This is a genomic window from Erwinia sp. 009765445 (assembly GCF_058137865.1).
The window spans coordinates 114,835-170,297 of record NZ_JBYUWC010000013.1 but is presented as its reverse complement, the minus strand read 5'-3'; the positions used below and the strand labels follow the sequence as shown (position 1 = coordinate 170,297).

Genomic DNA, 55,463 nt, shown 5'->3' with positions numbered 1-55,463 from the left:
ATTACAATGTTGTCTGAAAGGACTCTGCCCCGGCAGAGTTTTTTTGTTTCTGCCGTCCGCAAAAAAGAAAATTTCCCTATTCATATTTGAACCTAATGTACGGCTTTGTTAAGTCGCACAACAGGCAATGGTACTTATAGCGTTCTCTGCCTGTGACTCAGCCATATCCCTGCCAAAATGAATATCTACACTAATGCCCGGTTCTGGATAATTTCTTACCGGCCCGTGACTCCATACTTTAGATATCTGTTGAGGATAATAATCTGATTATCAGGAGGTATGGCAGTCTCGGTCATAAAAAAAAGCCCATCTGGTCAGATGAGCTTATTCTGTCATTTATCGCACCGTTTGCGTCACCACGTTGAATCCATGCGTCCCGTCGCGATCCAGTTGTGCAATCAACCCAAACTCCCAGTCCAGATAAGCCTGCATCGCCTGTGTGGAATTATCCGTGCCTTCATACGGGCGGCGGTAACGATCGTTTCTCTCCTGCAGCAGCCGCGTTTCGCCTCTTTCCACAGGTAGCTCTGCGGCTTTCCATGCGGCGTTACCGCCTTTCAGCACCGCAACGGGTTTACCGGTCACCTTTGCTACTTCATCAATGGCATAGCGGGCCAGCAGGCTGCTGCCGCAGGTCACCACATAACGCTCTGCTTTCGGTAAGGCAGCAGCGTCGGTTACCGCGAGAAGCGCACGAGTCAGCCATGCTGCACCAGGAATATGGCCCGTAACGTAGTTGGCGCTGGTGGTGAAATCCAGTACCTGCGTTCCTCCCGCAGCCAGCAGTTCGGCCAGATGAGCCGGTTCAACCTCTTCGCGTGCTGGCAATGGCGGCACCTCAGGCGTCCATCCGCCGCTGACGCTGAAGTCAGCGGCTGTCAGGCCGTCCAGCACGGCGACATCCCAGCCCATTTGCGCCAGCCACGAGGCACTCATATTGGCGCGTACGCCTTCGCTGTCTGCCAGTACCACTTTCGCACCGCGCACGCTGGCATAGTGGTCTGTTTCCTGCACCAGTTGCCCGCCTGGCACGTGACGCGAACCGGGCAGATGGCCTTCGGCGTATTCACTGGCATCACGCACGTCGAAAAGATAAACCGTTTGCTGAGACTGCTGCCATTCATGCAACTGTCCTGATGTGATGTGCTTCACGCCAGCCCGTTCAGCAACTTCACGTGCACTGCGTGCAGCCTGCACTCGCGCTGTGTCACTGACTTCACCGTAACGACGTGACTGACCGTACTCCAGCGGCTGTCCGGCCAGAGTCCAGCCGATGGTGCCATTTCTCAGTGCCCATACCGGGTTACGAATCCCGGCATTAACCAGCGACTGGGTGCCGATAATGCTGCGCGTGCGGCCTGCACAGTTAACAATAATTTTGGTGGTGGGCGAGGGCGCTAAATCCCGCACGCGCAGCACCAGTTCTGCTCCCGGCACGCTGATGCTGCCCGGAATGCTCATCGTCTGGTATTCATCGAAGCGACGGCTGTCGAGTACCACCACCGGTTCACCGCTTTGCAACAGCGCCTGTACCTCTTCCGCTGGCAGAGAAGGCGTATGGCTGCGGCTCTCCACCAGCTCGCCAAACGCCTTGCTCGGTGAGTTAACGTCAATAAATACTTCGCCGCCCGCTTCGCGCCAGCCAGCAAGCCCGCCTTCTAACAGCGCAACGTCGGTGTATCCGAGAGCCGTCAGGCGAACGACAGCCAGTTTCGCCAGCCCTTCACCGTTATCATAAACGGTGACCTGAGTAGCCAGGCGCGGCACGCGGTTAAGGATCTCAATTTCCAGCTTCGACAGCGGAATATTCACTGCGAAAAGCGGATGCCCTTCAGCATACGCAGACTCTTCGCGCACGTCGATCAGTGCCACTTCCTGGCGGTTTAACAGCGCCTGACGGAGTTTGTCATAGCGACGGTGAGTGAGAATTTCAGCCATGTGAGAGATCCCAGATATTTGGTAAAAAGGCGTTGTTATAGCCGGAGATAAACGGTTTTTCGCTGCCGTCTTCAGCATAAACGGCCCGTTTCACTGCCCCGATATTGCCGCCATAAACATGAATACTGATAGAGGTCTGATCATCAAAAGCGTTACTCACACGATGAATATCACCGATATCGGGCGATACGGCTTCCACGTCGCCCGGATTGAGCCGTACCGGCTGACCTTCTTCATGCAGGCGACCTCGTTCATCGCGACGAAAGTTTTGCGAAACCTCAGCGCCACGCAGCATGCCAATCAATCCCCACACACGGTGATCGTGTACCGGCGTGGACTGGCCAGGCCCCCAGACAAAACTCACAACCGAGAAGCGCTGCCGGGCATCTGCATGCAGCAAATACTGTTGATAGCGTTGCGGACTGGGACGGGCAAACTCATCCGCCAGCCAGTCATCATGGCGGATTAACTCCGCCAGCAGCTGACTGCCACCGTTCAGGATTTCTGCTTCGCTGTTCGGGTTATCCAGCAGCTCTGCCAGCCCGCCGACAAAAACTCGCAGGCGATGATACTGTATTTCACTCATGCTTAGCCTCCTGGCTGTCCGCCACCTGATTGGCCTGTGCCGACAGGCTGTAATCAAAGGCCTGATGGACGTTGACCGCTTTCGGCAGGACGTGATTTTGATAGAAGAAATCAGCAGATTGCTGCAACGTATCCGCCAGTTTCGGGGTGAAATCCACCGGGCGGATCTGTGCGCTGGCTATCCAGCGCTGAGTGATTTTTTCCGGCATCCCCAGTGATGTCGACAGGGCTTTGGCAAACGCTTCAGGATGCTGAGCCGCCCAGATTTGCGCTTTCGCCAGCCTGGACTGCAGGTCGGCTATCGCCTGACGTTTTTGCGGATCTTTCAGCGCTTCTTCCCGGGCCAGCGCATACGAATAGCCGGAAAGGATACCTTTACCGCCGCCCTGCGGCACCAGAATGTCCTGATCGACCACTACCGCAGAAGAGACGTAAGGTTCCCAGGTTGCCCAGGCATCCACCGAATGGCTGGCAAGGGCCGCGCGGCCATCCACCGGGCCGAGGAAACGCATCGTGACGTCGGAAGGTTTCAGCCCGGCACGCTCCAGCAGGCCGAGCAGCAGATAATGGCCCCAGCCGCCGCGGTTAACGGCAATCTGCCTGCCCTTCAGGTCTTTCAGGCTGTGGATTCCGGAATCAGAGCGGGTCAGCAGGGCGATGCTGTCCGGATTATTCTGCCAGGCCCCCACTGCTTTCACTGGCGCGCCCGCAGCAAAGACAAACAGGAATGGCAGATCGCCGGTAAAACCGACGTCCAGCGCGCCCGCATTCAGCGCTTCCTGCACCGGCGCGCCAGAATCAAACGAGGTCAGTTTCAAATCGTAGGGCAGATTATCTAACTGGCCTGATTCTCGCAGAGAGATAAAACGGTCCCCTTTAACATCTCCCAGCCGCAGGGTAACTTTCTCTGCCGCGACAGCAGAAGCGGTGATGGCGGACAACAAAATGGCAAGCAACAACGAACGGCGCATCAGGCACTCCTTGCTTTACTGCGGGCCACCACTTTCTCCCGCGTCAGTGGGATCAGCTCTTTGCCGTATTCCACTGCATCATTCAGCGGATCGAACCCGCGGATCAGTACGCTTTCAATGCCGAGGTTGTAGTAATCCAGTAGCGCATCCGAGACCTGATCCGCAGTCCCTACCAGAGAAGTTGAGTTGTAGCCACCCGCCACCAGTTTGGCGATGCCGGTCCAGAGGTTTTTATCCAGCCGTTCGCCTTCATTTGCTGCGGCCATCAGGCGTTGTGCGCCGACGCTTTGTGGTTTCGGCAGCCCGAAGTCATGCCCGGATTCGATCAGCTTTTTACGGGCCGTTTCGCGAATATATTCTGCTTTTTCCCACGCCTCTTTTTCCGTCGCGGCGATAATCGGGCGAAAGGAGATGTTGAAGCCAATCTGTCGGCCATGACGGGCTGCAGCAGCACGTACGGTACGCACCGTTTCCGCTGCACCAGCCAGCGGCTCGCCCCACAGCGCAAAAACGTCGGCATGACGTGCCGCCACCTCTATCGCCTCCGGCGAGGAGCCACCAAAATAGACCGGCAGGCTCGACTGCACCGGCTTCACCGCTGAGAAGGCCTGCTCTACCTGATAGTGTTCGCCCTGATGATCGTACGGCTGCTCAGAGGAGAGGCTCTGGCGCAGCACGCTGAGGAAATCGTCGGTGCGCTCGTAGCGCTGGGTTTTATTCAGGAAATCACCGTCCCGACGCTGCTCGGCGTCATTACCGCCGCTGATGATATGCACCGCCAGACGCCCCTCGGTCAGATGATCGAGCGTGGCCAGTTTACGTGCCGCCAGCGTTGGTGAAACAAAGCCCGGGCGGTGTGCCAACAGAAATTTCAGCGTGGAAGTATTGGCTGCCGCGTGGGCAGTAACCAGAAAACCGTCCGGTTGATCTGACCAGTAACCCACCAGTACGCGATCAAATCCGGCCTGTTCATGGGCGCGGGCGAAGTCAGCGATGTACTGCTTATTGAATAGAGGGCCGCTGGCCGGGATGATTTCCGAAGCCAGACGATGGCCAATCATGCCGAGAAACTGGATGCTCATAAGATTTTCTCCGAGGTGAGGGCCGGTGGGTCGGCACTGAAGAGAAACCCTACGTTCGAAGGCTTTAGCTGTGAAATTCATAAATGTGCAAAGCTATGTTGAAAAACAGCTAATCGCCCCCCTGGCGGCTTATGTCTCATTAGCATAAATATTGCGCAGAAATGCATTTAGATTCTAAAAAAGAGAGTGCTAGTCTCAGGTTTTCCTCTTTTTGAGACACCAGATGAAGACGCACCGTTTATCGTTAATTGCCCTGATTACTTTGGCTTTTTCTGCACCTGCGCTGGCCGCCAGCACCCTTTCCGTTGGCGATCAGCGTGGTAACGCCAGAGCCATTCTGGAAGCCGCAGGCGAGCTGAATAACCTGCCTTACCGGCTTGAGTGGCATGAATTTGCCAATGCCGCGCCGCTGCTGGAAGCAATGCGTGCCGGATCGATTGATGCCGGTTCGGTGGGCGATGCGCCGCTGACGTTTGCTGTGGCGGCCGGACTGGATGCCAAAGGTATTCTGGCAACACAATATGCCGGGAACGCCATTATCGTGAAGAAGGGCAGCCCGATCCATTCGGTAAAAGATCTGGCAGGCAAACGTGTTGCCACGGTTAAGGGCTCCTCCGGCCATAACCTCGCCCTACAGGCGCTGGCGAAAGCGGGCGTCGATCCGAAAAGCGTTAACTTTGTCTTTACTACGCCAGCCGAAGCGACGCTGGTGCTTGATCAGGGCGGAGTGGAGGCTGTCTCAACGTGGGAACCCTACGTCTCGTTCGCCACTCACCAGTCCGGCGCGCAGATCCTCGCTGACGGCAAAGATTACCCGGCGCTCAATTATCTGATTGCCAGCAATACCGCCATTGCGGCTAAACGTTCCGAGCTGGCGGATTTCACCCAGCGCCTGACCCGCGCCCGCGCCTGGGGCGAGCAGCATCCGCAGGCCTACGCGGCTTCCATCAGCAAGCTGTTGCGCATCCCGCAGGATGTGGCGCTGTCGAAGGTACAGCGTGAGGTCAACACCGTGGACAGCAATCAGCAGCAGGTGCTGGCCGTGCAGCAGAACACCGCTGACTTCTACGTGAAGAATGGCCTGATCCCCAAGCCACTGACCGCTGCGAGCTTTATCGACCTCAGTCTGTCACAGGGCAAATAATATGCATCTGGCACTCTACCTCAGCGATACCGGGCTGCATGCAGGTGGCTGGCGCCACCCTGACGCGCATAATCACGATCCGATGCAGCTCAGCACCTGGCTGACGCTGGTGAAAAAAGCCGAAGAGGCGAAGTTTGATTTTGCCTTTATTGCCGACAAGCTGTCGGTGGATGATATTTACGGCAATGATATTGCCACCACCGTGCAGTACCGACCAGGTTATGCGCGGCCCGAGCCGATGGCGCTGCTGACTGCGCTGAGCCTGTTTACCGGCCGGATTGGACTTGGCGGCACGGTGTCGACAACCTATGGCGAGCCTTTTCACACCGCCCGCACCATCGCGACTATCGATCATTTCAGCGCGGGCAGAATGGCGTGGAACGCCGTAACTTCAACCAACGATGGCGAAGCACGCAACTTCAGCCGCCAGCAGCATCTGGGGCACAAGGAGCGCTATCAGCGAGCGGGCGAGTTTATCGATGCCGTGCATCAGCTGCTGGCGAGCTGGCAGCCAGAGGCGCGAGTGGCGGACAAAGAGAGCGGCGTGTATGTCGATCCGCTAAAGGTCAGCTATACCCATTTCCACGGCGACCATTTCCAGATCAAAGGGCCACTGACCGTGGCGGCTTCGCCGCAGGGCAGGCCGGTGCAGATCCTCGCTGGTGTCTCGCAGGATTTCAAAGATGTGGCTGCACGTGTGGCTGAAGTGATCTTCACTGTGCAGCCAGACCGTGAGCGGGCAAGGCAATTTTACCAGCAGTTTAAGGCGGAAATGGCGGCGTTTGGCCGCGCTCCTGAAGCCTGTAAAGTGCTGCCGGGCGTGATGCCCATCGTCGGCGCAACCCGGCGTGAAGCAGAAGAAAAACGGCGACTGCTGGACGACCTGGTGAACCCGCTGGCCGGGCTGAGCTTTATGTCAGCCAGCATGAACTACGACCTTTCGCAGCACGATCCCGATGAGTTGTTCCCGGATATTTATCATCTGATCAGCGGCAGTAAAGGGCGATTCGAGTATGTTATCTCACAGGCCCGCAAAGACGGAAAAACGCTGGCTGAGGTGGCAAAAACTTATGCCGCCAGCGCATCATTCCAGGTCATGGCGGGCACGGCGGAAAGCATTGCGGACGAGATGATTGCCTGGGTGGAGGCGGGAGCCTGTGATGGCTTTGTGCTGATGCCTGCGGATATGCCCGCTTCGCTGAACGATTTTGCTGACCATGTTATCCCTGAGCTGCAAAAGCGCGGTGCATTCAGAAAGGATTATCAGGGCCGCACGCTGCGTCACCATCTGGGGCTGGCACGACCATAAAAAAAGCGGCCCGTTTAACGGAGCCGCTTTTGATTGCAGGCAAATCATAACCGCTCATCGGGCGGGCAAACTCTCCTGCATGGTCGCCGTTACAGCACCAGACCGGCGATGGAAGCCGACAACACGCTGACCAGCGTTGAGCCGTACAGCAGCTTCAGACCGAAGCGGGAGACCACGTTACCCTGTTCTTCGTTCAGGCCCTTAATAGCACCGGCCACAATCCCGATAGACGAGAAGTTAGCGAAGGAGACCAGGAACACTGACAGGATGCCCTCACCACGTGGTGAAATGTGACCCGCCAGTTTCTGCAGATCCATCATCGCCACAAACTCGTTCGACACCAGTTTGGTGGCCATGATGCTGCCAACCTGCAGGGATTCGCTGGCCGGAACGCCCATCACCCAGGCAAACGGGTAGAAGACGTAGCCCAGCACGCCCTGGAAGCTGATACCGAAAATGGTGTCGAACAGGGCGTTAATCGCGGAGATCAGCGCGATAAAACCAATCAGCATTGCGGCCACGATCACCGCCACTTTAAAACCGGCAAGGATGTACTCTCCCAGCATTTCAAAGAAGCTCTGTCCCTTGTGCAGGTCGTTCAGCTTCAGATCTTCTTCGCTTTCCACACGGTACGGGTTGATCAACGATAGCACGATAAAGGTGCTGAACATGTTGAGGATCAGCGCCGCCACCACGTATTTCGGCTGGATCATGGTCATGTATGCACCGACGATGGACATCGAAACGGTCGACATCGCTGTCGCCGCCATGGTGTACATCCGGCGTTGTGACATTTTGCCCAGAATATCTTTATAGGCGATAAAGTTCTCTGACTGTCCCAAAATCAGTGAGCTGACCGCGTTAAAAGATTCCAGTTTCCCCATGCCGTTCACTTTCGACAGCACCGTGCCGATAGCGCGGATCACCACTGGCAGAATGCGGAAGTGCTGCAAAATACCAATCAATGCGGAGATAAACACGATAGGGCAAAGGACGTTAAGCCAGAAGAAGGCCAGCCCTTTGTCGTTCATATTGCCAAAAACAAAGTTTGTACCCTGGGCGGCATAAGCCAACAGCTTGTCGAACAGACCCGCAAAACCCTTTACGAATCCGAGGCCGACTTCTGAGTTCAGGAAGAACCAGGCGAGCAGAACCTCAATCACCAGAAGCTGTATAATAAAACGTACGCGAATGTTTTTGCGATCGCTACTGACCAGTAAGGCCAGCAGGGTCACAACAACCAGCGCCAAAGCAAAATGCAGAATGCGGGACATGATTGCTCCAAATTTGAAGGCTGTTATATTTCGCTGCACATTCTATGTAACAAGTTACAGAAAAACGAGACCTACGCCGCAATATAACAATTACCTATCGCGCATTGTTAAGAATCTTCTGGCCTGTCACATTCAGATACTGTTTAAAAAATCACCCGATCTCTTGTAGGGGCTTATTTTTTACCCTAAAGTAAAAACTGTTGCTGAGTTGTTGGCTATGACGTAATTTGTCCTGAAGTATAGCAAATGCTATATTTCTTAGCGTTGGCTATTACAGCGATAAAGATAACCAATTTAAATGCACTTGATAATCATTATCACTTAAAAGACAATACTAAAATCAGGTGTATTAGCAGGGGTACGACTATGTTCGAAGGCCGCACTGCGGAGCAAACGGTCCGTAGTTCCCGAAAAATTAAATTTGCTTTGATGGGGCCAGCCTTCATCGCGGCGATCGGCTATATCGATCCCGGTAACTTCGCCACCAACATTCAGGCTGGCGCTTCCTACGGCTACAAGCTGCTGTGGGTGGTGGTCTGGGCCAACATTATGGCGATGGTGATCCAGCTGATGTCTGCCAAGCTCGGTATCGCGACCGGTAAAAATCTGGCGGAACATATCCGCGATCGCTTCCCTCGGCCTGCCGTTTGGTTCTGGTGGGTGCAGGCCGAAATTATTGCCATGGCGACCGACCTCGCGGAGTTTATCGGCGCGGCGATAGGGTTCAAGCTGCTGTTTGGCGTCAGCCTGCTGCAGGGGGCAATGCTGACCGGCGTGGTGACTTTCCTGATCCTGATGTTGCAGAAGAGGGGAGAGAAACCGCTGGAGCTGGTGATTGGCGGGTTACTGCTGTTTGTGGCAGCCGCTTATGTGATTGAGCTGTTCTTTTCACAGCCGAAAATTTCCGATCTGATGGCGGGAATTGCCGTGCCATCGCTGCCAACGGCCGATGCGGTGCTGCTCGCCGCCGGGGTGCTGGGGGCGACTATCATGCCGCACGTGATTTATCTGCACTCTTCGCTGACGCAAAGCCCGGAGGGCGGCACCCGTTCGGAGCGCTACTCTTCAACCAAGCTGGATGTGGCGATTGCCATGACCATTGCCGGGTTTGTGAACCTGGCGATGATGGCCACGGCGGCGGCGGCTTTCCACTTCAGTGGTCATACCGGGATTGCTGAACTCGACCAGGCTTATCTGACGCTCGATCCGTTGCTGGGCCGCGCCGCAGCGCTGGTATTTGGCCTGAGTCTGCTGGCGGCAGGGTTGTCTTCCACCGTGGTCGGGACGATGGCAGGCCAGGTGGTGATGCAGGGCTTTATCCACGTGCACATACCGCTGCTGGTTCGCCGGGTGGTCACCATGCTGCCTTCCTTTATCGTCATTCTGGCCGGCTGGGAGCCAACGCGGATTTTGGTGATGAGCCAGGTGCTGCTGAGTTTTGGTATCGCGCTTGCGCTGATCCCGCTGCTCTCGTTTACCGGTAACCGTGAGCTGATGGGCGATATGGTTAACTCGGCGCTGATGCAGAATGTCGGCAGAGTGATTGTGATGGTCGTGGTGGCGCTGAATGTTTATCTGCTGGTTGAGATGGCGATGGGAATATAACACCCGTCAATAAAAAATGCCGCTCCCGAAAAGGAGCGGCATTTTTTTGCCTGAAATCAGTGGTGGTGATCATAGCGCTCATGGTGACGCCATTCGCGATGGCGTTCACGGTCGTGCCATCTGCGCTCGCGCTCCCACTCATGACGGCGGCGCATCTCTTCATGACGACGCCACTCTTCGTGCCGCCACCAACGGCCATCGTTATAACGGTAGTTATTGTGCCAGTAACGGCCATCGCGCCAGCGACCACCATCCCAGTACATACCGCGTGGATCGCGGTCACCAATGTGCAGCCTCACGCCGGGGGCGATGGTGATGTTGGCGCTGTCGGCTTGCGCTGTGTGCATTGCCAACGGAGATAAACTTGCCAGTAAAGTGGCAACAAGAATTAAACGTTTCATACTTTCTCCTTATCAACGGCATAACTGATCCGCTGTGTTGCCGAGATTATAAAGAGATTGTTGCCGTTTCGCCTGGGAGAATCTGAAATGGTGGGTGAAAGGTGGAATTGGGAATTATCAGGAGGGTTCCCGCCGCATGCTGCGGCGGGAGAGGGGTTACTTCAGAATTGCTTCAATCTGGTTCAGTTCAGCCTGGCTGAATTCACGGTTTTCCAGCATCCCGACGGCATCATCAATCTGACTGGTTTTACTGGCCCCAATCAGCACTGAAGTGACGCGATTACCGCGCAGCACCCAGGCCAGCGCCATTTGTGACAGTTTCTGACCGCGCTGCTGTGCCAGCTCGTTTAACTGCCGCACTTTATCCATTTTCTCCGGCGTCAACTGATCGCCGCTGAGGAATTTGCTGCCGCTGGCGGCGCGGGAATCTTCCGGGATGCCCTGCAGATAGCGATCGGTCAGCACGCCACCGGCCAGTGGGGAGAAGGCAATGCTGCCCACGCCTTCCTTCGCCAGCACGTCCAGCAGGCCGTTTTCCGGCGCGCGTTCGAACATTGAATACTTCGGCTGGTGGATCAGGCACGGCGTGCCGAGCTGGCGCAGGATAGTAATGGCTTTATCGGCCAGCTCCGCCGGATAGTTGGAGAGCGCGATATACAGCGCTTTGCCCTGACGAACGATGTGATCCAGCGCGGTCATGGTCTCTTCCAGCGGCGTTTCCGGGTCCGGGCGGTGATGATAGAAGATATCCACGTACTCCAGTCCCATGCGCTTCAGGCTCTGGTTAAGGCTGGCAATCAGATACTTGCGTGAACCCCAGTCACCGTAAGGTCCATCCCACATGGTATATCCCGCTTTGGAAGAGATGATCAGCTCGTCGCGCAGTGAATGGAAATCTTCCCGCAGGATGCGGCCAAAATTCTCCTCGGCTGAACCCGGAGGCGGTCCGTAATTGTTAGCCAGATCGAAATGAGTGATACCGTTATCAAAAGCATGGCGCAGCAGTTCACGGCTGTTATCCACGCGGGTGCTGTCGCCAAAGTTATGCCACAGGCCGAGGGAAATGGCAGGCAGCTTCAGGCCGCTGTGTCCACAACGATGATAGGTCATTGTCTGATAACGTTTTGCATCTGGTTGATAAACCATGAATAAATCCTGTGCGGTAGCGTACGGAGTGGCGAAAGCATAGCAGTGTATACGGTTACATCGAAGCGGTACGCGCCCCGGATCGCAACTTGAGGAAAAATCTGAGGCGTAACGTCATCTTGCCACCTCTTTGAGCGGCATATTGCTAACACGGTGAAAATAATCGGCAATACTCAGTACAGATCGTTTTCATTGGAGAGAAAACCATGCACAGCGTCACCGTTGGGGAGTATCTGCTGCTTCGTCTGCATCAGGCCGGTATCGGCCATCTTTTTGGCGTGCCGGGCGACTACAATCTGCAATTTCTGGACCGCGTGATTGCCAGCCCGGATATCGGCTGGGTGGGTTGTGCTAACGAGCTGAATGCTGCTTATGCCGCCGATGGCTATGCCCGCTGCCGCGGAGCCGCAGCCCTGCTGACGACTTTTGGTGTCGGGGAGCTGAGCGCGCTCAACGGCGTGGCGGGAAGTTATGCAGAATATCTGCCGGTTATTCATATTGTGGGGGCACCGGCAAGCGCAGCTAAACGCGACGGACTGCTGTTACATCACACGCTGGGTGATGGTGACTATAACCATTTTCTGCGCATTTACCAGGAAGTGACGGTGGCACAGGCGGTACTGACAGCTGAGAATGCGGCAACAGAAATTGATCGCCTGCTGTTTACCGCCTTTCGCGAGCATCGCCCGGTTTACCTTTATTTAGCGACCGACGTGGCCGAAGCCCATATCCCGCCGCCGGTCGCTCCCCTTGCCTTGACGGCTTACGTCAGTACGGATGCGGTCGAAGCCTTTGCTGTTGCGGCTGAGAAGCTGCTTTCAGCAGCACAAAGCGTCTCTTTGCTGGCTGATTTTCTCGTGGATCGGGCAAGGCAGAAAGATGTGCTGCAGCAGCTAATCAGTGAAGTTAAGCTGCCTTTTGCCACACTACTGATGGGGAAAAGCGTCCTGCCGGAGCAGCTTGACGGTTTTGCCGGAACCTATGCCGGAGCAGCCAGCGCCGGAGAGACGAGGCGCATCATTGAAGAGTGTGAGGTGACAGTGACTGTTGGCGTGCTGTTTACCGATACCCTTACCGCCGGATTTACCCAGCAAATCGACCCGCTGAAGAACATCGATATCGGCCTCAACAGTTGCCGGGTGGGGGATAAGACATTCCCACAGGTCGCCATGGCGGAGGCTATTGCCGTGCTGCACCGGATGGCCCTGCGTTACGGCAACCACTGGCACCGGTCCATTGCGCCGCCTCCGGCTCTGAAAGACGTCCCTTCTGACTCCCTGACGCAAAATACCTTCTGGCAGGCGATGCAGGATTTTCTGCAGCCAGGTGATATTGTGCTGGCGGATCAGGGCACGGCGGCGTTTGGCGCTGCGGCCCTGCGTCTGCCTGACGATGCCCTGTTTATCTGCCAGCCGCTGTGGGGCTCAATCGGCTTTACGCTGCCTGCGGCTTATGGTGCCCAGATTGCCTGCCCTGACCGGCGTGTGATCCTGCTGATTGGTGACGGGTCCGCTCAGCTCACAGCGCAGGAACTGGGGTCAATGCTGCGCGACGATGTGCAGCCAGTCATCTTTATCCTTAATAATGACGGGTACACCGTGGAGAGGGCTATTCACGGCGAGCATCAGCGCTACAATGATATAGCGGCCTGGAACTGGACGCAGCTGCCGCAGGCGCTGAGCAAAGAGTGTGCGGCGCAAAGCTGGCGGGTGACACAAACGGCGCAGCTGGTTGAGGTGCTCAGGGTTATCGGGCAAACTGCGCGGCTTTCGCTGGTGGAAGTGGTGCTGCCGCAGCAGGATGTCCCGCCATTATTAAAGGCGGTAAGTGCCGCGCTGAACCAGCGAAATTCGTCATAATCGCAATCTGCGGTAACAGAATTCAGATTGATGCCCGTGGGCAACCGCCACCGGGACAGGTAAGGTAGGCGGTTGCAGCGTGATTTTGCGCTCACCTTTCATCCGGTGAGCGTTGTTGTTTGAGTGGGGGAAATTTACTATGTGTTTAAATGACGTAAGCGGAGCAAAACAATAATGACTAAGTATGCTTTGGTAGGTGATGTCGGCGGAACCAATGCCCGCCTGGCACTGTGTGAAGTTGAGAACGGTGCCCTCTCACAAGCCAAAACGTTCTCCACAGCAGACTATGACAGCCTTGAAGCGGTGATCCGCTTCTACCTCGATGAGCAGAAGCAGGACATTACCGATGGCTGTATTGCTATCGCCTGCCCGATCACCGATGACTGGGTTGAGATGACCAACCACGACTGGGCGTTCTCAACCAGCAAGATGAAAGCCAACCTGGGCTTTGAACATCTGGAGATTATCAACGATTTCACCGCCGTTTCCATGGCGATCCCGATGCTGTCCGATGGGGATGTAATGCAATTTGGCGGTAAAGACGCGGTGGCTGATAAACCGGTTGCCGTTTACGGCGCGGGCACCGGTCTTGGCGTGGCGCATCTGGTGCACGTCGACAAACGCTGGGTTAGCCTGCCGGGCGAGGGTGGTCACGTGGACTTCGCTGCCAACAGCGAAGAGGAAGATTTGATTCTGGAAGTGCTGCGTGCCGAACTGGGCCATGTTTCTGCTGAGCGCGTGTTGTCAGGAGCGGGGCTGGTTAACCTTTATCGGGCGATTGTTAAATCAGATGACCGGGTGCCGGAAAACCTCAAGCCGAAGGATGTTTCCCAGCGTGCGCTGGATGACAGCTGTACTGACTGCCGCCGTGCGCTGGCAATGTTCTGCGTGATCATGGGCCGCTTTGGTGGCAACCTGGCGCTGAACCTCGGCACCTTTGGTGGCGTTTATATCGCTGGCGGTATCGTGCCGCGCTTCCTGGAATTCTTCAAAGCTTCTGGTTTCCGTGCGGCGTTTGAAGATAAAGGGCGCTTTAAAGAGTATGTGCAGAGTATCCCGGTATACCTGATCACCCACGATCAGCCCGGCCTGCTGGGGGCCGGTGCGCATCTGCGCCAGACTCTGGGCAGCGTGCTGTAAACTTGCTTTATCGGGCCGGAGCACTCCGGCCCGTAATTCACCCGCCATGGCAAAGCCTTCTCTATAACCTCATCAGTTGTCGAAACTCTTTCACCTTGCTGCGGCTGACCGGCACCTGAAATTCCAGATCGCGCAGCTTGAGCATATAGGTGTTGTTAAACCAGGGTTCGATCTCGCGGATTTTGCTCAGGTTAACGCAGTAAGAGCGGTGGCAGCGGAAAAAGGTCTCTTCTGGCAGTCGGCTGCAAAACTCAGTGATATTCATCGACATCACGTACTCTTCACGTCTGGTATAAACAAACGTCATCTTTTCATGCGCTTCGGCGTACCAGATATCGTTGATATCCGTAACGATAATCCGCTCATCCTTGACCAGATTGATGGTATGCACCGGACCGCGCTGGGCTTCCGGGCTGGCATGGGGGGCGGCCTGTTGCAGGGTGTTTTCCACTTTACGCAGCATGGTGATGATGCGCATCTCATGATAAGGCTTGAGGATATAGTCGAAAGCCTCCAGCTCGAAGGCATCCACCGCGTGCTCTTTATACGCGGTGATAAAGACAATCAGCGGCTTATGGGCGAATTTGCTGATGTTCTGCGCCAGCAGCACGCCATCCAGCGAGGGAATATTGATATCCAGGAAGATCACGTCAACCTGATGGTTCTGCAGATACCTGAGCACGTCGAGGCCGTCGTCAAAGGTGGCCTCAATGGTCAGCTGGCTGTGCTGTCGGATCAGCCAGCTCAGCTCCTGCTGTGCCAGAAATTCATCTTCAACTATGATTGCTTTCACGCTGTTTTCCCGGTTAAAACGGCCTTAAGCCGATAATGAAACGCGCTGTTTTTCGGGCAGCACGGACCCGTTTTTACTGATACAGAAGGCGATTTCAGTGCCAGGGTTGCATTGCTGAATATGCAGCCCTTCACCGTAGAGCAGCTTCACGCGGTGATGGACGTTGAGCAGGCCGATCTTATTGCCGGGGATTTCGTTATTTTCCACACGCGCCACGACTTCTTCGCTGATGCCGTTGCCGGTATCCCGCACCGCAATCCGCACCCGGTCGCCCTGATCTTTTACGCTGATGGTTACCACTCCTTTGCCGCGGCACGGATGAATACCATGTACGATGGCATTCTCCACCAGCGGCTGGATCAACAAACTGGGAAGCGCGCAGTTCACGTCTTCATCGATGTCATAAATCACCGTCAGCTTGTTACCGAATCGCGCCTGTTCAATGGCAATGTAGTCCTTGATTTGGTACAGCTCTTTTTTGATATCAATAATCTCGTCGTCATTCAGCTCCAGGTTGTAGCGCAGGTAGCGTGACAGATTGGTGATAAGCATCCGGGCGGTGTCCGGATTAATACGTATAGAAGAGGAGATGGCATTCAGTGCGTTAAACAGGAAGTGCGGGTTAATCTTGCTCTGCAGCGCCCGCAGCTCGGCTTTGTTCGCCATCTCACGCAGCTGTTCGGCGCGGGAAACTTCCAGCTGAGTGGAGATAATCTGCGACAGGCCAACGGCCATCTCCTTCAGCGACCAGGTGATGCGGTGCGCATGGCGATAATAGATTTTCAGCGTGCCGGTGACGATCCCTTTTTCCCACAGCGGGATCACAATCATCGAGTGAATTTCCGGCGTTCGGTGGGCTTCATCATTGTTTTTAATAATGATTTCGCCGTTGGCTATCGCCTTGGCGGTGGTGGGGCTGATGGCATCATCGCCGTCACGGTAGTTCTGTTCGCCCACGCCCACATAGGCGAGGATCTGGTTTTTATTGGTAATTGCCACTGCATCCGCGTGGATGTCGCAGCGAATGATATCGCAAACCTGGCGCAGCGAGCGGCTGTTCACCTGGCGGAACAGCGGCAGAGTTTTATTGGCTATCTCCAGCGCCAGCTTGGCCTGACGGGCGGCGACTGCCTCTTTCTCTCCTTCCACGCTCTGGATCAGCAGCACGATCAGGCCGATGCTTACCGCTCCGAGGATCATGGGCAGGGCGATCTCTGAAACAATATCCAGCCCCAGCGAAGTTGGTGTTGCCCAGACAACAATCAGCACCATGGTCAGGGATTCACACAGCATGCCGCCGATGATCCCCACGCTCCAGCGCTTCTCCTTCGCCACTTTCAGGTTGATCCAACCGGAAGCGATACCGGCAGTAATACTGGTGATCAGGCAGGGAACCGAGGTAACACCGTGGATATCAATCAGGAAGCGGTGCAGCCCGGCAATTACGCCGGTAACGATGCCAACCCACGGGCCAAACAGAATGCCGCCCGCCATGATAGCGATGGTGCGCACGTTGAGCAGCGATCCGTCAACATGGATGCCGCTCCAGGTGCCAAACAGGGCAAACAGCGAGAAGATCGCCGTAACCGCCATCAGCTCCTGGCTGGAGTGCTCATCTTTCTGCAGCAGCTGGCGGAAATGCCGGATACGGGTCATAAAGAACAGGCAGATCAGCATTAATGCGGCGCGGTCCAGCACCGCAAGCAACATTTCAAACATTGGGTGCACAAGCGCCTCAGCTGGCGGGGGAAGGTTAACTCTTATGATAAGGAAAGCGGGCGGGATGTGCCAGGCATCAGGGCAGGGATTTCACCCCAACCCTGTCTGGATCAATTTCAGCTCATTTGCGATTTACCCAGCGGCGTCAGTATAGCCTCCGTGGCGCGCCCGTTGAAATCAACTTCGAAGTCATCGGCGGCGAAGTCAGGCGGTGAGCGACCTTCAACAAAAGCCGGCCACTGGCGCTGGAGGTAAGCGGCGTTCTTTTCGCACCACGGTGCGGCAGCGATGTACATCACATTACTGTCGAACTTGCCCAGATGCTCATTCTCCACCGCATGGATCACATCACAGTGCCAGAAAACGGTATCGCCGGGGGCCATATCCGGAATTGGGGAAATCCCTTCAAGTAAAAGAGGATGCCATTTTTCACTGACTGAAAGGGCCCGCCCGGGTGCTGCGCCACAAAGATCGTCTTCCGGCACGTCATCCTGGATTGCCCGCAGCAGGATATAGGCCATCACATTGGCGACCGGCAGCAGGTTCAGCGTGCCGCCTTGCCTGTGCTGCGGGGTCAGTGCCGTCCAGCCCTGGAAGGTGCGGAACATTGAACAGACCGCTGGGGAGGCAAACTCGCGCACCTCGGTCCGTCCTTCACCGTCGAAAGGATTGTACTGCTGCCAGTTACCGCTGAAGATATGGCGGTAAACATGGCGGAAATTCTCATCCAGCCAGCGCTCCAGCGAGCCTCCATCAACGTGGGGAGAAAGACCCAGCGAGCTGGATTTTGGCGGACGGCGGCGGGTGCGGTCTGCATAGCTGACAATGCGGTTGGGATCGAAATGCTGTTTGCCGTTACTCTCCGTCTGCCACAGGGAATTAAGGAAAACCTGAACTGCCTGCATCCGCTGATGCTGCCGCGCTTCAACCTGTGGCTGCGACCAGTAAATGCCGTAAATTTGCGGTTTGCCCTGTTTCAGATTGCCAAAATAGTTATCCTCAGCGGCATGTTTCAGACGCTCGACAAAATTATTGTTATCCAGGTAACGGCCGATTTCGGTGTTCCAGGCGCTGGCCTGCTCCTGCGGGAAAACGCCGTGCACCGTACAGCAGCCACGCTGCAGGATTTGTGCTTTTTGCTGAGTTGTGACGCGGTTGTGCAGGATATCTTCGGCCTGCAGCTGTGGCACAGGGTTTTCTCCCCGCAGCTGTTCCGCTTTCAGCCCGGCGATTTGCTGACGAATATTTTGTTCAACAGCCTGAAAAACTTCACGATAATTGGGTAATTGCTGGCGCAACTGCCGCTTGATTTCAGCGACTGCCTGCGGGATATTTTCAATACTGAGGGAAGACATCGGCGATCTCCTGTAACTGTGTAGTTATGGTTGTGTAGGGTTGATGTGAATTAAAGCGTTTAAAAGCGGAACTTAAAAGGGGCGTAAATTTTCATTTTTTCCCGTTTTAGTGAGGGCACCATGCAACTGACTACTGAACGGCTGCGGCTGGACCGCCTGCAGCCTGACGACTGGCATCATTTTCACCGCGTGCATACCGATTCAATCAGCATGCAGTTCATCAGTGCCGTGCCGCAGCTGGCGGATATTCGCCAACGCTTTTCTGACCGGCTGGCCTCATGGCAGGTCACCAGTTATCACATGCTGTGCTTCACCATCCGCCTGCAAAACAGCGGTGAAGCGGTGGGGCTGATCGGTGCCAACGCCGAGTGGGCACCGTATCGCCAGGCAGAAGTGGGCTATTCGCTGCTCAGTGAACACTTCGGCAAGGGCTATGGCAGTGAAGCGCTGGGTGCGTTGGTGGATTACCTGTCAGACGAATGTGAGTTCCACAAGCTCAAGGCGCAGGTGGTGGAAGGAAACTGGGCTTCGCGGCGGGTGCTGGAGAAGAACGGCTTCCAGCTTGAGGGAACCCTGCGGGATAATTATCTGTTACGGGGGCAGTGGGTGAACGATTGGGTGTTTGGCAGGCTGAATTCCGATAAATAAAAATATTTTATCCCGCCCACTCGACAGCCTGCTGAACAGTGCGATATGTTCATTCCCAGACCAGTTTCTGGTCAGCGTCGCTCGGACGGTCCGGGCGCTAACGTAAATCAGAGGATCCTATGGCTGACATTAGCTCTGCACGTCGTTTTTCCCGCATTGAACGTCTTCCCCCCTACGTGTTTAACATCACGGCCGAACTGAAAATGGCCGCTCGCCGTCGTGGCGAAGACATCATTGATTTCAGCATGGGCAATCCGGATGGGCCAACGCCGCCGCATATCGTGGAAAAACTTTGCTCCGTCGCACAGCGCGATGACACCCACGGTTACTCTACTTCGCGCGGTATCCCACGCCTGCGCCGTGCTATTTCACGCTGGTACGCCGACCGCTATCAGGTGGAGATCGATCCGGAATCGGAAGCAATCGTCACCATCGGATCCAAAGAGGGGCTGGCGCACCTGATGCTGGCCACGCTGGATCATGGCGACACGGTGCTGGTGCCTAACCCGAGCTATCCCATTCACATTTACGGCGCGGTGATCGCCGGTGCGCAGGTTCGTTCCGTGCCGTTGGTGGCGGGCGTCGATTTCTTTAACGAGCTGGAAAGAGCGATCCGCGAAAGTTACCCGAAACCGAAAATGATGATCCTCGGTTTCCCATCCAACCCGACTGCACAGTGTGTGGAGCTGGACTTCTTCGAGCGGGTGATCGCACTGGCGAAGCAGTATAACGTGCTGGTGATCCACGATCTGGCCTATGCCGACATCGTTTACGATGGCTGGAAAGCACCCTCAATTATGGAAGTTCCCGGTGCACGTGATGTGGCGGTGGAGTTCTTTACCCTGTCAAAAAGCTACAATATGGCTGGCTGGCGCATCGGCTTTATGGTTGGCAACAAAGAGCTGGTGGCGGCACTCGCCCGCATCAAGAGTTATCATGACTACGGCACCTTTACGCCGTTGCAGGTGGCGGCTATCGCCGCGCTGGAAGGCGACCAGCAGTGTGTGCGGGATATCGCTGAGCAGTACAAACGTCGTCGCGATGTGCTGGTGAAAGGGCTGCACGAAGCGGGCTGGATGGTGGAAATCCCGAAAGCGTCAATGTACGTCTGGGCAAAAATCCCTGACCATTATGCGCAGATGGGGTCGCTGGAATTTGCCAAGCATATGCTGCAGGAAGCGAAAGTTTGTGTCTCGCCGGGAATTGGCTTTGGTGACTACGGCGATACGCACGTGCGCTTTGCGCTGATTGAAAACAGCGATCGTATTCGTCAGGCGGTAAGGGGAATTAAAGCGATGTTTCGTGCCGATGGGATTTTGCCGGGAACGGTGAAGGCCAGCGAAGAAGAAGAGTAACAACCGGGGTCAGGTTGCCAGACCTGACCCGTTCATTTTCCTGCGGGGCTACAGCATCAGATAAAAGGTGCCAACCCATAACAGCAGGATAAAAGAAATTCCCATCAAAGCGTATTTCACCGAACAACTCCCCTGAGCGGTTACCTGGGTCGATCCGGGCCTGCGTAACGCGAACAGATTAAACATGGAAAGGCTTTTTCCTCTCCGGTTGCCATGAGCAGCTCATGGCAGGATCGTTCGCTAATTTACCCGCTCTCCACGGTAAAATAAAGGAGATTACTCTTGCATTTTACTGCTATCAGGGCATTTCTATTTCCGGTACTACTGACATGCCCACCCGCAGGCGGGAAAGATCGGGCTGATTGGGTTCCAGCAGGATTTTTACCGGCAGGCGCTGGGCGACCTTGGTGTAGTTACCGGTGGCATTATCCGCCGTTATCGCAGCGAAGGTGGAGCCGGTTGCTGGAGCAATACTGTCAACATGGCCGTGCAGCGTGACGCCGGGCAGGGCATCAACCTCCATCGAAACCGGCTGGCCGATCTTAACGTTCCCCAGCTGGGTCTCCAGGAAATTAGCCACCACATAGCTTTGCTGTAAAGGCACAACGGCCATCAGACGGGTTCCGGCCGCAACCCAGGCACCCTGACGGGCGGATCGCTGGCCGACAGATCCATCAATTGGCGCGGTGATGGTGGTGTAAGACAGGTTAAGGCGCGCCTGATCGACACTGGCCTGTGAGGCAGCAATATCCGCCTGAGCCTGCCTGATACTGGCCTGCAAAATGCTCACTTCCTTTCTGGCTGACAGGGCCGCTGCCTGGCTCTGACGTAGCTGGGCTGCGGCTTCACGCATCGAAGCATGGGTTTTTTGCTGCTCGTCGGCGGTGGTGGTACCGCTTTTAAGCAGGCGACGATAGCGTTCTGCGTTCTGGCCAGCATAGTTCAGCGTGGCTTCGCTGGCGTTGACAGCCGCATCGCTTTGCGCGATGGTCGCCTGCTGCTGATCCAACTGGGCCTGCACGTTGGCCAGTTTTGCCTGACTGAGCTGGAGGTTAGCTTCGGCTGTTTCCAGCGCGACGCGGTAATCCCGGTCATCAATGGTGGCTAGCACATCGCCAGCTTTAACCGGCTGGTTATCGCCGACGTTAACGGTGCGGATATAGCCGGAAACCTTCGGCGCAATCGCGGTGTAGTCGGCGGTGATCACGGCATCATCGGTGCGTGCCTGCTTGCGGGTCATTGCAGACCAGACAAAAAAGGCCATCCCCAGCAGGATCAATAACAGCAATACTAACGTTAACGTTCTTTTCGCAGGTGTGAAGCTCATCATTATTATCCCGGGGCCGGTGTTCAGTGTTGAAGAAGAGTTTGTGGCGGATAAACGCGCTTCGGCAGCCAGGCGGTCAGCAGCACTAATAGCAGGGCAAAGCCGATAATCAGCAGATAGGCATCGCTGATGCTGAGGATCACCGCCTGGTGTTTGACCAGCGTGGCAAAGTGACTCAGATTTTCCGTTGAACTGACCGAGCCGTCTGGCAGCAGCGGTGTCCCCGCGCTGGCGCTGGCTGCGGTATCTGACGTCATCAGCCACGGGCGGTTGCCCAGCTGATCGACCAGAATATGTGAATGAAACTTCTCCCGGTGGCTCAGGAAGTTCCCGATCAGGCTGCTGGCCGCAACGCTTGAAAAACCGCGCACGGTGTTAAACATCGCCGAGGCATAGGGTCCTTCCGGCGGTTGCACCACGCTGGTGGCACTCATCAGCACCGGCAGGATCAGCATCGGCTGACCAAAGGCCTGCAGTAGCTGGATCAGCCAGAAGTTCTGCCGCGCCCACTCATCGGTCAGCTGCATCCCTATCAGGCAGGAGACGCACAGCAGCGCCGCGCCGCAGGTCAGCATCCAGCGGCAGTCAATCCAGCGCCGATTCAGCAGCGCCGCCATAAATGGCGCAATAATAAGTTGCGGCAGACCAATCGCCAGCGCCAGCGGCGCAAACTGTACCGTCCGGAAGCCTTCAACCTGGCCGAAATAAGCCGAAGGCAATGCCGAGCCGGAAAGGGCAACCAGCAGCACGCCAGCCAGTACCAGCAGGCCATGCGTCAGATTCTTGCGCTCCAGCATCTGTAACTTGAACAGCGGGAGGGGGTGATACCACTCGTTAATAAAGAAGACGATCAGCAACGCCGCTGAGGAGAGCAGCATGGCGATAATCAGCGGCGAGTTCAGCCAGTCCAGTCTCTCTCCCTGAGTCAGCGCCAGGATCATCAGCGCAATCCCGCTGCAGCCAGTCAGCATGCCAAACAGGTCGATTTGCCGGAAACGCTCCAGCCGCACCGGATCCTGCGGTAGCCCTTTGGCGATCAGCAGGCTGGCGATGATCAGCGGTGGGATCACCTGCCAGAATACAAACTGCCAGCCGACAGAATCCGTCCAGAATGCTGCCAGCGAAGCCGCGATATTCGGTCCGAAAGTCGCGGTCAGTGCATAGGTTGCCAGCCCATAGAGTTTGATGGTTGGCGGCAGAAAACGCAGCGCCACGGTCATCAGCAGCGGTGGCAAAGCGCCACCAAATATGCCCTGAACTATGCGCAGGCCGATAAACAGTGATGGCGTGGGCGCAAAGGGTTGCAATGCACCGGTCAGCGCAAAGCCGCATGCCACTACCAGCGCAAAACGACGCAGTGAAAAGGTGACGGCAAACCATGGGGCGACCATCATCGCCGCCACTTCTGCAGCCTGATAGGCCGATGTGATCCAGCTGGCCGTGTCGTAGTCGAAGCCGATCGCCGCGCGAACGTCAGCCAGCGCCAGGTCGGATACGCGATCGTTTAATCCCGAGGTCAGCGCCGCAATCAACACCCCAACCAGACCCAGTGCCAGGCGCAGGGTAAAAGGATGAGGGGCTGGGGCCGCTGCGGGTTGGGCATTCATGGCAGGTGCTCCGCAAAGGAATGTTATTTAATGATGCACTGTATTGCATGGTGGTACATTCGCAGAGATATTACATCGTGATTAAGTGTATTGCAATGTGATACAGCGTGCTGTCAGGTGGAAATAAGTGCTAAAGTAGTGGCATCAAGCAAGGAAGGAAACCTTATGTCTGAACCCTCAATCCTGCGTGAAGATGAGCGAACGGGTGGAATCCAGGTCATCTCACGAGCGGCCAGAATTCTGAATGCGCTGGGCGATCGCCCGGATGGCATGAGCCTGGGCGAAATTGCTCAGGTGGTCGATCTGCCCCGTTCCACAGTACAGCGCATTGTTGGCGCGCTGGATTCTGTCCAGCTGGTGCGTAGCCATGGTGCCGGTGGCGTGCGTCTTGGCCCGGCACTGCTGCGGCTGATTGCCACTGTGCATACCGATGTGGTGGCCATTGCCCAGCCCTGGCTGCAGGCGTTAAGTGATGCAACCGGTGAAACGGTGTCACTGGCCCGTGCCAGCGGCCTGCAGCTGGCGATCGTGCATTACGTGGTCGCCGACCGTGAACTTCGTGTGGTGCCCCGCATCGGGCTGAACCTGCCGCTTTACAGTACCTCAGGCGGTAAAGCGCTGCTGGCGCTCGATACGGATGAACAGGCGAGGGCGCTGGTTGGCGATGCCTATGAGGCAATCACCGATCTGACCGTCAAAGCGTTCCCCGAGCTGCTGGAGCGGTTGCAGGAAATTCGTCGCACCGGGCTTTCCTATGACCGGGGCGAGACGCTGGAAGGGATCTCCACCATGGCGGTGGCGATTGATACCATACTGGGACGCTTTTCCATCAGCTTACTGGTCCCCTCTACCCGTTTTCAGAAGCATGAGGCGCTCTACCGTGAAGAGATCCTGAAATGCCGTGAAGCGCTGGTGGATGAGATAGGCAAAGCGGCCTTACGTGACTGACCGGAGAGGGATATGAAAAAGCTATTAGTCGCTGTAGATAATTCCGTTATTGCCCGCAAGGTGACATCGCTGGCGGCTGAGCAGGCCCGGGCGCTGGAGGCGGAAGTCGTGGTGCTGTGCTGCGTGGATGTCAGTTATGCTGCCACCACCGGGACTTATATCATCGAGGCCGGAGAAGATCCTGGCGATTTTGGCAGCGCGCTGGATGAGCAAAATACCGCTGAAGCGGCCGTGCGTCAGTCGCTGGCTGAACTCCAGGGGGCAGGGATCGCAGCCACCGGGCGGGTTGTTGCCGGTGAGTCGGCTGAAACCATCGTGGCGCAGGCGAATGAAATTGGCGCGGTGATGATCGTGATGGGGCGCCGCCATCTCTCTTCATTTAACCGCCTGTTGAAAGGTTCGGTCAGTGCGGCGGTGATTGAACGCGCCAGTTGCCCGGTTCTTGTTGACGTGCGGGCCGACTGACTCTGTTATTCAGGGTCGTAAAACGTGGCCCTTTTGTCCAGGAAACTATTTTGATTTACTCCCCTGTACTAATCTCTTTTCTGGCCGCTCTGGCCCTGATCTTTATTCTTATCCTGCTGCAAAAGCGCGGTGTCATCAGCAAGGCTATGGCCGTGGTGCTGGCTTTTGTGCTGATAGTTGTTGGCAACTATTACTATTTTGCGATGAAGCTTCCCCGGCAGCAGCATGAAGCCCGGATGGCCGCTGCGCAGCAACGCTTCAGCGGGCTGCCGGTGTATCGCACGCTAAAAGAACAACAGCCTTCGCTTTATCAGAAGCTGGACCGGGAATATCTGGCCGCTCTCGACGAGGGATCCAGTGAGGAACAGGCGCTGGAGCGGCTGCGTCCGATGCTGTCTGACCTGCTGAATCAGCGCATCAGCTCTGCCAGCGATGAAGCTCTTCATCGCTATATGGCGATCTCGCTGGAAGAGATGAAAACCCTTCGTCAGCAGAATGCGGAACTGTGCTTTAAATTTCTGTTTCCGCAGGTCGGGGGAGGAGTGAACACCGCTGAGATTTTTCCTGACGATTTGCGCGACCGTGAGATGCAAACCATGGACTATTTCCTGCTGAACAGCCGCGGTGCTGAACAGGCCAGTGATATTGAACGCAGCAGAGCCGATCTGCAAAAAATTGTGCGTTCGTTATACAGCAAATGGGGCAGCGCGCTACAAACCATGAATGCTCCGGCGGAACCGGGGGCAGATAAAACCAAACTCTGCGACATGACAATCGATCTTTACCAATCTGTGCTGGCACTTCCGGTTAATAATTCGGCGGGCGTATTACGTATAATTCTTGCCGGAAACGCGAATTAAGAACGAAAAAAAGCCCGCTCGCCGCGGGCATAACATAGTGTTATATAAAATACTCTGGTGTCAGTCAGACATGTCGCTGTGTCTGAATGCATCATCGCATTCCTCTTCATTCCATGCCAGTTGGCAGCCTGAATTGATTCAATCGGTAAAATATTGCATTCACAAAGTAAAAATTGTGCAAATGCAGGCTTTTCCGATGGTGGTGGGAAGGGGAATTGCTATCATGCGGCACCGGAGAAAGGAGAGGAAAATGAATAAGGTCATTACTGGCGCACTGGCCCTGACCATTGTGTTGTTGGCTGGCTGTACTTCCAACAAGCCGGGTGCATTTGAGAAAGTTGATGAGGATCCTGCGGTAAATACTGTGCAGTATCGTTTTAATCCCACCACGGTTAATAAAACAGCGATGGAACAGGATGTGGAACGCTACTGTACGGAACGCGGGTTTGACAAGGTAGAGCCGATTAAACCGCAGAAAAGCCGGGTGCCGGGGTTAATGAAAGTCTGGTATCAGTGTAATTACAGTATCAAAAGTTAAAAAATAAAATGGGCGAGAAAATTCCCGCCCAATGTTTTGCATTTCTTTCTTATTATATTGCCGTGTGCAGGCTTTGCCCGCTTGAGGGTGAAAGCGTATCACCCTCTTATAATACCTTGCTTACCAGTGGTGTGGGCCAGGACCGTATCCATGATGTCCGCCACCATGATAGCCGCCGCCACCGCCGTGATGCCAGCCCGGTCCTCCGCGATATCCGTCGTGCACAATACATCCGCTCAACATCATCATTACGCCCAGAACCGAAGCTACTTTAATTAGTGTTTTCATTGCGAATGCTCCTTCACTTTTTTAATGACTACAACTTTACTTTTAAAAAGTGGAGGAATGATGCCGCTTTTGTAGAGTTATTTATGCAGTTATTTCAAAATAATTCAGTGAGGATTATCCTATGCCTGTTGGAATAATCATAAATAAGATAAGGACTAAAAAAAAGCTTTTTAATCCGGAATGCTCTTAATTTTCACAGCTGACCAGTGAGCTGTATAGGCTACGTTTAAATTCACGCATGGTACGGTAAATGCAGATTTATGCAGTAAACTGGGTCTGTCAGTCATTCAAAGGAGAAATCATGCGCTATCAGGTAAACAACGTACTGGCGGCTCAGGCGGAGCTTGGTGAGTGTCCGGTCTGGTCGGTCAGCGAGCAGGTGCTCTATTTTGTCGACATCCTTGCGCCAGCGCTGCACCGATTCCATCCGCGCAGCGGCGAACATAAAGTGATGCTCGTGGCCGAGCACATCGGTTGTTTTGGCCTGAAGGAAGAGGGCGGCTTTGTGGCAGCGCTGCGGAGTGGCGTATGCATGCTGGATAGCAAAGGGCAGATCGTTGAGAGAGTCGCACAGAATCCTGGTGAGGCAGAGCGCAGCCGGTTTAACGATGGACGAGTTGACCGTTTTGGCCGCTTCTGGTGTGGCAGCCTGTGGGAGCCGCAGGACCGTAACGGCGGCAAGCTGTGCCGGCTGGATGAAAACCTGCAGCTGACCGTGCAGGCGGAAGACATCAAGATCTCCAACGGACTGGCTTTCTCCCCGGACAGCCGCTGGATGTATCATACCGATACGCCAAACGGCGTGCTGTACCGCTATCCAATGAATGAGCAGGGAGAAATTGGTCCGCGTGAAGTGCTGCAACGTTTTGTGCAGGAGCAGGGCGGCCTGCCGGATGGCGCTGCGGTGGACAGTGAAGGTTTCTACTGGGCGGCGATGTTTGATGGTTCCAGAGTGATCCGTCTGAATCCGTCTAACGGTGAAATTGTGGATGAGATCCCTTTACCGGTTCGCTGGCCAACCATGGTGGCCTTTGGCGGTGAAGATCTGAAAACGTTGTATATCACCAGCTCCAGAGAGGATCGCACGGAGCAGGAGCTGGCAGAGTATCCGCAGTCCGGCGATGTGTTCGCCGTCCGGGTTGAAGTGGCGGGGATTGCTGAGCCATTATTTCGCAGTAAACAGGTTGTCTGAGAGGCTACACCAGACTGACTGCGAGGATAACACTGTCTGGCTGCGAGAGTGGCAGAGGCAGGGGATCAAGCGTCTCGCGCCATGGGCGGTGCGAGACGGGATGCCATCCATGGCGTTTTTTGCGTCTTAATATGCGGTCCGTCTTACCCGGGCCACACCATTCTTGATTTTCCGACTTCCAGGTCTGTAATCCTCAGGCATGTTGCAGGGTTTTCTTATTCTCCGGCGTACTATTGGGCAGACGAATGGTCGCCGACATCACCAGCGAGATAGCCAGCAGTGCCAGAATCAGGCTGAAGGTTACGGTAAAGCCACCAAACAGCGAAGCAATCAGCGAGCCCATCACACTGCCAATCCCGAAGCCCAGGTAAATCAGGCCGTAGTTTTTGGTCAGATTATTCAGGCCAAAGAAGTCGCTGACCAGCGAAGGATAGACCGTAATGGTGCCGCCAAAGCTGAAGGCAACGCAGGCGATTGAGATAAAGAAGGTGGTTTCGTTCATCCGGCTGAACAGCAGAATACTCATCCCGGCCAGCGAAACCACCTGTGCCAGAGTAATCACCCGGATACGCGCCATTTTATCGGACAGCACGCCCAGCACCAGACGGCCACTGAGGTTAGCGATGGCGATAATGGTAACCGCATTAGCGGCGGTCTGGGTGGACAAATGGACCAGCCCCTCACCAATATCTTTCGCCACGCCGATCACATACAGACCGCTCATGCAGGCAGTCAGGAACATCACAGCCAGCATCCAGTACTGCGGCAGGCGGACCGCCTGAGCCAGGGAGAAATCACGTGCGCTGGAGTTGTGGCCCTGTTTTGCAGTCTGCTGCTTCGGTGCATCTTTCATCAGCATCGCGCCAATGATCACCATCACCATCGCCAGACAACCCCAGATGATAAAGGTGGTTTCCAGGCTATTCACGCTCAGCAGGTAGCTACAGATAAATTTAAAGCCCAGGCTGCCCAGGCCGTACGCGCCGATAGCACAGGCGGATATCACGCCTTTACGCTCCGGGAACCACTTCACGCAGTTGGAGAGCGTCATCAGGTAACCCGCTCCGTCGGCCAGGCCGACCAGCACGCCCGCGCTGAGATAGAGCATAAACAGGTTACTGGCATGAGCCGTCAGGAAAAAGCCCAGTGCCATCAGTACGCCTGCGCCAATGCTGACGTTACGAACACCAAAGCGCTCCTGCAGTTTACCCGCCACTGACGAGGCTATCGCCAGGCCGAGGCTCAACAAACCAAAGGAGAAAGCTACCTGGCTGACCGGCGCATCCAGCTTGTGCGACAGCTGGCCGTTGAACAGGCTCCAGGTATAAACGGAACCCAGCGCGAACTGGGTGATGATGGTGCCGATCAGGGTAAGCCAGCGTGTACGGTTAACGCTGTTGCTGACGGGTTTTGTGCTCATGGGAAGCTCCCGGGGAAAGTTTAAGAAATTGAGCACAGAATAAATCCGCTCTTTCGCGCGCGGGGAGATTAAGGCATGAACTGCCGTCAGGACGGAATGAAATGCCGCTGAGCGGGTATGAATGGCGATGCAAAATGCACCTGATGCTGGAAAAGCGGGCATTGTTGCCCGCTTGATGAGAATTACTCGCCTGCGGACAGGCGCATATTGCGCAGATCGTTACCGGTTGGCGTCTGATGGACTCTCAGACCAAATTCCGGCAGCACGGCAAAGATATGATCGAAGATATCCGACTGAATTTTCTCATAATCCAGCCAGACGGTGGTGTTAGTGAACACATAGATCTCCACTGGCAGCCCGTCGGTTCCCGGTGCCAGCTGTCGCACCATCAGAGTCATGCCCTTATGGGTGTGAGGATGTGCTTTCAGCCAGGCTTCCAGCCAGGCGCGGAAAGTCCCGATATTGGTCATCCGGCGACCGTTAAGTGGCGTGGAGAGATCGCATTCCAGGCTGGCATTCCAGGCCGCGACTTCCTCATTTTTTCCTTCCAGATACGGCGTCAGCAGCTGCGCACGTTTCATCTCAGCAATGTCCTCCTCATTGAGGAAACGGATGCTGGTGGTATCAATATTGATGCTGCGTTTGATGCGGCGACCGCCTGATTCAGACATGCCACGCCAGTTCTTGAACGAGTCAGAAATCAGTGCGTAGGTTGGAATAGTGGTGATGGTGTTATCCCAGTTTTTCACTTTCACCGTGGTCAGACCGATATCAATCACCGCGCCGTCCGCGCCGTATTTCGGCATATCCAGCCAGTCGCCCAGCTTCAGCATGTTGTTGGCGGAAAGCTGAATACCCGCGACCAGACCGAGAATCGGATCTTTAAACACCAACATCAGCACGGCTGTCATCGCGCCCAGCCCGGTCAGTAGCACCAGCGGCGATTTGCCAATCAGCACCGAAATCACCATCAGTGCGATCAGCAGAGAAGCGATTAGCTTCAGGCTCTGGAAAATGCCGCGCAGCGGGAGTTGGGTGGCAAACATGCTGTTTTCAGACAGGCCCAGAATAAGATCCAGCAGCGAGTAGAACATCAGCAGGCTGAAAATCATCATCCACACCTGGCTGATCACCATCAGCACGCTGAACAGCGGCTCGTGGCCCTGCAGGAACATCTCCAGCTGGATCTGCAGCAACACGCCCTGCATCAGCAGCGCGAAACGGCTGAACAGTTTGGTATCAATGACTGACAGAGGCCACTGACGCGACGATTTAGCGGCAAAACGCCGAAGGAAAGGCAGCGCGATGCTGTGCAGCAAACCGTGAACAATCAGTGAGATAACTAAAATAATAGCAATAATTGCAGCCAGCGTGATCGCTGGTGCATACGGTAAATCGAAGGTGGTAAGCCACCCGAGGATATAGTGATACATCTGTTTTCATTCCCTGTGTTGAGGCTGTTCCAATGACTCTGCCGACTCGGTTCAAAAGCCGGGGCGGGGAGCATAACGTGCCAGGAAGTGCAAAATCAAATCGCGATCCCTCCATTCCTCAGGCCACTGCTCTTACTCAGAAGCGGTAAAAAGCGCGATTATCTTAAGGTTTTGGCGGCCAGAGTCGATAACCAGAGGAGGTGATGGCTAACAATCACGCAGTCCCTCCCTCTTATCTCTGCAGTCGGATAACGTCTTTTATTTGTGGGGTAGTCACTATGCCGGGGATTCCAGTTCGTCTGTCAGGGAAATTGACATTTGGCGGCGTTACGATGCTGCTGTTAACCATTGTTATTGTTTACCTGGCTATCTCGCTGCGCGGCCAGCCGCGGGTGATCGAGGCCAGCAACAGTCTGATCCAGCAGACTGGCGAAAATATCGTTGGCCAGCTGAATCAGCAATTGATACGGACCGAAGGCGAGGTAGTCAGCCTTGCGCGTCTTGCTGAAGTTTTGCCGCATCAGGAAGCCTTATTCAAAGGCGTGCTGCCGCAGATTATCGACAGCAAAGGTGACAAAAGTATTGCAGGCGGCGGTATCTGGCCAGAGCCGGATGCTTTTACTCAGGGCGTGGCCCGCCGCAGCTTTTTCTGGTCACGCGGTGCTGATGGGGCGCTGGTTTACTCCGATGGTTATAACGATGCCAGCGGAGGCGGGTATCACAATGAAAGCTGGTACACCTCAACCAAAGAAGCGTCGCGAAATAAATGCAACTGGTCAGAAGTTTACCAGGACCCGGTTTCCAATGTGAACATGGTGACCTGCAGCGTTCCTTACACTCAGGGGGATAAGTTCGCTGGCGTGGCAACTTTCGATGTGCTGCTGGATAATCTTTCCGGATTTATGGAACGTAACGGCAATCTCACTGGCGGCTATGCTTTTGCGCTTGATCAGGCTGGCAACGTGCTCTATTTCCCGGGCAGCAAAGACAAAGCGCTGAAGAAATTCAGTACGCTGGCTACAGAGCAGAAATGGCTGACGCCGGTGCAACAGGGCATCAGCGGATTCAGTGCCAGCCAGAGCAGCAGCACGTTAAATCATATTCAGGATGGCGTGCTGCAGACCGGGTCGCAGATTACGCTGTTCAGAATGCCAGCTACCGGCTGGATCATCGGGCTTGTCACGCCGGAAAACAGAGTCACCGTGCTGGCGCATAATATTATGCAGGATATTTTCGTGGTGCTGATCCCGGCACTGGTGCTCCTGTTGGTGGTGGGCTGGCTGTTTGCCCGCCGCATGACTGCCCGTCTGGAATCAACCCGTGCCGCGCTGGATGAAATTGCTCACGGTGATGGCGATCTGACCCGCCGTCTGGATACCGCCGGTAAAGACGAGATTGCCGACATTGCTGTCTCGTTTAACCATTTCGTCGATAAAATTGCCGGAGTAATCACTAACGTGCAGGCCAGTGGCGTGAACGTGGCGGCCAACGCCAGCGATCTTGCCGAAGGCAACCAGGCGCTGTCGGCGAAAATTGGCGACCAGGCTGCAGCACTGGAGCAAAGTGCCGCAGCGATGGAGCAGCTGAATGCTACGGTGCAGCAAAACGCCGAAAATACGCGACTGGCAGATGCCTTCACCGAGCAGACCGCGGAGATTGCCCGCAGCAGCAGCGAGGTGATGCATCAGGTGATTGAGACCATGGCCTCGATCAAAACCTCATCCAGTCGCGTCGGTGAAATACTCAGCGTGATTGATGGCATCGCCTTCCAGACCAATATCCTGGCGCTGAACGCCGCAGTAGAGGCTGCCAGGGCCGGAGAGCAGGGGCGAGGCTTCGCCGTGGTAGCCTCTGAAGTTCGCGCACTGGCGCAGCGAAGTGCCGCAGCCGCGCAGGAAATTAAAGCTCTGATTGGCGAATCCGATACTACCGTGCTGGCAGGCAGCAAGCTGGTGGAAGGTGCCGGGCAGAAGCTGGAAGACCTGGTCAACGATGTGCTGAAAGTGAAGCAGGTTGTGGGTGAGATCCGCGTGGCAGGAGATGAGCAAAGTAAGGGAATTGGCGAGGTGACGCAGGCCGTTTCGCAGATGGAGCGCAGCATTCAGCAAAACCTGCTGCTGGTCAACCAGACCGCTGAGAACACTCATGCTTTGCGTACAGAAGCCTCACAGCTGGCGCAGGACATCTCTTCCTTTAAAGTTGCCTGATAAATTCAGACTGCACCGCCGGTGCAGTCTGAATTTATCTGCCGGACGAAAAGATTTATTGCCTGCCCCTCAGTGCTTTTTGTCATCACTCGGGCAGAGGATCTCTTTCAGGATGCTTTCGCGCTGTTGGGGAGTGAGATAAATCAGTCCGAAGAGCTTATGGGGATGGCGTTCCTGCTGGTACATCGCCCGCAGTTGTTTGAGGTAAGTCAGGCTGTTGTTCATGGCTGTCTCCTGTTAAGTACACAGACAGCCTGAACCTCTAAACCCGGTACAAACAGTGTCGGGTTTAAAATTATTGTTCCGGGTTTATGCTACTGAATATAGCTGCGAATGGCGTCAGCAATCGCTTTATTTGCCGGACGAGCATCACGGTGCTCGGCCTCTTCGGCCACTTTCTGCAGGTATTTATTCAGCTTACCGCCGGTCGGCACGTTGCCATAGGCAATCAGCATCTGCACAATATGCCTGAGAGCAAGGACTTCCACGGTCAGGCGCTCAACGACAGGATCTTTATCTGACATATATCACTCCACTACCCAGTTGGTTCATCCATTCAGAATAGTGAAGAGTGTAAAATTCAATCAGTGGAATACAGCAAAAGATCGGCGGTAAATCGTTGTTAGCGGTTGCTCACGAAAGATACAATACCGCTCCGGGCGTTTTCAGCAGGATGAAGAGCTCTGCTGAGCTGCTGTCAGACACGTCCTGATGCTGCGCTGGACTACTGAACATCATCTTGTGGACTCTTTTAAGCTGGTGCCAGACCAGAATGGCGGAAACAGCCAGCGAACAGTTATTATCGCTGCGGGTGCAAAGTAGAGTGTAATGCCACTCCTCATCCAGTTCGTTGGAGAAGAACTGCACCGATTCGGCTGGCAACAGCGCACGGATATCCGACAGCAGGAACTCGCTAACGCTGCGGGTCAGTCTCAGGGTGAAGGTGGTCAGCATCCGGACATATCCTTGTTGGAGTGAGCAAAAACCTATCTTAATCAATTCGGGGTGAAGTTCAACGCATTAAACTTGCCGCTGAATTTGACTAGTGATGTTATCTGCGGCGGAATATTATCCGCTAATACGGGAGAACCCATGAAGAAAATCATTTTACTGCTGTGTGCCACAGCAATAGCGGGATGTGCCGCTGAGGCGGAAAAACCGGCTGCGCCGGCGAAGATTGGTATGGCAAATCCGGCCTCTGTCTGGTGCATCAAGCAGGGCGGCAAGCTGGATATGGTGAACACCGATAAAGGGCAGGTGGGTTACTGTACGCTGCCAGGTGGTGAGCGCGTGGAGGAGTGGACACTCTATCGTCGTGACCACTGACAATCTTTTCATGCTGCTTTTCCATTCCCCTGTCGGGCTGCGCTTTTGTCCTGGCAGGGTTTGACCGATCAGGTTTTACTGAGGGTGTAGCTCTTCACCTTGCCATTATCCAGCTGAACAGTCAGCGTCTTGCCCTCGGTGGTACTCATCGCGTTAGCCTGGCTGTAAGACCACATCATAAGAATATGATTTTCCGGATAGGGCGTTTCTGAGGTTGGCTGACCAAACAGGGAAATTAAGTCCTGGCGGGTAGTGGCGCCATACTGGATTTTAGCGAGACTGGCATCGTCGAAATTCTTACCGGAAGAGGAAGAGCAGCCGGAAAGCACCAGCAATATCGCGAAAGCGACAAATCGTTTTTTCATTTACGCCACCTTTTATTGAGTGCTGCTATCGTAGCAGAGGAGCGGTGCGGGCGCTCAGAGGATTAAACTGTTATTTCCTGGTGTTACCAACGATGCAAAAATGATCCACCTCAACGGTTGAAAACGGATCCAAAGGTTACTCTGCTCCCCGGATAAAGGGGAGCATATGATCACTTTTGAGAAAGTTATGGAAATTAAAATCCTGCACAAGCAGGGGAAGAGCAATCGGGCAATTGCCTGTGAGCTGGGTCTCTCTCGTAATACGGTCAGACATTACCTTCAGACGATGGCTGAACCTCCTGTCTATTCTTCGCGTCCTGTGGTTCCTTCCCGGCTGGATGGTTACCGGGATTATGTTCGTCAACGGATATATGAGGCACACCCTTATAAAATTCCGGCCACGGATATTGTCCGGGAGATTAAGAGCCGCGGTTATCGGGGCGGAATCACTATTCTAAGAGATTTTATCCGCACGCTGAATACGCCACCGGTACCGGAACCGGTGGTTCGTTTTGAAACCGAACCCGGTCAGCAGATGCAGGTTGACTGGGGCACGATGCGAAACGGGAAGTCCCCCCTCCACGTCTTTGTTGCCGTGTTGGGATACAGTCGCATGCTCTATGCCGAGTTCACCGACAATATGCGCTATGAAACGCTGGAAGCCTGCCACCGTAATGCCTTCGCCTTCTTTTGGTGGCGTCCCCAGAGAGGTGCTGTACGACAATATGAAAACGGTGGTACAGCAGCGCGATGCTTATCAGCCGGGGAGCCACCGTTTTAATCCTTCACTCTGGCGTTTTGGCCAGGAGATGGGTTTTTCGCCACGTCTTTGTCGCCCATTTCGGGCTAAAACCAAAGGCAAAGTAGAACGAATGGTGCAATACATTCGCAACAGTTTTTATATTCCACTGCTGACCCGCCAGCGATCGTTGGGGAACGTTCTGGATGTTGTCACAGCAAACCAGGAGGCCCTGAGCTGGCTGCAGGAGGTGGCTAACTGTCGTCATCACTGCACCATTGGGATGCGGCCCTGCGATCGGTGTCAGGAAGAGCAGCAGTCAATGCTTTCATTACCCCCTAATAATAAACATTTCGGCACGCAGAAAAGGATGAAGAGCGTCTCGTGCTGCTTTCCGCTTCATTATTCGCTGCCCGTAAACGAACCCTCCTGCTACGAGGTTACCTGGTAATTTAGCTAATCTGTCGACTTGATGTTTTTTAGAAAAAAGGAATTAAATTAAATGAAATACAAAATTTTCTTCATGATGATTATTTGTTCACAGCTGGCAGGCTGCACCACGCTCTATTACAGGTGATGGCTATGCGTATATTTTTATTTTCTGCATGCACGCTATTATTATCGGGTTGTATACAGGTCTATGGGCCCGTCAAAGAAGGTGCCTCTGCAGCTTCCCAGTCGGCTGCGGACATGGAATCTGGCGCCGGTGCCGGTATGGATACGGTCAAAATTGGTAATCGCAAGCCTGATGAAATATTCAATAATGCACTGGTGTTCTTGAAAGGCAAGGGAGTAGATATTACCGTTGAAGATAAGGGCACAGGGATTATTGCGGCCAATGGGGATGATGAGTCGCTGGCTTCAACCTGGCTGGATTGCTCTCAACTCCAGCAGACTCAGGGGATTCAGGAAAATTACCGCGTTGTTGCACAGGTCTGGAGTGCTGGTGAAGGGACAAACCTCGCTATTCAGGTTAACGGTGTTGCCGGGTTAATTACTGCAGATGGCAACGACAAAGTTAAACCGGTGGAATGTACCTCCACGGGCGTTCTGGAAAAGGATTTTCTCGAGGCGCTGAGGAAATAATCTGCATCAGACAGATTATCCTGGAAGATAAATCTGGTAAACGGGCGGATCATTTTTCAACTGATGACAAGGCCGAAGTATGGATCTGATTTGTAGCGATGTTGACATGAACCAGATGTCGACCAGACTTAATTGACTGGAAGAAAAAGGAGAGAGATATGTCGCAGCACAATACAAACGATAAGCGTGACAGGACCAAAGATAAACATCCTGCGAAAGATAACCCAAATGAACATGGCGAGATACCACGCACTCGCGATGACAGTGAGGATCACAAAAAAGATCCCTGGCAGGACAAAGGGAAGTGACGTGGAACACGGGTTGCTTACTGACGGGGTATTATCTGGCAGTCACAGCCGTTTTCGTCAGGTAAGAAAAAGAGGCAGCAGTCAGATGGAATAGCGGGTGTTTCAGGCCACCAGAAGTGGCCTGAGCAGCTTCACTCAACGGAGGGCAGGATCGTCTACTGGGGTGGGGTCAGTCCAGACATTAAAATGGTCCCTGCAGGAATCGTTAACGTTAATCAAGTGGTTGAAATTAATCTAAATAAAATTATATTAATTTTTTGATACCCCCAATTGTACCCCCAGTTATATTTGTGTCACTTTCACCCTATATGGCCCTGTCTTCTGTAAATCCACTATATTGCTCTGGCTTTTGAAAAGAGTATTATCACTACAGGATTAAAATCTAAAGGGAAATTTATTGTATGAACGGACGCGCTCACGCCCCCATGACGTTGCATCCCGACCGCCTTTTTTCCTCGGTCGGCACATGTGGCACCAATGCACCTGCCGAAGTAAAAAAGCTCCAGCAAATGGTTTCAAATGCAGGCTACCAACAGGCCACCGGACGGATGTTGAAAGTTGATGGCTTATGCGGGCAGGGTACGATCGAAGCTATCCGCTGGTATCAGCGCCTGTTGAATATGTCGCCTTCAGGTCTGGTTGCACCCACTGACTCGTTTTTTATGCAGGCGCTGAGTCACGCCTTAAGTCCGCACTGGCGACCAGGTAATACCAGTGGTCCGCTGCATGTTCATGAGGGACAACTCACCTTTGATCGGGAGGGGGCGGACTATATCACCGCCGTCGAACCTTTCAGGCAGAAAAAATATCCTAATTTTTCTCGTATTTTGCACTGGCCCGAACTGGCAAATTCGGGAGTAACATTGGGGCGCGGTTATGATATGGGTGGGCGCAGTTCAGGAGAAATTTACTCCACGATCAGACAGGCAGGTATCGAAGAGTATAAAGCTGTTATCTGTTCAAAAGCTGCTCACCTTAAAAGTCGACAGGCTGAGCAGTTTGTCAGGGTATACGGGCCACTGGTGGGCGAAATCACCCATCAGCAACAAATCCATCTCTTCGAAATCGCCTATAAAACAAAACTGAGTGAGGCTCGTAGTTTTTACAGCCGGGTGGCAAAATCCATACCCAATGCTCCCGCCTGGAATGCTCTGGACATAAAAATCAGAGATGTAGTGGTCGATATTTTTTATCAGGGTGTTCATAACGCGCCCGCACTGATGCGGGCGGCGATTGCTGGCAAAAACGCCCTGGCAGAACATATTAAAAACGATCCTGTGTATATGAGCTATGAAGGTCACAGAAAAAGATTGGGGTATTTACGATGAAAAAATACGTGATTACACTGCTGGTGGCTTGTTTGGCACTCCCTCTTACTGCCAACGCTACCCTGTCATGGGGAGCTGAGCGTGATATCTGTTTTAAGCAAGAGAAAACGATTCCGCTGGCCTATGACTGCCTTGCGAAAAAAAAGGATGAAAGCAACAGGAAGCTCGACGCTTTAATTTCGGAAACGGATAAACGGATCAAGGCAAACAACATTGGTCCATTTAATGGCAAAGAGGACGCTAAAGAAACCTCAGGCGATGTTTACAGCAAGAGATTTCTGGCAGCGCAGGAGAAATGGAAACAGTATCGACAGGAGCTGTGTCTTGCGGTTGCCACTGAGATTGATGAAGATGCCTATGATTACCAGTCCTACCGCGATCAGTGTGAGATAAACCTCAATAAACGGCATATGGAAGAGATCAATATGATGGGGCTTCCACCTGTTAGTTGAGTAAGTAGCGGGGTGGGGAATATTCCTATTTGAAGTTCCCATTCATCGTGGGCTGCTTGAAGCTGGTGGGAAGGGATGCCGGTCACATCTCACAGGGCAGCTTTGATGTTTGGCCGAGAGTTGATTTGATAGGCGGCTAAGTACCAAGAGCGGACATTAATGCCCTACATTATTTACTCAGCTACAACGTAGACATGCCTTTTCTGATGGCAATCACTGCTATAAACTGTTTTTATTGGAGCAATTCTAAATCACTAAAAAAAGCGCCTCTCTGGAGGCGCTGAATTTTTAGGTACGGCGCTTCTTAAGTGCCTTAAAATACGTTTCCAAGTTAGTTACATCCTGTTCGACTTCTTCATAACGAGGGCAGTCTACAGCCAGTCCAGTTGCGTTATCATGCCCATACATGAAAGTGCTACATTTTGACATCGCAGCATTAATTATGTCGTTATCGTCAGAAGTTATGTCGTCAATAATTTCCTTAAGACTTTGTGTTTTTACTTCTCGTGCAAAACGCTCTACCACTTTCCTCAGTAACCATTCTTCGACAAGACGCTCCCACGTTTCGCGCATTAGATTATAAGTATGTTTGGCCTGAAATTCATATCCAGAATCACCAGACATTTCCTTTTTTTTGAGCTCCGGTAACAAGTTCTTTAGTAAACCTACTCTTGATGCTGTGTTTTTGGCATCCCAAGGTGGTTCTGGGAATGGAAATCCAGCTTTATTTCCATACTTAGCAATTGAGATAAGATTCAGTTTTGAATCAGATTTCTGGCTTGCTTCTTCAAGCATTTTAAGAAAAGGCATATCATGTGTAAAAATAATCACTTGCCTAGTTAAAGATTCTTTCACAATGCGCTCAGAAAACTTTCGACGCCACTTATGATCAAGTGAATTAATTGGGTCATCAAAGATGATCGCTGACTTTCTATCATCGACAGTTAGCTCTGCAAGAAAACTAGCAAGAGCAACACATTTTTGTTCACCTTCACTTGCTACTTCTACAATCCCGTTTTCCTTACCGGTTAAGCTTAGCCTCAGCATTTGCTTTCCACGTAAACCACGAGTTACAGTGCCAATATCTAAGTTTTCAAATCCAAATTTTCTCAACTCATCTTTGAAAGCGTTCTGAAGAAGTCCAATTGAACCACTTCTAGCTATGGTGCTGGTTAAAGTAGTAATTGAGGTAGACTGGCAAGAATTTAATAAATTACTGTATAGTTTTAGTTTTTTATGCCGTGTTATCTCTGCAAGAATGTTCTCCTTCGCTGAAGTAAACAACCTTCTGTCCTCTAAATCTTGTATTAAAGCTGCTAGTTCTTCAATCTGTTTAGCCAATCCTTCGTTAGTTGCTACTGCGGCCTCTTTCTTCTTCCAAGAATCAATTTGACCATTTATCCAAACCACTGAATTGAACTTAACTTGAATAAGGGTAAAGTCCGGTTCTGATTTGATAAGATTATTACGTAAGGTTTCAAGGCCTGAATTAAGGGCAATAATCTCATCCGCATACTCAGGGTATTGTTCTTGGATCACACCCATTGCATGTTCATAGGGTTTTAAATCAAAGCTTAGTAACTTAATATTTTTAATGAATGTGTCAAAGATCGTCTTCGCTTTTTTTTCTTCAACTTGAGTTTGGTTTAGAAGATAATCATTGAATGATTTTAATTTTAAAGCCGCATCCTTTGATACTGGTTGCAGGCAAGTAGGGCATGGATCGCCTTCACCAGGTGGAAATGCAAGTCCAGCATTATAAGTCTCAATAAAGGACTTAACGTGATTCCACATTAATGTCCATTCAGGAGAGCAAATACCCAAAAGTTCATGTCCATCTAACGCTTGAGTACGAGCAAGTATTGAAGCTGCTTGTTTGCCTTTATAATCGTCATATGAGTTCTTAATTGATTTAAAAGATTCTTGATCTAGTTTGGACTGAAGCTTTGTCAGATGGTCTAGTAGGGGCTGTAAAATTTTGCAACGGTCACTGTAAGATTTGCGAATCTGATCTGGCGTACTTGTTTTAAGTTTAGCTAATTCAATATTATGAGATTGAATGGATTCTTCAATGTCCTTACTGATGCATAATGCATCTACATGTTCGTCTTTTGTTTTATCAGAAAGACTAGAAACAAAGGCCAAAACTCTGCTACCGGATCTAAATGTCGGCAACGGAGCAGCTATGGTATATGGTCGCTTTTCGTTTTCAATGTTTGACCGAACGAATTCGCAGGCTAGCATTAACTGTGATAGCAACATCATACCTGCTGGTTTGTATTCAATTATGTCTTCTCCAGCGATATAATGATTCGCGGAAGTATTATCAAATATACGAATTGACTTAAGATCTTCGAAGGCCGCACTTGATAATTTCCAATTTATATCATGCTGTTCTTGACCTATCACTATGGCTATTTCTGCTGCGGGTTCTCCTCTTACCTCTCCATAAATATTAGATAGGATCTTCGGAGTGTCTCCACGAGTAAGACAAGCATTTTTTAGGATTTTTGCATAACTCGACTTACCAGAACCATTGTCGCCATAAACTGCTGTTAAACCAGTTATTGAAAATATAAGCGATGCATCATCTACCAAAGCAGAAACGTTACTTACGTTACTTATACTCTTTAAGAAAACCGCATTTTTCTCTTCCCCAAACCCAGCCAGTTTTAAAGGTGCGATGTAATTGACATAAGACTCGGACGGAGCCTCAAGACCATGTTCCATCTTGGCAACCGTTAAAAGAAGCTCAAAATCATCCCTATTTAGCTCTCCCTTTTCAGCAGCTAATCTGATTGCATGAAGCCACCAAAAATTTTTTTTCAAGCTGTTAGCCCAGCCAACAACGCTTTCAAACGACATCTTAATCCTCCACTGAAGTGCCTTCATTGTATGAAAACTCACCATAGCAGTAGAGATATTAATGAATAAATAATTATTTGAGATTTTTTACAAAATCAGCATGTCCGTTCCTCGCTCATAGCAGCCCATGTGCTTTTAACTCAGCCAGAGCAGCGGGCCAGTCTGGCTAAACAGCTGGGCTTGCTATACCCCATCTTTTTATTCTTTCCCGTTAATCTCCACATCAGAAAAACCATGCTTTTTCAACAAATCGGCGATGGCCTCATCCAGTAACCTGCTCTTAGGAATGCGGGATTGTTGCGCCAGTTTATCGAACAGCGGAACAAGGTGGTTTTGTAACGATGATGTAAATCTTTTTCGGTTCTTGAGAAAGGGTTCAGCCATTTTACACCTGCCTTTTACTAAATCAATTTAGGTAGTGTAAGTAACTGCCACATAGATGATAGTGGTTGAAGATAGGCACTATATAGTGCATATTAATGGTGCGCTTTACAGTTACCAGGAAAAGGAGGGTACAGATGGAGGAAAAACAAACTCTGCCTGATATGCATCCGGCAGATATTCTGGCGGCCCTGAAGAAAAACGGGACCAGCATGGCTGAACTTTCCCGTAACAGCGGGCTGGCATCGGGTACGCTTTCAAATACCTTGAGAATGCGCTGGCCGAAAGGGGAACGGCTTATCGCCGGAGCAATAAATAAACGGCCTGAGGAAATCTGGCCATCCCGCTACAGTCTTTAAACAGGTTTATCATGCTCTGAGGGCCATTGCTGGTGGCCCTGCATGACGCTTCGGCCATCATCTGCTTGTGTATTGACCCTTCGAAACGTTTCACATTAAAAAAGTGTTCACTGTGTTCATCTCTGCCAGAGTATCAGGCTGTATCAGGTCTGATGCTGTGAACAGTAGTGTTCAGCACTATCCAATACTGTTATTTTCCCGCTCCCGGTAAATCGATGTACAGGGGGGGAGTTGATGAACAGTCTGGAAATAACCCATCACCCTTTAACTATCTAATTATTAATGTCTTTTTTTTAAATGGATAGTTGTGAACAGTAAAAGTCAAAAGTTTTAACTGGAGCATTATCTGTTTTTTGTCAGGGTGATTGTTGAAGTCACGCAGGGAAGCCATTCTTCTGCGCTTTCGGCCAGTACCAGGTTATAGCGTATTCCCGCTTTCGTTCTGGCTTTTTTAAATTGAGAGCCATATTCCGCCATAACTTTTGGCAATTCCTTACCGAACCGCGTAAGGGTTAAAGGCCGTTCATAGCCATGCGCCTCCAGCCAGGAGAGGTAGGCGTGATAAAGATATATTCTCGGCGCTCTTGGCACGATATTTTTATTCCCCATCATCATCCCGTCCGGTTCATTGAGTACCCTGATGTGCTCACAAAAACTATACAGCGGATCGGAAAGGCATTTGATGTTCATTGCCTCTGTTGAATCACGCTGGGCGATCAACAGACTTCTGGCGCTGTTCTGCTCAGTAAAAGTAGCCAGCAAAAAACGGATTATTACTGGCAGCTCCAGCGCGATTTTTTCTACCAGGTGGGGGTCTTTATCAGAGTCAGCTACCGGATGATCAAACGAAAATATAACCCGTCGTCTTGCAATACCGCCGTTGCGTTCGGTGAATGCCATGGGTTCATTATTTGTTGCCAGCACGATGGCCCGCAGAACCGTTGTGAACGGTTTCTCATACTTCGGGTCTATTTCCACGCGGTCACCGCCTGTAACCGCTTTGATACCTGTTCCTTCGCCGCTGTATTTAGGCTGATCCGGCAGGATAATCAGGTTTTTTCCGACAAACTGAGCGCGGCCACGAGCCTCGTCCAGAGCTTTCATATTTCCGCTGGCGGTGTTGTGTTCTCCCACCAGCATGGACGCAATCGCCGTAAAAACGGTTTTACCGCTGCCACCTTCACCAGTTACTTCAATGAATAACTGCCAGTCAAAACGATTCGCCAGCACCATGTAAAGTGCAGCACAAATCCTCTGCATCTTCGCCTCATCATCGCCAGACACATGGCTGAGCCATTTGTGAAAAAAAAGCGCATTTTCCCGTAGATTTTCGCCGGGTACGGCGGGAGTAAATAAAACGTCGTTATGATTCAGCAGCCAATTTTCAGGGCAATGAGGAAGGAATATATCAGCGGCAAGATCATAAACACCATTGGAGAACCCGATAAGCTCCGGGCGCTGCATTTGAAGCAGGGGGATTTCCAACTTCATTGCCTCCACGCTGTTGTTAATTCCGCTGATGCTATAGTTCACTTCGTTCTCTCTGTAGAGCAGTGCCATTTCTCGCCGTAAATCGCTGTCCAGAACTTTCTCCCAGACTGCACCGTTATAAACAAACACGTTCTGACTTTCAGGAAGCACGACAATATGCCCATAACGCGCTGCCAGTAACCGTCCTCTCTGGCTGGCCGCCATTTGCGATAAATGACCGTCAACAATCTTTTGAGACTGAAGGATCAAACTTTTTGCGTTTTCCGCCTCCGACTTAATCCGGTTTAGTTGCCCCGTCCAGTCCTCAAGAAGTTCATGGGATTCGGAATAAAAACGGGCCTCACTAACGTCCGCCAGCGCCAGCTTATGAACGATGGCGGTTATCTGTAACTGGCTCAATGCGCCAGCACGATAAACACGCACACAGCGCCGTCTCTCATCAACGATCTGGAGTTTGTCTAACTCCAGCAACCGTTTTTTATCCAGCGTCACAGGCGGTACGTTATCGCCCGCCTCGTTATACCCCATCCAGTCTTTCGCATGATGCCAGGCATCCGCTCCGGCAAAAATAATGACTTCGGCCATTGGGTCCTGGGGAATTTTTTTTACGTTCGGCGCAGGTTTCATTTTTTGCCCTTCCTGACCATGATCTGGACAGAAATATGCCCGTGTTCGCGCTCTTCCCTCGCGCGCGCGCGTTTGTCGCATCCAAACAGGCGTTTTAGGGGGCGTCGAATGTTTTAAACCAAAACCGTTTTTCGCTGGATGAGAGGTGTGGATTGAAGACATATCAACCTCCGTTCTGGCGTGATTCATCGATACGCTGATTGATCCAGTCGTCAATCTCACTTTCGATAAAAGCTATCGACCGCGCACCCACTTTAATGGATCGGGGAAAACGCTCCTGACTCATTAAACGATAAATCCAGGCTTTGCTGTAACCGGTACGGCGTTGCACTTCAGGAAGGCGGATTAAGGTAGTGGACATAGGTATAACTCCCAGGTTTGCTTGTGGCTTACTGGGGTAGAGTCACACCTGGGGTGGTCGAAATCTTGACTAAAAACGATAAGGGGCCGGGTTGAGCCATTGAGGTCTTAAAGTTGTTATTGAACAATGAGTTATTTAATATGTTTTTTCAGGGAACGGTAACCTGATCATTTGTCTGAACTGTCAGGCCTGACTTTTTCCCTGCTCCAGCTCATCCAGATAGTCGGCATACCATTGCAGCATTTCCCGGCGACCATCGAGATATCCGGCGTGATTATAGATCCCGCGAATGCTGTTTTTATCAGCATGTGCCAACTGCGTTTCAATCCAGGCGGAGTTAAAACCCCGCTCATGAAGAATAGTGCTCATCGTGTGCCGGAAACCATGCCCCGTAACTCTGCCAGCATAGCCAATTCGCTTGAACACCTGATTAATACTGGCTTCGCTCATGCATTTCTGTGGAGCATTACGACCAGGAAAGACTAAGGGGAAATGCCCGGTTAACTGTTTCAGCCGTTTAACGATGGCAACAGCCTGAGAGGAAAGGGGAACAATGTGGGGGCGGCGCATCTTCATACGTTGAGCGGGTATTTCCCAATGGGCATTTTTAAGGTCGAATTCACACCATTGTGCCATTCGCAGTTCGCCAGTTCTGACTCCCGTTATGATCAATAGCCTGGCAGCGAGAATGACCATTTCGCTTCCTGACCAGGCGGTGAGGGATTTGAAGAAACCTGATAACTCGCTGGCATCCAGTGAGGGATAATGCTTCGTTTTATGGCCCTGCATGGCGCTGATTAAATCCGGGGCAGGGTTGTAAGTTGCTCTGCCCGTAACGATGGCATAGCGGAAAACTTCAGAGCAGCGCATACGGGCTTTTTTTGCCTGCTCGGTGGCACCCCGATCCTCTATCTTTTGTAAAACGCTTAATAACTCCAACGGCTTGATTTCAGCAATTGGTTTGCCACCGAGATCGGGGAAAATATTGTTCTTCAACAGCGTGAGATTTTCCGCACTGTAAGCAGGAGACCAGGTTTTACTTTTGCTTCCATGCCATTCAAGCGCGATTTCCTTAAATGTGTTTTCAACCGCTGCTTTCTGCGACTGCCTTATTGCCTGCCTGGCTAAAGAAGGATCGCCACCAGCAGCCAGAATTTTTCTGGCGTCGTCCCGTTTTACCCTCGCATCCGCTAACAATGTGTCGGGATATACCCCCAAAGCAAGCAGTTTTTCCTTGCCTGCGATGCGGTATTTTAAACGCCAATATTTAGCACCATTAACATTTACCAGAAGATACAATCCGCCGCCGTCAGCCAGTTTGTAAGGCTTATCGCGGGGTTTGGTCTTATCGACCTGGCGGGCGTTTAGTTTCATTGGGGGTATCTCAATCAGACCGAACAGAACCTACCCCCAAATATACCCCCGATACCGTATAGATTCCAGTAGACGAAAAAAGACATCAGAATAATGACGAGTCACAGTAAAGCCAGTATTTACGGGCATCCAGCGGGTTAAGTAGGCTTTGGTAGAAGAGGGTAGACGTGGGGAAAATGCCTGAATGGTGTCCCCTGCAGGAATCGAACCTGCAACTAGCCCTTAGGAGGGGCTCGTTATATCCATTTAACTAAGGAGACAGCGCGGGCAGTATAGCGCGTTTCCAGCCGCAGATTAAGCACTTACCTGCCTGACTGCTGGTTTTGTCATCAATTTCCACTCAGTTTCCTCTTTCATCTCCCCCGGCGCAGCTTGTCTTTTGCTGCTAAACCCCGCTGGCGAAAACGTCCTTTTTCGTGATACTTGCGCTGGATCAATATCCGCATAAAAACTAAGGGCTAGTGTAAGGCAACGTAAATCAATTTTTTTGATTGGCATAATTCCTGAAGGAGTAAGAGTATGTCCCTGAAACTGTCACTTGCAGTGATCACCATAGTCTGGCTGGGTTATGTGGCGTTTGCCGGTACTTATTACGTCAGTACATTCAACCTGTTCAGCTAAGTGTATTGGCAACTGACGCGATTATCACTTACGCCGGTTGCCAAACTAACCGCCAGATCACTATTCTGCTGCAACCAGCAACCAGCAACCAGCAACCAGCAACCAGCAACCAGCAACCAGCAACCAGCAACCAGCAACCAGCAACCAGCAACCCTGCTTCCTGGCCGGCGTTCTGCTGCTTATCTCCCTTATTCGCCTGTTCCTACTCCTTTCTCGCTTTAGCTTTTGCCTCAGCTTTCGCCTTATTACTCATATCATTGCGGATCTGCGCGTGACTAATCAGCGCAAAGATGAACGTTCCGCCGATGATATTGCCCGCCAGCGTAGGCAGGGCGAAAGGCCAGAGAAACTCATGCCAGCTGATGACACCGTTAAACACCAGGTAGAGAATTTCAACCGATCCCACCACGATATGCGCCAGGTCACCCAACGCAACCAGCCACGTCATCAGGATGATTATCCAGATTTTCGCCGCACCGGCGGAAGGGAACATCCACACCATGGTCGCGATGATCCAGCCGGACACTACCGCATTGGCAAACATCTCGGCTGGTGTATGTTCCATCACTTTCTGACTGATGCCGACAAAGGCTTCCCGCGTGGCACCGTCAAAAATCGGCATATGGGGAAACGCGAGAGAAGAGCCAGCGCGGTACCGATCAGGTTACCGCCCAGCACAATGCCCCACAGGCGAAGCAGCAACAGCATATTGCTGCCGGTCGGTTTATGCATGATCGGTAAAACCGCGGTGACGGTATTCTCAGTGAACAGCTGCTGGCGGGCCATGATTACGATAATAAAACCAAAGGTATAGCCGAGGTTTTCCAGCAGGAAGGCGCCGGGGACGCCCTCCAGGTTGACCTGAAAGATGCCTTTCGCCATCAGCGAAGCCCCCATCGACAAGCCAGCCGCAATGGCGGAGAACAACAGGGCCAGTCCGTCCCTTTCCAGCTCTTTCTCACCCTCCTGACGAATATGCTCATGAACGGCCGCTGCGCGTGAGGGCAGAGACTCCTCATTTATCTCAATTTCTTCACCTTGTTCACTTTCTTTGCTATCAACTTCGACTTGATCATTTTTGTTATTCATATGCTGCTCCTTTAACCCCAGCGGTCATTAGCACCTTAAGCGTAGCGGGTTTCAGGATTTCGGAAATGTAAGTAAGTTTCAGAATTAAGGTAACAAAACTTTAACTGAGGTGGCTTTTTTGCAGCCATCTCTGCAATCGATCGGCATAATGCAGACAACTGAAGCAGTTACGGTATGCCTGCGGGCTGCGATGAACTGATTTCCTGTGGTACTATTTCACCCATCATTAACAAGTGTGACCTTGATCCGATGCTGGAAGCCAACAATCTGACCTGTGTCCGTGATGAACGAACGCTGTTCAGCGAACTCAGTTTTACCGTTTCAGCGGGCGATATTGTCCAGATTGAAGGGGCGAACGGGGCAGGGAAAACCTCACTGCTGCGCATCCTCGCAGGCCTGAGTCACGCCGAACAGGGTGAGGTACTGTGGCAACAGCAGCCAATCCGGCAGCAGCGCGAAACGTACCATGCGGCGCTGTTGTATCTGGGGCATCAGCCGGGTGTGAAAGCGGTATTAACCGCCAGAGAAAATCTGCATTTTTTCCATGCCAGGCATGATGAGGAAGCTCTGTGGCAGGCGCTGGAAGAAGTGGATTTAACCGGTTTTGAAGACGTTGCCGTGGCTCAGCTTTCCGCCGGGCAACAGCGAAGAGTGGCGCTGGCGAGGTTATGGTTAAGCGATTCGCCGCTGTGGATCCTCGATGAACCGCTGACGGCGATTGATAAATCCGGCGTGGAAAAGCTGATGGCGCTTTTTAACCGCCATGCCGATAACGGTGGCGCGGTGATCCTGACCACTCATCAGGAATTACCTTCCGCTGAGCGCACTGTTCGCAAACTTCGCCTGACCTCTTCGGAGGTAGTCTGATGTTCTGGCGCGTCCTGATGCGTGAATTACGTATTGCTTTTCGAAGTGGTTCGGAAATTATTAACCCTTTGTGGTTTTTCCTGATCGTCATCACTCTGTTTCCGTTAGGCATTGGGCCTGAGCCAAAATTACTGGCCCGAATTGCTCCGGGGATTGTCTGGGTGGCCGCGCTGCTCTCTTCACTGCTGGCGCTGGAACGGCTGTTTCGCGACGATTTTCTTGACGGTTCACTGGAACAACTGCTGCTGTTACCTACGCCGCTGCCGATAACAGTGTTGGGTAAAGTCGCTGCCCACTGGGTGGTGACCGGTTTGCCGCTGCTGCTGCTTTCTCCGCTGGCTGCGCTGCTGCTTTCACTGGATTTTGCCAGCTGGTGCGCCATTGCGTTAACGCTGTTATTAGGTACGCCCACGCTGAGTTTTCTCGGCTCTATCGGGGTAGGGCTGACGGTAGGGCTGCGACGGGGCGGTGTGTTACTGAGTTTGCTGGTTCTGCCGCTGGCGGTGCCGGTGCTGATTTTTGCCAGTGCGGCGATCAATGCGGCGGGCATGGGATTACCGATTGACGGCTATCTGGCCATTCTGGGCGCGATGCTGGTGGGCAGTGCCACCCTTGCGCCTTTCGCGACCGCAGCGGCGCTGCGCATCAGCGTGCATTAACAAAATACTGATAAAAAACACCAGAACGCTTTTTCTTTATTTATGTGAGCAAAATAATAATGTGGAAATGGTTACACCAACTGGGCAAGCCCGATCGGCTGTACCGGATATGCGGTCAGCTGGTGCCCTGGTTTGCGGTGTCAGGCATCGCGACGCTGCTGCTGGGCTGGATTTGGGGATTTGGTTTCGCCCCGGCCGACTATCAGCAGGGCAACAGTTATCGCATCATGTATATCCATGTCCCGGCGGCAATGTGGTCAATGGGGATATACGCTTCAATGGCGATCGCCGCGTTTACCGGCCTGGTCTGGCAGTGGAAAACCGCCGATCTGGCCGCTGCTGCAATGGCTCCGGTTGGCGCAGTGTTCACCTTTATTGCGCTGATCACCGGGGCCGCCTGGGGTAAACCAATGTGGGGAACCTGGTGGATCTGGGATGCGCGCCTCACTTCCGAGCTGGTGCTGCTGTTCCTTTATATGGGCGTGATCGCGCTCTACAGCGCGTTCGATGACCGCCGCATGGCCGGTCGCGCGGCAGGGATCCTGATCCTGGTGGGGGTGGTCAACCTGCCGATCATCCACTATTCGGTGCAGTGGTGGAACACGCTTCATCAGGGCTCCTCCGGCATGCTACAGCAGGCCATTGATCCGAGCATGCGCTCACCGCTGCGCTGGTCGATTCTCGGCTACCTGCTGGTTTTTATCTCGCTGACGCTGATGCGCCTGCGCAACCTGATCCTGTTCACTGAACGCCATCGCCCGTGGGTGGCCGACATGGCAGCAAAAGGGGAGCGTAAAGCATGACACCAGCCTTCTCATCCTGGCAGGCCTTCTTCGCCATGGGCGGTTACGCTTTTTACGTCTGGCTGGCCGTGGCCTGCACGCTGATAGCCCTCGGCGGCCTGGTGCTGCACACCGTTATCCAGCGCCAGCGGCTGCTCGGCGAAATTCGCCAGCGTCAGTCGCGGGAGCGTCGCATCCGTGCAGCAAAAACAAAAAAAGTGGCGAGTAAGACAGGAGAGTTACAGTGAATACCCGTCGTAAAAATCGCCTGATGCTGGTGATAGCGGTATTAGTTGGCCTCGGGCTGGCCACTTCTTTGGTGATGTACGCGCTGCGTTCCAACATCGACCTTTTCTATACACCCAGTGAAATTCTGAACGGCAAGGGCGAAAACCATGAAAAACCGGAGCCGGGCCAGCGCCTGCGCGTCGGCGGCATGGTGATGCCCGGCAGCGTTAAACGTGACCCGAATACGCTGCAGGTCTCTTTTAAATTATATGACGCCAACGGCGTGATCAGCGTCAGCTATCTCGGCATCCTGCCCGATCTGTTCCGTGAAGGGCAGGGCGTGGTGGCGCAGGGTGTGCTGGAGGACGGCAACCTGGTCAACGCCAAAGAAGTGCTGGCGAAACATGACGAAAAATATACGCCGCCGGAAATTGAGGATGCGATGAAGCAAAATCATAAGGGGCCGCAGTCGGCTTACCAGACTTCTCCCCAGGGAGGCCAGTCATGATGCCGGAGATAGGCAGTTTCCTGCTGTGCCTGGCTCTTGCGCTGTCACTCCTGCTCAGTATTTACCCACTGTGGGGCGCCGCGCGTCAGGACCAGCGGCTGATGGGCCTGGCACGTCCGCTGAGCTATGCGCTGTTTGCCTGTATCCTTGGGGCCTTTATCGTGCTGGTGCATGCGTTTGTGGTTAACGATTTCAGCGTGGCCTACGTGGCAACCAACTCCAACACGTTGCTGCCCGTGTACTATCGCATCGCAGCCACCTGGGGAGCGCATGAGGGTTCTCTGCTGTTGTGGCTGTTGCTGCTCAGTACCTGGACGCTGGCCGTGGCGTTGTTCAGTCGCGGGATGCCGCTGGACTCCATTGCCCGCGTACTGGCGGTGATGGGGATGATTAACCTTGGCTTCCTGCTGTTTATCACCCTGACCTCCAACCCGTTTACCCGCTCGCTACCGGACTTCCCGATTGACGGCAGCGATCTGAATCCGATGCTGCAGGATATCGGCCTGATCTTCCATCCGCCGCTGCTGTATATGGGCTATGTCGGCTTCTCGGTGGCCTTTGCCTTTGCTATCGCTTCGCTGATGGCGGGACGGCTGGATACCGCCTGGGCACGCTGGTCCCGCCCGTGGACTACCGCGGCGTGGGTCTTCCTGACTATTGGTATCGTGCTGGGTTCTGCCTGGGCTTATTATGAGCTGGGCTGGGGCGGCTGGTGGTTCTGGGATCCGGTAGAGAATGCCTCCTTTATGCCATGGCTGGCGGGCACTGCGCTGATCCACTCCCTGGCGGTAACCGAAAAGCGTGGCACCTTCAAAGCCTGGACGGTATTGCTGGCGATTACCGCATTTTCGCTCAGCCTGCTGGGCACCTTCCTGGTGCGTTCCGGCGTGTTGGTTTCAGTGCATTCATTTGCTTCCGACCCCTCGCGCGGCATGTTTATCCTCGCCTTCCTGGTGATTGTTATTGGCAGCTCGCTGCTACTGTACGCCGTAAAAGGCAGCAAGGTCCGCAGCCGGGTGCAAAATGAAATCTGGTCGCGTGAGTCCTTCCTGTTGGGTAACAACGTTCTGCTGATTGCCGCCATGCTGGTGGTGCTGCTGGGGACGCTGCTGCCGCTGGTGCATAAACAGCTTGGCCTGGGCAGTATCTCCATCGGCGAGCCGTTCTTTAATACGCTGTTCACCTGGCTGATGGCTCCGCTGGCGCTGATGTTGGGAATCGGGCCTCTGGTGCGCTGGCGTCGTGATGAACCGCAGAAGCTGTGGAAACGTCTGGGCGTGGCGCTGGTGGGTACGCTGGTGCTGTCCATCGCGCTGCCATGGCTGATGCAGGACCGTATCGAAGCGATGACCGTGGTCGGTTTGCTGATGTCGATCTGGGTGATTTTCCTGACGCTGATGGAACTGCACGAGCGCGCCACGCATCGGCACAATTTCTTCACCGGGCTGCGCCATCTGTCGCGCAGCCACTGGGGTATGGTGCTGGGCCATCTGGGTGTTGCTGTGACGGTGATTGGCATTGCCTTCAGCCAGAATTACAGCGTGGAGCGCGATGTGCGCATGCGACCGGGCGATACGGTGGATATTCAGAACTATCACTTCATCTTCCGTGATGTGCATAACCTGCAGGGGCCGAACTACACCGGCGGCGTGGGAATTATTGACGTCACGCGCAATGGCAAACATGAAGCCACGCTGCATGCGGAAAAACGCTATTACAGCGTGGCGCACACCATGATGACCGAAGCGGCCATCAATGGCGGCTTCACCCGCGATCTCTATGCGGCGCTGGGAGAACAGCTGGAAGGGGACTCCTGGGCCGTGCGTATTTACTACAAACCTTTTGTGCGCTGGATCTGGTTCGGTGGCGTCTTTATGGCAGTGGGCGGCATCTTCTGTCTGTTTGACCCGCGTTACCGCTCACGCAAGAAAGCGCAAAAGGAACTGGCATCATGAATAAAAAAATCCTTTATATCCCGCTGGTACTGTTTCTGCTGCTGGCGGCTGCGCTGATGTGGCAGCTGACGCGCAACGCAAACGGCGACGATCCCACGCTGCTGGAATCCGCCCTGGTGGGCAAACCAGTTCCGGTCTTTAAGCTGGAATCGCTCGATCAGCCCGGAAAAATCTACGACCAGTCGGTGCTGACCGACGGCAAGCCCATTCTGCTGAACGTCTGGGCGACCTGGTGCCCGACCTGCCGCGCGGAGCATCAGTACCTTAATACTCTGGCGACGAAAGGCGTACGGGTGGTCGGCCTGAACTATAAGGACGATCGGGGTAAAGCCATCAACTGGCTGAATACGCTGGGAAATCCTTATGCGCTAAGCCTGTATGATGGTGACGGTATGCTGGGGCTGGATCTGGGCGTTTACGGCGCACCGGAAACCTTCCTGATCGATGGCAAAGGGATTATTCGCTATCGCCACGCCGGTGATATGAATGATCGGGTGTGGAACAGCGAAGTGAAGCCATTGTGGGATAAATACAGCAAGGGGGCCGGAGCTTGAAACGCTGCCTTATTTTGCTGGCCACGCTGCTACTCGCTTTCAGTGCGCTGGCTGACAATATTGATACCTATAAATTTTCTTCGGTGGATCAGGAGCAGCAGTACCGTCACCTGACCGGATCGCTGCGCTGTCCGAAGTGCCAGAACAACAGCATTGCCGATTCCAATGCGATGATCGCCGGGGATATGCGTCTTAAAGTCTACGAACTGTTGCAGAGTGGCCAGACGCCGGATCAGGTGAAAGCCTATATGGTGGCGCGTTACGGTAATTTTGTGACTTACGAGCCGCCGGTGCTGCCTTCCACCCTGATCCTCTGGGCCGGTCCGGCGCTGTTTGTCATTGTCGGCGCGCTGGTCATCATCCTGCGCAGCAGAAAACGTAAGCTCACCGGGTCCGATCTGGACACGGAGCAGCAGGCGCGGCTGGACGCGCTGTTAAAGAATAACGGGAAGCAATCATGAGTGGATTCTGGCTCACCATCCTGGCACTGCTGGTGGCCTCATGCGCGCTGCTGTTGATTGCCGGTGGCCGCAGGCAGCGTTCGGTGGCAGCCGATCGCGATGCGCTAAATAAATCCTTCTACCATCAGCGTCTGCAGGAGCTGGAGCAGGATGAAGAGCAGGGCGTTGTTGGCGAACGTCCGGAGATGATCCGCGAGCTGCAGCAAACGCTGCTGCTGGATATCCCGCAGGAAGAGCAAAGCGTTGAGCGCAGCATCAGCCGCTGGGTGCTTTTGCCTGGCGTTTTAGTGATTGTTCTTGTCAGTCTCGGCTTCTATTTCAAAACCGGCGGTTTTTCTCAGATCATGGCCTGGCAGCAGGTGCAGAGTGATCTTCCGGCCCTGCGTGCACAGGTGATGGATCCCAATGCCAAACCGCTGACTATGGAAGAGCTGGCGCGGCTGGGGCTGGGCATTCGCACCTCACTGCAGAACGATCCGCAGAACGTTAATGACTGGCTGATGCTGGGCCGTATTGGCATGGTACTGAACAATGCGGCAACCGCTACCCAGGCTTTCCAGCATGCCATGCAACTGGCACCCAACAATCCTGAAGTGAAGCTCAGCTATGCCGACGTGCTGACCCGCTCGCAGGATCCGGAAGATAACCGCCAGGCAGGCATCATGCTCAACCAGATGCTTAAAACCGATGGCAATAATCTTCGGGTGCTCAGCCTGTTGGCATTTAATGCTTTTGGCCAGCAGCATTACGCTCAGGCGATTGACGCCTGGCAAAAGATGTTACAATTGTTACCTGCTGGCGATCAGCGCGCGGTGATGATCCAGCGCAGTATCGAACAGGCAAAGACGGAGTCAGGCAAGCAGAACAGCCATCTCGGATTGACGGTACAGCTGGCTCCGGGGGCAGAAAAAATGTTACCGGCTGACGGAGTGTTGTATATTTCCGTTGCTGACGGCACCTCACCGGTTCCGGTGGCGGTGAAAAAACTGCCGTTAAGTCATTTTCCTTTATCGCTGACGCTTGATGACAGTAATGCCATGATGCCTGAGCGCCTGCTCTCCGCGCAGCATCAGGTTCAGGTGCGTGTGCGTATCTCGCGCGACGGCAGCGCCAATCCGCAGTCTGGTGACTGGTTTGGTCTGAGTGCCGTGACGCCGTTTGATGGTCATCAGACGCTGACAGTTGAGATTAACCAACAGCAGCCGTAAGCGTTTTATACTTCACTACAGGGAGACAGATATGAGCTACCGCGTGATGGGCGTTACGCTTGCCAGCGTCCTGCTGATCGGCTGTGCCAGTTCGCAGACGGCGGATCAGCCGCAGGGAAGGTCCGATCCGCTTGAAGGTTTCAACCGTTCAATGTTCAACTTTAACTACAACGTGTTGGATCCTTATGTGGTACGCCCTGTGGCGGTTGCCTGGCGCGATTATGTGCCAATCCCTGCCCGTACCGGGCTGAGTAATTTCCTTGGCAACCTCAGCGAACCGTCCACCATGGTCAACTACTTTGTGGAGGGGAAACCCTACAAAGCGATGATCCACTTTAACCGCTTCTTCCTGAACACCATTCTGGGGATGGGCGGCTTTATTGACGTGGCAGGGATGGCAAACCCGAAGCTGGCGAAAGAAGAGCCGCGCCGATTTGGCAGCACGCTGGGCAACTACGGCGTGGGTTACGGTACTTATGTTGAGCTGCCGGGCTACGGCAGTTTCACTCCGCGTGAAGATGTTGGTGGGCTGGTGGATGACCTGTATGCGCCGCTGAGCTGGCTGACCTGGTGGATGACGGCCGGTAAATGGGCGCTGGAAGGGGTGGAAACCCGTGCGCAGCTTCTGGACAGCGATGCCCTGCTGCGTAACTCCGGTGATCCTTATGCCTTTGCCCGCGCGGCTTATTTCCAGCGTCACGACTTCCTTGCCAGCGACGGCAAGCTGATCCCGCAGGAGAACCCGAACGCCGCTGCAATCCAGGGCGATCTCAACGATATCGATTCGAATTAACCGCCGCATCGATAAAAAAAGGCCTGTCATCTGACAGGCCTTTTGCATTTTTGTACCGGTATCAGAA

The 55,463-nt window shown here is 53.3% G+C and carries 55 protein-coding genes, 1 tRNA gene and 2 pseudogenes (1 of these 58 running past the window's edge); 30 read left to right on the top strand and 28 right to left on the bottom strand.

Annotated elements, in window-relative coordinates; genetic code table 11:
- Positions 1 to 336 precede the first annotated feature (336 nt).
- Genes AC3Y5R_RS15850 through AC3Y5R_RS15835 form a run of 4 tightly spaced genes read right to left on the bottom strand, consistent with a single transcriptional unit; the run spans position 337 to position 4,576 of the window.
- Positions 337 to 1,938 carry a rhodanese homology domain-containing protein gene (locus AC3Y5R_RS15850; RefSeq protein ID WP_489922136.1) on the bottom strand — a complete coding sequence of 534 codons (1,602 nt, stop codon included), beginning with the start codon at positions 1,936 to 1,938 and terminating at the stop codon, positions 337 to 339.
- A complete protein-coding gene (locus AC3Y5R_RS15845; RefSeq protein ID WP_489922135.1) occupies positions 1,931 to 2,524 on the bottom strand; it encodes a cysteine dioxygenase family protein in 594 nt (197 codons plus the stop codon). Before AC3Y5R_RS15845 ends, AC3Y5R_RS15850 begins: the two co-directional genes overlap by 8 nt.
- Positions 2,517 to 3,494 (bottom strand): ABC transporter substrate-binding protein, encoded by a 978-nt coding sequence (locus AC3Y5R_RS15840; protein WP_489922134.1) that lies wholly within the window; start codon positions 3,492 to 3,494, stop codon positions 2,517 to 2,519. Before AC3Y5R_RS15840 ends, AC3Y5R_RS15845 begins: the two co-directional genes overlap by 8 nt.
- Positions 3,494 to 4,576 carry an LLM class flavin-dependent oxidoreductase gene (locus tag AC3Y5R_RS15835; RefSeq protein ID WP_489922133.1) on the bottom strand — a complete coding sequence of 361 codons (1,083 nt, stop codon included), beginning with the start codon at positions 4,574 to 4,576 and terminating at the stop codon, positions 3,494 to 3,496. The genes AC3Y5R_RS15840 and AC3Y5R_RS15835 overlap by 1 nt, the downstream gene beginning before the upstream one ends.
- Positions 4,577 to 4,799: 223 nt before the next feature.
- Here AC3Y5R_RS15835 and AC3Y5R_RS15830 point away from each other — a divergent pair, with 223 nt between their 5' ends.
- Complete coding sequence (locus AC3Y5R_RS15830) at positions 4,800 to 5,720, top strand: aliphatic sulfonate ABC transporter substrate-binding protein (RefSeq protein WP_489922132.1); 921 nt, start codon at positions 4,800 to 4,802, stop codon at positions 5,718 to 5,720.
- Between the two features lies 1 nt (position 5,721).
- Positions 5,722 to 7,029, top strand: coding sequence for an NtaA/DmoA family FMN-dependent monooxygenase (locus AC3Y5R_RS15825; protein ID WP_489922131.1), 1,308 nt, complete (start codon positions 5,722 to 5,724; stop codon positions 7,027 to 7,029).
- A gap of 89 nt (positions 7,030 to 7,118) precedes the next feature.
- Here the strand turns inward: AC3Y5R_RS15825 and AC3Y5R_RS15820 are convergent, their stop codons facing one another.
- Positions 7,119 to 8,303, bottom strand: coding sequence for a NupC/NupG family nucleoside CNT transporter (locus AC3Y5R_RS15820; protein ID WP_158784207.1), 1,185 nt, complete (start codon positions 8,301 to 8,303; stop codon positions 7,119 to 7,121).
- Positions 8,304 to 8,669: 366 nt separating this feature from the next.
- Between AC3Y5R_RS15820 and AC3Y5R_RS15815 the strand changes: the two genes are divergently transcribed.
- A complete protein-coding gene (locus AC3Y5R_RS15815) occupies positions 8,670 to 9,908 on the top strand; it encodes an Nramp family divalent metal transporter (protein ID WP_489922130.1) in 1,239 nt (412 codons plus the stop codon).
- A gap of 56 nt (positions 9,909 to 9,964) precedes the next feature.
- Here the strand turns inward: AC3Y5R_RS15815 and AC3Y5R_RS15810 are convergent, their stop codons facing one another.
- Positions 9,965 to 10,309, bottom strand: a complete 345-nt coding sequence (locus AC3Y5R_RS15810; protein WP_158784209.1) for a DUF2502 domain-containing protein — start codon at positions 10,307 to 10,309, stop codon at positions 9,965 to 9,967.
- Between the two features lie 156 nt (positions 10,310 to 10,465).
- On the bottom strand, positions 10,466 to 11,455 hold the full coding sequence (gene mgrA / locus AC3Y5R_RS15805; RefSeq protein ID WP_489922129.1) for an L-glyceraldehyde 3-phosphate reductase: 990 nt from the start codon (positions 11,453 to 11,455) through the stop codon (positions 10,466 to 10,468).
- 206 nt (positions 11,456 to 11,661) lie between these two features.
- On the opposite strand from mgrA, the gene AC3Y5R_RS15800 reads away from it, so the two are divergent.
- Together AC3Y5R_RS15800 and glk are read left to right on the top strand one after the other, a co-directional pair.
- Positions 11,662 to 13,314 carry an alpha-keto acid decarboxylase family protein gene (locus AC3Y5R_RS15800; protein WP_489922128.1) on the top strand — a complete coding sequence of 551 codons (1,653 nt, stop codon included), beginning with the start codon at positions 11,662 to 11,664 and terminating at the stop codon, positions 13,312 to 13,314.
- Between the two features lie 174 nt (positions 13,315 to 13,488).
- Positions 13,489 to 14,454, top strand: coding sequence for a glucokinase (gene glk, locus AC3Y5R_RS15795; RefSeq protein ID WP_158784212.1), 966 nt, complete (start codon positions 13,489 to 13,491; stop codon positions 14,452 to 14,454).
- A gap of 61 nt (positions 14,455 to 14,515) precedes the next feature.
- Here glk and AC3Y5R_RS15790 read toward each other — a convergent pair whose 3' ends face one another.
- From AC3Y5R_RS15790 to AC3Y5R_RS15780, 3 genes are all read right to left on the bottom strand, one after another.
- A complete protein-coding gene (locus tag AC3Y5R_RS15790; RefSeq protein WP_158784213.1) occupies positions 14,516 to 15,247 on the bottom strand; it encodes a LytR/AlgR family response regulator transcription factor in 732 nt (243 codons plus the stop codon).
- A gap of 24 nt (positions 15,248 to 15,271) precedes the next feature.
- Positions 15,272 to 16,957 carry a LytS/YhcK type 5TM receptor domain-containing protein gene (locus AC3Y5R_RS15785; RefSeq protein ID WP_489922145.1) on the bottom strand — a complete coding sequence of 562 codons (1,686 nt, stop codon included), beginning with the start codon at positions 16,955 to 16,957 and terminating at the stop codon, positions 15,272 to 15,274.
- Between the two features lie 125 nt (positions 16,958 to 17,082).
- A complete protein-coding gene (locus AC3Y5R_RS15780; protein WP_489922127.1) occupies positions 17,083 to 18,321 on the bottom strand; it encodes a DUF1479 domain-containing protein in 1,239 nt (412 codons plus the stop codon).
- Positions 18,322 to 18,441: 120 nt separating this feature from the next.
- Here AC3Y5R_RS15780 and AC3Y5R_RS15775 point away from each other — a divergent pair, with 120 nt between their 5' ends.
- Positions 18,442 to 18,969 (top strand): GNAT family N-acetyltransferase, encoded by a 528-nt coding sequence (locus AC3Y5R_RS15775; RefSeq protein WP_489922126.1) that lies wholly within the window; start codon positions 18,442 to 18,444, stop codon positions 18,967 to 18,969.
- Between the two features lie 119 nt (positions 18,970 to 19,088).
- Positions 19,089 to 20,324 carry an alanine transaminase gene (gene alaC, locus AC3Y5R_RS15770; RefSeq protein WP_489922125.1) on the top strand — a complete coding sequence of 412 codons (1,236 nt, stop codon included), beginning with the start codon at positions 19,089 to 19,091 and terminating at the stop codon, positions 20,322 to 20,324.
- A 48-nt stretch (positions 20,325 to 20,372) separates the two neighbouring features.
- Here alaC and ypdK read toward each other — a convergent pair whose 3' ends face one another.
- From ypdK to AC3Y5R_RS15755, 3 genes are all read right to left on the bottom strand, one after another.
- Positions 20,373 to 20,444 (bottom strand): membrane protein YpdK, encoded by a 72-nt coding sequence (gene ypdK, locus AC3Y5R_RS15765; RefSeq protein WP_124231669.1) that lies wholly within the window; start codon positions 20,442 to 20,444, stop codon positions 20,373 to 20,375.
- A 178-nt stretch (positions 20,445 to 20,622) separates the two neighbouring features.
- Positions 20,623 to 21,651 carry an HlyD family secretion protein gene (locus tag AC3Y5R_RS15760; protein ID WP_489922144.1) on the bottom strand — a complete coding sequence of 343 codons (1,029 nt, stop codon included), beginning with the start codon at positions 21,649 to 21,651 and terminating at the stop codon, positions 20,623 to 20,625.
- A 23-nt stretch (positions 21,652 to 21,674) separates the two neighbouring features.
- A complete protein-coding gene (locus AC3Y5R_RS15755; RefSeq protein WP_489922124.1) occupies positions 21,675 to 23,258 on the bottom strand; it encodes an MFS transporter in 1,584 nt (527 codons plus the stop codon).
- Between the two features lie 165 nt (positions 23,259 to 23,423).
- Between AC3Y5R_RS15755 and AC3Y5R_RS15750 the strand changes: the two genes are divergently transcribed.
- From AC3Y5R_RS15750 to AC3Y5R_RS15735, 4 genes are all read left to right on the top strand, one after another.
- A complete protein-coding gene (locus AC3Y5R_RS15750; RefSeq protein ID WP_489922123.1) occupies positions 23,424 to 24,206 on the top strand; it encodes an IclR family transcriptional regulator in 783 nt (260 codons plus the stop codon).
- Positions 24,207 to 24,218: 12 nt separating this feature from the next.
- Positions 24,219 to 24,671 (top strand): universal stress protein, encoded by a 453-nt coding sequence (locus AC3Y5R_RS15745; RefSeq protein ID WP_489922122.1) that lies wholly within the window; start codon positions 24,219 to 24,221, stop codon positions 24,669 to 24,671.
- A gap of 50 nt (positions 24,672 to 24,721) precedes the next feature.
- The gene (locus AC3Y5R_RS15740; protein ID WP_489922121.1) at positions 24,722 to 25,531 is read left to right on the top strand and encodes a nucleoside triphosphate pyrophosphohydrolase family protein; all 810 of its coding nucleotides are present in this window, start codon (positions 24,722 to 24,724) and stop codon (positions 25,529 to 25,531) included.
- A gap of 250 nt (positions 25,532 to 25,781) precedes the next feature.
- Positions 25,782 to 26,069, top strand: coding sequence for a hypothetical protein (locus AC3Y5R_RS15735; RefSeq protein WP_489922120.1), 288 nt, complete (start codon positions 25,782 to 25,784; stop codon positions 26,067 to 26,069).
- Between the two features lie 120 nt (positions 26,070 to 26,189).
- Here AC3Y5R_RS15735 and AC3Y5R_RS15730 read toward each other — a convergent pair whose 3' ends face one another.
- Positions 26,190 to 26,357, bottom strand: a complete 168-nt coding sequence (locus AC3Y5R_RS15730) for a hypothetical protein (RefSeq protein WP_199257243.1) — start codon at positions 26,355 to 26,357, stop codon at positions 26,190 to 26,192.
- A gap of 301 nt (positions 26,358 to 26,658) precedes the next feature.
- Here AC3Y5R_RS15730 and AC3Y5R_RS15725 point away from each other — a divergent pair, with 301 nt between their 5' ends.
- A complete protein-coding gene (locus AC3Y5R_RS15725; RefSeq protein ID WP_489922119.1) occupies positions 26,659 to 27,549 on the top strand; it encodes an SMP-30/gluconolactonase/LRE family protein in 891 nt (296 codons plus the stop codon).
- A 193-nt stretch (positions 27,550 to 27,742) separates the two neighbouring features.
- On the opposite strand, the gene AC3Y5R_RS15720 is transcribed toward AC3Y5R_RS15725, so the two are convergent.
- Complete coding sequence (locus AC3Y5R_RS15720) at positions 27,743 to 28,969, bottom strand: L-lactate MFS transporter (protein ID WP_489922118.1); 1,227 nt, start codon at positions 28,967 to 28,969, stop codon at positions 27,743 to 27,745.
- A 182-nt stretch (positions 28,970 to 29,151) separates the two neighbouring features.
- Positions 29,152 to 30,402 carry a mechanosensitive ion channel family protein gene (locus tag AC3Y5R_RS15715; protein WP_489922117.1) on the bottom strand — a complete coding sequence of 417 codons (1,251 nt, stop codon included), beginning with the start codon at positions 30,400 to 30,402 and terminating at the stop codon, positions 29,152 to 29,154.
- 278 nt (positions 30,403 to 30,680) lie between these two features.
- Between AC3Y5R_RS15715 and AC3Y5R_RS15710 the strand changes: the two genes are divergently transcribed.
- Entirely contained in the window at positions 30,681 to 32,609 is a 1,929-nt protein-coding gene (locus AC3Y5R_RS15710) for a methyl-accepting chemotaxis protein (RefSeq protein ID WP_489922116.1), read from the top strand.
- A 69-nt stretch (positions 32,610 to 32,678) separates the two neighbouring features.
- Here AC3Y5R_RS15710 and AC3Y5R_RS15705 read toward each other — a convergent pair whose 3' ends face one another.
- From AC3Y5R_RS15705 to AC3Y5R_RS15695, 3 genes are all read right to left on the bottom strand, one after another.
- On the bottom strand, positions 32,679 to 32,834 hold the full coding sequence (locus AC3Y5R_RS15705; RefSeq protein ID WP_489922115.1) for a hypothetical protein: 156 nt from the start codon (positions 32,832 to 32,834) through the stop codon (positions 32,679 to 32,681).
- Positions 32,835 to 32,923: 89 nt separating this feature from the next.
- Positions 32,924 to 33,133, bottom strand: a complete 210-nt coding sequence (locus tag AC3Y5R_RS15700) for a hypothetical protein (RefSeq protein ID WP_158782330.1) — start codon at positions 33,131 to 33,133, stop codon at positions 32,924 to 32,926.
- A gap of 109 nt (positions 33,134 to 33,242) precedes the next feature.
- Positions 33,243 to 33,563, bottom strand: a complete 321-nt coding sequence (locus tag AC3Y5R_RS15695) for a hypothetical protein (RefSeq protein ID WP_489922114.1) — start codon at positions 33,561 to 33,563, stop codon at positions 33,243 to 33,245.
- A gap of 138 nt (positions 33,564 to 33,701) precedes the next feature.
- Here AC3Y5R_RS15695 and AC3Y5R_RS15690 point away from each other — a divergent pair, with 138 nt between their 5' ends.
- Positions 33,702 to 33,935, top strand: coding sequence for a putative hemolysin (locus AC3Y5R_RS15690; protein ID WP_489922113.1), 234 nt, complete (start codon positions 33,702 to 33,704; stop codon positions 33,933 to 33,935).
- Between the two features lie 68 nt (positions 33,936 to 34,003).
- On the opposite strand, the gene AC3Y5R_RS15685 is transcribed toward AC3Y5R_RS15690, so the two are convergent.
- Positions 34,004 to 34,300, bottom strand: coding sequence for a hypothetical protein (locus AC3Y5R_RS15685; protein ID WP_489922112.1), 297 nt, complete (start codon positions 34,298 to 34,300; stop codon positions 34,004 to 34,006).
- 166 nt (positions 34,301 to 34,466) lie between these two features.
- Between AC3Y5R_RS15685 and istA the strand changes: the two are divergent.
- From istA to AC3Y5R_RS15660, 5 genes and pseudogenes are all read left to right on the top strand, one after another.
- A pseudogene (gene istA / locus AC3Y5R_RS15680) lies at positions 34,467 to 35,490 on the top strand (IS21 family transposase).
- Positions 35,491 to 35,621: 131 nt separating this feature from the next.
- Positions 35,622 to 36,125 carry a hypothetical protein gene (locus tag AC3Y5R_RS15675; protein ID WP_489922111.1) on the top strand — a complete coding sequence of 168 codons (504 nt, stop codon included), beginning with the start codon at positions 35,622 to 35,624 and terminating at the stop codon, positions 36,123 to 36,125.
- Positions 36,126 to 36,283: 158 nt separating this feature from the next.
- Positions 36,284 to 36,433, top strand: coding sequence for a hypothetical protein (locus AC3Y5R_RS15670; protein WP_199257245.1), 150 nt, complete (start codon positions 36,284 to 36,286; stop codon positions 36,431 to 36,433).
- Positions 36,434 to 36,834: 401 nt separating this feature from the next.
- Positions 36,835 to 37,761 (top strand): DUF8812 domain-containing protein, encoded by a 927-nt coding sequence (locus AC3Y5R_RS15665; RefSeq protein ID WP_489922110.1) that lies wholly within the window; start codon positions 36,835 to 36,837, stop codon positions 37,759 to 37,761.
- Complete coding sequence (locus AC3Y5R_RS15660; RefSeq protein WP_489922109.1) at positions 37,758 to 38,213, top strand: lysozyme inhibitor LprI family protein; 456 nt, start codon at positions 37,758 to 37,760, stop codon at positions 38,211 to 38,213. Before AC3Y5R_RS15665 ends, AC3Y5R_RS15660 begins: the two co-directional genes overlap by 4 nt.
- 288 nt (positions 38,214 to 38,501) lie before the next feature.
- On the opposite strand, the gene AC3Y5R_RS15655 is transcribed toward AC3Y5R_RS15660, so the two are convergent.
- Together AC3Y5R_RS15655 and AC3Y5R_RS15650 are read right to left on the bottom strand one after the other, a co-directional pair.
- On the bottom strand, positions 38,502 to 41,078 hold the full coding sequence (locus AC3Y5R_RS15655) for an AAA family ATPase (RefSeq protein ID WP_489922108.1): 2,577 nt from the start codon (positions 41,076 to 41,078) through the stop codon (positions 38,502 to 38,504).
- 198 nt (positions 41,079 to 41,276) lie between these two features.
- Positions 41,277 to 41,462 carry a ribbon-helix-helix domain-containing protein gene (locus AC3Y5R_RS15650; protein ID WP_267443897.1) on the bottom strand — a complete coding sequence of 62 codons (186 nt, stop codon included), beginning with the start codon at positions 41,460 to 41,462 and terminating at the stop codon, positions 41,277 to 41,279.
- Between the two features lie 134 nt (positions 41,463 to 41,596).
- On the opposite strand from AC3Y5R_RS15650, the gene AC3Y5R_RS15645 reads away from it, so the two are divergent.
- On the top strand, positions 41,597 to 41,818 hold the full coding sequence (locus AC3Y5R_RS15645; RefSeq protein ID WP_489922107.1) for a helix-turn-helix domain-containing protein: 222 nt from the start codon (positions 41,597 to 41,599) through the stop codon (positions 41,816 to 41,818).
- Between the two features lie 342 nt (positions 41,819 to 42,160).
- On the opposite strand, the gene AC3Y5R_RS15640 is transcribed toward AC3Y5R_RS15645, so the two are convergent.
- From AC3Y5R_RS15640 to AC3Y5R_RS15620, 5 genes and pseudogenes are all read right to left on the bottom strand, one after another.
- A complete protein-coding gene (locus tag AC3Y5R_RS15640) occupies positions 42,161 to 43,936 on the bottom strand; it encodes a DNA primase family protein (protein ID WP_489922143.1) in 1,776 nt (591 codons plus the stop codon).
- A 163-nt stretch (positions 43,937 to 44,099) separates the two neighbouring features.
- The gene (locus AC3Y5R_RS15635; RefSeq protein WP_489922106.1) at positions 44,100 to 44,297 is read right to left on the bottom strand and encodes a helix-turn-helix transcriptional regulator; all 198 of its coding nucleotides are present in this window, start codon (positions 44,295 to 44,297) and stop codon (positions 44,100 to 44,102) included.
- A gap of 183 nt (positions 44,298 to 44,480) precedes the next feature.
- Entirely contained in the window at positions 44,481 to 45,671 is a 1,191-nt protein-coding gene (locus tag AC3Y5R_RS15630) for a tyrosine-type recombinase/integrase (protein WP_489922105.1), read from the bottom strand.
- A 185-nt stretch (positions 45,672 to 45,856) separates the two neighbouring features.
- A tRNA-Arg gene (locus AC3Y5R_RS15625) sits at positions 45,857 to 45,931 on the bottom strand.
- 563 nt (positions 45,932 to 46,494) lie between these two features.
- Positions 46,495 to 47,381 (bottom strand): annotated as a pseudogene (locus AC3Y5R_RS15620) (formate/nitrite transporter family protein).
- A 249-nt stretch (positions 47,382 to 47,630) separates the two neighbouring features.
- Here AC3Y5R_RS15620 and ccmA point away from each other — a divergent pair.
- The 10 genes from ccmA to mlaA are packed head-to-tail and all read left to right on the top strand — an operon-like array spanning position 47,631 to position 55,396.
- Complete coding sequence (gene ccmA / locus AC3Y5R_RS15615) at positions 47,631 to 48,248, top strand: cytochrome c biogenesis heme-transporting ATPase CcmA (RefSeq protein ID WP_489922142.1); 618 nt, start codon at positions 47,631 to 47,633, stop codon at positions 48,246 to 48,248.
- Positions 48,248 to 48,907: a heme exporter protein CcmB gene (ccmB, locus tag AC3Y5R_RS15610; RefSeq protein WP_489922104.1), complete on the top strand. Its 660-nt coding sequence runs from the start codon at positions 48,248 to 48,250 to the stop codon at positions 48,905 to 48,907. Before ccmA ends, ccmB begins: the two co-directional genes overlap by 1 nt.
- Positions 48,908 to 48,966: 59 nt before the next feature.
- On the top strand, positions 48,967 to 49,710 hold the full coding sequence (locus tag AC3Y5R_RS15605; RefSeq protein ID WP_489922103.1) for a heme ABC transporter permease: 744 nt from the start codon (positions 48,967 to 48,969) through the stop codon (positions 49,708 to 49,710).
- Positions 49,707 to 49,937, top strand: a complete 231-nt coding sequence (gene ccmD, locus AC3Y5R_RS15600; RefSeq protein WP_158782523.1) for a heme exporter protein CcmD — start codon at positions 49,707 to 49,709, stop codon at positions 49,935 to 49,937. The genes AC3Y5R_RS15605 and ccmD overlap by 4 nt, the downstream gene beginning before the upstream one ends.
- On the top strand, positions 49,934 to 50,425 hold the full coding sequence (ccmE, locus tag AC3Y5R_RS15595) for a cytochrome c maturation protein CcmE (protein ID WP_158782524.1): 492 nt from the start codon (positions 49,934 to 49,936) through the stop codon (positions 50,423 to 50,425). Before ccmD ends, ccmE begins: the two co-directional genes overlap by 4 nt.
- Positions 50,422 to 52,380, top strand: coding sequence for a heme lyase CcmF/NrfE family subunit (locus AC3Y5R_RS15590; protein WP_489922102.1), 1,959 nt, complete (start codon positions 50,422 to 50,424; stop codon positions 52,378 to 52,380). The genes ccmE and AC3Y5R_RS15590 overlap by 4 nt, the downstream gene beginning before the upstream one ends.
- Positions 52,377 to 52,934 (top strand): DsbE family thiol:disulfide interchange protein, encoded by a 558-nt coding sequence (locus AC3Y5R_RS15585; protein ID WP_489922101.1) that lies wholly within the window; start codon positions 52,377 to 52,379, stop codon positions 52,932 to 52,934. The genes AC3Y5R_RS15590 and AC3Y5R_RS15585 overlap by 4 nt, the downstream gene beginning before the upstream one ends.
- On the top strand, positions 52,931 to 53,395 hold the full coding sequence (locus AC3Y5R_RS15580) for a cytochrome c-type biogenesis protein (RefSeq protein ID WP_489922100.1): 465 nt from the start codon (positions 52,931 to 52,933) through the stop codon (positions 53,393 to 53,395). The genes AC3Y5R_RS15585 and AC3Y5R_RS15580 overlap by 4 nt, the downstream gene beginning before the upstream one ends.
- Positions 53,392 to 54,603, top strand: coding sequence for a c-type cytochrome biogenesis protein CcmI (ccmI, locus tag AC3Y5R_RS15575; protein ID WP_489922099.1), 1,212 nt, complete (start codon positions 53,392 to 53,394; stop codon positions 54,601 to 54,603). Before AC3Y5R_RS15580 ends, ccmI begins: the two co-directional genes overlap by 4 nt.
- 31 nt (positions 54,604 to 54,634) lie before the next feature.
- Positions 54,635 to 55,396 carry a phospholipid-binding lipoprotein MlaA gene (gene mlaA, locus AC3Y5R_RS15570; RefSeq protein WP_489922098.1) on the top strand — a complete coding sequence of 254 codons (762 nt, stop codon included), beginning with the start codon at positions 54,635 to 54,637 and terminating at the stop codon, positions 55,394 to 55,396.
- A 61-nt stretch (positions 55,397 to 55,457) separates the two neighbouring features.
- Here the strand turns inward: mlaA and fadL are convergent, their stop codons facing one another.
- Positions 55,458 to 55,463: the 3' portion of a long-chain fatty acid transporter FadL gene (gene fadL, locus AC3Y5R_RS15565; protein ID WP_489922097.1), read on the bottom strand. It continues 1,278 nt past the right edge of the window; only the last 6 of its 1,284 coding nucleotides appear in the window; its start codon lies beyond the right edge, outside the window; it ends in the stop codon at positions 55,458 to 55,460.

Coding starts and splice junctions, on each gene's coding strand:
- AC3Y5R_RS15635 (WP_489922106.1), bottom strand. CDS start 44,297: ATGTCCACTACCTTAATCCGCCTTCCTGAAGTGCAACGCCGTACCGGT.
- AC3Y5R_RS15835 (WP_489922133.1), bottom strand. CDS start 4,576: ATGAGCATCCAGTTTCTCGGCATGATTGGCCATCGTCTGGCTTCGGAA.
- ccmB (WP_489922104.1), top strand. CDS start 48,248: ATGTTCTGGCGCGTCCTGATGCGTGAATTACGTATTGCTTTTCGAAGT.
- AC3Y5R_RS15830 (WP_489922132.1), top strand. CDS start 4,800: ATGAAGACGCACCGTTTATCGTTAATTGCCCTGATTACTTTGGCTTTT.
- AC3Y5R_RS15735 (WP_489922120.1), top strand. CDS start 25,782: ATGAATAAGGTCATTACTGGCGCACTGGCCCTGACCATTGTGTTGTTG.
- AC3Y5R_RS15700 (WP_158782330.1), bottom strand. CDS start 33,133: ATGTCAGATAAAGATCCTGTCGTTGAGCGCCTGACCGTGGAAGTCCTT.
- ccmI (WP_489922099.1), top strand. CDS start 53,392: ATGAGTGGATTCTGGCTCACCATCCTGGCACTGCTGGTGGCCTCATGC.
- AC3Y5R_RS15840 (WP_489922134.1), bottom strand. CDS start 3,494: ATGCGCCGTTCGTTGTTGCTTGCCATTTTGTTGTCCGCCATCACCGCT.
- alaC (WP_489922125.1), top strand. CDS start 19,089: ATGGCTGACATTAGCTCTGCACGTCGTTTTTCCCGCATTGAACGTCTT.
- AC3Y5R_RS15730 (WP_199257243.1), bottom strand. CDS start 26,357: ATGAAAACACTAATTAAAGTAGCTTCGGTTCTGGGCGTAATGATGATG.
- AC3Y5R_RS15585 (WP_489922101.1), top strand. CDS start 52,377: ATGAATAAAAAAATCCTTTATATCCCGCTGGTACTGTTTCTGCTGCTG.
- AC3Y5R_RS15660 (WP_489922109.1), top strand. CDS start 37,758: ATGAAAAAATACGTGATTACACTGCTGGTGGCTTGTTTGGCACTCCCT.
- AC3Y5R_RS15590 (WP_489922102.1), top strand. CDS start 50,422: ATGATGCCGGAGATAGGCAGTTTCCTGCTGTGCCTGGCTCTTGCGCTG.
- ccmA (WP_489922142.1), top strand. CDS start 47,631: ATGCTGGAAGCCAACAATCTGACCTGTGTCCGTGATGAACGAACGCTG.
- AC3Y5R_RS15810 (WP_158784209.1), bottom strand. CDS start 10,309: ATGAAACGTTTAATTCTTGTTGCCACTTTACTGGCAAGTTTATCTCCG.
- AC3Y5R_RS15850 (WP_489922136.1), bottom strand. CDS start 1,938: ATGGCTGAAATTCTCACTCACCGTCGCTATGACAAACTCCGTCAGGCG.
- AC3Y5R_RS15750 (WP_489922123.1), top strand. CDS start 23,424: ATGTCTGAACCCTCAATCCTGCGTGAAGATGAGCGAACGGGTGGAATC.
- glk (WP_158784212.1), top strand. CDS start 13,489: ATGACTAAGTATGCTTTGGTAGGTGATGTCGGCGGAACCAATGCCCGC.
- AC3Y5R_RS15845 (WP_489922135.1), bottom strand. CDS start 2,524: ATGAGTGAAATACAGTATCATCGCCTGCGAGTTTTTGTCGGCGGGCTG.
- AC3Y5R_RS15820 (WP_158784207.1), bottom strand. CDS start 8,303: ATGTCCCGCATTCTGCATTTTGCTTTGGCGCTGGTTGTTGTGACCCTG.
- AC3Y5R_RS15745 (WP_489922122.1), top strand. CDS start 24,219: ATGAAAAAGCTATTAGTCGCTGTAGATAATTCCGTTATTGCCCGCAAG.
- mlaA (WP_489922098.1), top strand. CDS start 54,635: ATGAGCTACCGCGTGATGGGCGTTACGCTTGCCAGCGTCCTGCTGATC.
- AC3Y5R_RS15800 (WP_489922128.1), top strand. CDS start 11,662: ATGCACAGCGTCACCGTTGGGGAGTATCTGCTGCTTCGTCTGCATCAG.
- mgrA (WP_489922129.1), bottom strand. CDS start 11,455: ATGGTTTATCAACCAGATGCAAAACGTTATCAGACAATGACCTATCAT.
- AC3Y5R_RS15640 (WP_489922143.1), bottom strand. CDS start 43,936: ATGAAACCTGCGCCGAACGTAAAAAAAATTCCCCAGGACCCAATGGCC.
- AC3Y5R_RS15690 (WP_489922113.1), top strand. CDS start 33,702: ATGAAGAAAATCATTTTACTGCTGTGTGCCACAGCAATAGCGGGATGT.
- AC3Y5R_RS15705 (WP_489922115.1), bottom strand. CDS start 32,834: ATGAACAACAGCCTGACTTACCTCAAACAACTGCGGGCGATGTACCAG.
- AC3Y5R_RS15655 (WP_489922108.1), bottom strand. CDS start 41,078: ATGTCGTTTGAAAGCGTTGTTGGCTGGGCTAACAGCTTGAAAAAAAAT.
- AC3Y5R_RS15775 (WP_489922126.1), top strand. CDS start 18,442: ATGCAACTGACTACTGAACGGCTGCGGCTGGACCGCCTGCAGCCTGAC.
- AC3Y5R_RS15650 (WP_267443897.1), bottom strand. CDS start 41,462: ATGGCTGAACCCTTTCTCAAGAACCGAAAAAGATTTACATCATCGTTA.
- AC3Y5R_RS15675 (WP_489922111.1), top strand. CDS start 35,622: ATGCGTATATTTTTATTTTCTGCATGCACGCTATTATTATCGGGTTGT.
- AC3Y5R_RS15780 (WP_489922127.1), bottom strand. CDS start 18,321: ATGTCTTCCCTCAGTATTGAAAATATCCCGCAGGCAGTCGCTGAAATC.
- AC3Y5R_RS15755 (WP_489922124.1), bottom strand. CDS start 23,258: ATGAATGCCCAACCCGCAGCGGCCCCAGCCCCTCATCCTTTTACCCTG.
- AC3Y5R_RS15685 (WP_489922112.1), bottom strand. CDS start 34,300: ATGAAAAAACGATTTGTCGCTTTCGCGATATTGCTGGTGCTTTCCGGC.
- AC3Y5R_RS15645 (WP_489922107.1), top strand. CDS start 41,597: ATGGAGGAAAAACAAACTCTGCCTGATATGCATCCGGCAGATATTCTG.
- AC3Y5R_RS15665 (WP_489922110.1), top strand. CDS start 36,835: ATGAACGGACGCGCTCACGCCCCCATGACGTTGCATCCCGACCGCCTT.
- AC3Y5R_RS15720 (WP_489922118.1), bottom strand. CDS start 28,969: ATGAGCACAAAACCCGTCAGCAACAGCGTTAACCGTACACGCTGGCTT.
- ccmD (WP_158782523.1), top strand. CDS start 49,707: ATGACACCAGCCTTCTCATCCTGGCAGGCCTTCTTCGCCATGGGCGGT.
- AC3Y5R_RS15710 (WP_489922116.1), top strand. CDS start 30,681: ATGCCGGGGATTCCAGTTCGTCTGTCAGGGAAATTGACATTTGGCGGC.
- AC3Y5R_RS15725 (WP_489922119.1), top strand. CDS start 26,659: ATGCGCTATCAGGTAAACAACGTACTGGCGGCTCAGGCGGAGCTTGGT.
- AC3Y5R_RS15695 (WP_489922114.1), bottom strand. CDS start 33,563: ATGCTGACCACCTTCACCCTGAGACTGACCCGCAGCGTTAGCGAGTTC.
- AC3Y5R_RS15605 (WP_489922103.1), top strand. CDS start 48,967: ATGTGGAAATGGTTACACCAACTGGGCAAGCCCGATCGGCTGTACCGG.
- AC3Y5R_RS15670 (WP_199257245.1), top strand. CDS start 36,284: ATGTCGCAGCACAATACAAACGATAAGCGTGACAGGACCAAAGATAAA.
- AC3Y5R_RS15785 (WP_489922145.1), bottom strand. CDS start 16,957: ATGTTGCTTGCGGTGCTGGACCGCGCCGCATTAATGCTGATCTGCCTG.
- AC3Y5R_RS15815 (WP_489922130.1), top strand. CDS start 8,670: ATGTTCGAAGGCCGCACTGCGGAGCAAACGGTCCGTAGTTCCCGAAAA.
- AC3Y5R_RS15760 (WP_489922144.1), bottom strand. CDS start 21,651: ATGAGCTTCACACCTGCGAAAAGAACGTTAACGTTAGTATTGCTGTTA.
- AC3Y5R_RS15630 (WP_489922105.1), bottom strand. CDS start 45,671: ATGAAACTAAACGCCCGCCAGGTCGATAAGACCAAACCCCGCGATAAG.
- AC3Y5R_RS15715 (WP_489922117.1), bottom strand. CDS start 30,402: ATGTATCACTATATCCTCGGGTGGCTTACCACCTTCGATTTACCGTAT.
- AC3Y5R_RS15825 (WP_489922131.1), top strand. CDS start 5,722: ATGCATCTGGCACTCTACCTCAGCGATACCGGGCTGCATGCAGGTGGC.